We start from the raw sequence: 57671 nt of genomic DNA, 5'->3' as shown, positions 1-57671 counted from the left end.
GCCCGGCCCCGGCTGGGAAGCCGGAGCCAGGTCCGCCGGGGACGTGAGCGTCATGGCGCACTGCAGGGCGCAGTAGGGGCAGTGCGTGTCGGCGCTTGTGGTCATGTTAGACGTGTCCCATCGCGTTCCGGCCGGCGTTGCGGATGTAGCAGGTCCAGCAGACCAGCAGCATCAGGACGTAGGCGCCGACGAATCCGTAGAACGCCGGGGTGTAGGAGCCGGTGGCAGTGCTGGAGGCGTTCAGGACCTGGGGGATCACGAAGCCGCCGTACGCGCCGATCGCGGAAATCAGCCCGAGGGCCGAGGACGCCAGGCGCTGGGTGGCCACGGAGCTTGCGCCCTTGCGTGCAGCCCGGCTGGAGGTGGCGAAGATGACCGGGATCATCCGGTACGTTGCACCGTTGCCGAAGCCGCTGGCGGTAAAAAGCATCAGGAAGAGGACCAGGAAGAGCAGGAAGTTCTTCAGCGGCAGGGTCCAGATCATGGTCAGGGTGATCACGGCCATGGCGGCGAAGGCAGCGACGGTCATCCGGGCTCCGCCCATCCGGTCCGCCATGCGTCCGCCATAGGGGCGGGCCAGCGAACCGACCAGGGGGCCGAGGAAGGCCAGGGACAAAGCCACGGTTCCCACGGCAATGGAGGAGAACTCGGGGAAGTAGTCCTTGATCAGCTTGGGGAACACGCCGGCGAAGCCGATGAAGGAGCCGAAGGTCCCGATGTACAGCAGCGCCATGACCCACAGGTGCGGTTCCTTGAGCGCAGCGACCGAGCCGGCCACGTCGCCCTTGGCGGTGGTGAGGTTATTCATGTACTTGAAGGCGCCGAATGCCGCCAGCAGGATGAAGGGAACCCACATCCATCCGGCCATCGGAAGGTTGACGGTGCCGGCAGCCAGCAGGGTGATCACGATGGGAACGGCAAGCTGTGCGACGGCGGCACCCAGGTTGCCGCCTGCAGCGTTCAGGCCCAGCGCCCAGCCCTTTTCCCTGGCCGGGTAGAAGAAGGTGATGTTCGCCATGGAGCTGGCGAAGTTGCCGCCGCCGAAGCCGGCCAGGGCAGCCACCAGGAGCATGACGCCGAAGGGAGTGTCCGGATTGGAGACACAGAGGGCCAGCCCGGTGGAGGGGATCAGGAGCAGCAGGGCGGACACGATGGTCCAGTTCCGGCCGCCGAAGCGGGGGACCATGAAGGTGTAGGGGATGCGGAGGGTGGCGCCCACCAGGCTCGGCATGGAGATGAGCCAGAAGACCTCCGAGGTGGAGAAGGTGAAGCCGGCGGCGGGGAGCTGGACCACCACGATGGACCACAGCTGCCACACGACGAAGCCAAGGAACTCGGCGAAGATGGACCAGTTCAGGTTGCGGCGGGCGATGGCGCGGCCGGCGGTTTCCCACTGCTCCTTGTTCTCGGCATCCCAGTTGGCGATCCAGCGGCCGGGGCGGAATTCAAGGGCAGGGGCGTCTGTGGTGCGGGTATAGCCGGGCTGTGCGCCGGCATCCACGGTGCGGTCAACAGTCACGGGTTACCTCCTTCAGGGGATGTTGTTCCTCCACGGTATGGACGCCTCGTTTCGCGGACAGTCGATGTTTGTTAACGCGCTGTGACTTTTGCCTATCCGGGCCGACTCCGCCGCGTGAGGCGCCGCGGAAGGCCGGAATATGAGACACACAACACAGGTCCGCATTGTGGACGTTTCGTCCATTGACTGGACGTGCCGAAGTAAGATTGGACTCTAACTATTCGAGCCGGGAGGCAGCCCTGCCTGTTCCCGGCCGGTCTCACGAAAGCGTTTACCTATGTCATCCACCGATACCACTGCGCTGCCAGGTGCCCGCCAGCCGGTGAACTCCCGCGGCCGCGTCATCGTGGCGAGCCTGATCGGCACCACTGTGGAGTTCTACGACTTCTACGTCTACGCAACCGCCGCCGTGCTCGTCTTCCCGAAGCTCTTCTTCCCGGGCCAGAACGAGACCACACAGCTGCTGAGCTCCTTCGCGGTCTTTGGCGTTGCGTTCGTCGCCCGCCCCCTCGGCTCGATCGTCTTCGGGCATTTTGGCGATAAGTTCGGCCGCAAGGGGACGCTGGTTGCGTCGCTGCTGACCATGGGCATCGCGACCTTCCTCATCGGCTGCCTTCCCACCGCACTGGTTCCGGGCTGGGAATTCTGGGCACCGGCCCTGCTGGTGATCATGCGCTTTGCCCAGGGCCTGGCCCTCGGCGGGGAGTGGAGCGGCGCGGCCCTGCTGGCCACCGAGAACGCCCCGGCCAACAAGCGCGCCATCTACGGCACCTTCCCGCAGCTCGGTGCCCCCATCGGCTTCATCATCGCCAACGTCATCTTCCTGGTGGCGAGTTATACCCTGACGCCGGAGGCCTTCGCGGCATGGGGCTGGCGCGTGCCGTTCCTGCTCAGCGCCCTCATGGTGATCCTGGGCCTCTACGTCCGGCTCAAGCTGATCGAAACCCCCGCCTTCACCAAGGTGGTGGAATCCAACGAGGTAGCCAAGCTTCCGCTGGGCCGCGTCTTCAAGACCAGCTGGCGCCAGCTGATCCTGGGCACCTTCATCATGCTGGCCACGTACGTGCTCTTCTACCTGATGACCACGTTCACGCTCACCTACGGCACCAAGCCCACCCTTGCCGGCGCGCAGGCCGCGGCCGAGAAGGCGGGCAAGCCGATGAGCGAAGCGGCAGCCGCCGCGTTTGTTCCCGGCCTTGGCTTCAGCCGGAACGACTTCCTCTGGATGCTGATTGCCGGCGTCGTCTTCTTCGGCATCTTCACCCTGGTCTCCGGACCGCTGGCCGAGAAGTACGGCCGCCGCAAGATGCTCATCGCCGTCACCACCGGGATCTTCGTCTTCGGCCTGCTGTTCGTCCCGCTGTTCAGCGGCGGGTTCGTTGGCACCATGGGCCTGCTGGTCATTGGGTTCTCGCTGATGGGCCTCACCTTCGGGCCCATGGGAGCGCTGCTGCCGGAACTGTTCCCCACCAACGTGCGGTACACCGGCTCGGCCATCAGCTACAACTTCTCCAGCATCCTGGGTGCTGCCGTGGCGCCGTTCATCGCGGTGGCCCTCTGGGAGCAGGCGAAGGGCAGCCCCGTCCTGGTGGGTATCTACCTGACCGCCATGGCTGTGCTCACCCTGATCGCGCTGTTCCTCACCCGCGAAACCCGCGACCTGGACTACGAGAACAACGTCGCCTGACGGCCACTCACGAAAAATGCCCGGCGGACCTGGTGGTCCGCCGGGCATTTTCGTATTCAGCGGGCGTAGCGGGCCACGAAGTTCTTCAGCACGGTCATGGGCTCGGTGACCGTAAAGCGGCGTGCCGCGGCCATGAGTTCCTCCGCGGACTCCGGCGGAAAGTAGCCTGCGTGGCGGTAGATGTCGATCCGCGTCGCCAGTCCGTCCGCATCCAGTTCGGGGTGGAACTGGGTGGCGTAAAGGTTGGTCCTGATGCGGAACATGTGGACCGGACAGGATTCCGAGCGGGCCAGCAGCACGGCATGGGGCGGCAGTTCGGTGCAGGCTTCCTTGTGTCCGGTCAAGGCTGTGAAGGTTGGGGGCATTCCCTGGAGGACCGGGTCCTGCAGTCCTGCCTCAGTCAATTCCACCTCCACGGCTCCCAGCTGCTCGCCGTAGGTCCGGTCGATCACGGCGCCCTGGTGCGTACCCAGCGTCCCCACCCCGTAGCAGGCACCCAGGAATGGGAAGTCGCGGTCCACCAGCTGGTCCAGGAGGGTTGACAACTCCCGCTCCACGCGGTTCTGGACCGGGCTCTTGTGCTCCGGTGGGTCGCTGGAGGTAAAGGGGCTGCCACCCACGATGACGCCGGAGAACTGTGAAAGGTCCAGCGGAGGCAGGGGACCGGCTTCGAGTCGAATCCGGAGCAGCTCCCGCTCCTCGAGTCCGCCATACCGCAGGTACGCGGCGTACTCGTCCTCCGCGGCGGCATCTTCCGCGCGGGAAGCCAGGAGCAGGAAAGGCAGCATGTGCTAAGTCTGCATCTTGTCTGCGTCCGCTGCCAGCAGCAGGGTGGCGTAGGGCCGCGCGGGCTGGCTCAGGCTGTGGGCTGGGTCAGTGACCGGCGGGACTGGGGCCGGGCAGCCGGGTCCGCGTGGCGGTGCACCAGCTTCCAGTAGCCTTCCTCCCGGCGGAAGATGCTGGTCACGCGCAGCGCAAACTCCTCGGTGGCTGCCGCCCCGTCCAGCCGGGCGCGGAAGTGCTCCGTCTCCAGCAGGTAGGCGGTGTCGCGGGCGGTGTAGGAGGTGACGGTATCAAAGCCCAGCATCTCGCCGTCGTGAAACTGCCGTGCCGCCTGGTCCAGCCGCGCCTCCACCTGGGCCCAGCCGCGGGCGATGCCGCCGAACGGATTGGCCAGGGTGACGTCGTCCAGCCGGGAGTAGAGCTCCTTGATGGGCGCGGGGTTGCCCCGGGTGATTTCGGGAACCGCCTGGTGGTAGCGGTCCACTTCTTCCTGGAAACTTGGTGCGAGCATGGCTGGCTGGGCCGCTTTCTAGTCTTCGATGGTGGCGATGATGGCGCCCGCGGAGACAGTCTCGCCTGCCGTTGCCGTCAGGCCCGTGATGATCCCCGAACGGTGCGCGGTGAGCGGCTGCTCCATCTTCATGGCCTCAAGGATCACCACCAGGTCGCCTTCGGTCACGGTGTCCCCGTGGGCCACGGCAACCTTCACGATGGTTCCCTGCATGGGGGAGGTGAGGGCGTTGCCGGTGGCGGCCGCGGGACCGGCGGTGCGGGAGCGCTTCTTGGCCTTGCCCTGCTTGGTGGCAGCGGCGGCTGCCGTCCCCGGGGTGCCCAGGGATGCGGGGAGGACTACTTCCAGCCGCTTTCCGCCAACCTCAACCACCACGCGCTGGCGGTCCTCTGTGGAGCCCTCGGACTCGCCGGTGCCGTCCGGGGTCCACGCGGGAAGGTTGTTGGTGAATTCGGTTTCGATCCAGCGTGTGTGGACCTTGAACGGGCCCTCGGCGGGTGCGAATGCGGGGTCGGAAACTACTGCGAGGTCGAAAGGAATCACAGTGGGGATTCCTTCAACCACCATTTCCTCCAGGGCACGCCGGGCGCGCTGCAGTGCCTGCGGCCGGGTGGCACCGGTGATGATGAGCTTGGACAGCATGGAGTCGAAGTTCCCGCTGACCACGTCGCCCTGCTCCACGCCGGAGTCCACGCGGACACCGGGACCGGTGGGGTTCTTGAGGACGCGGAGCGTGCCCGGGGCGGGCAGGAAGTTGCGGCCCGGGTCCTCGCCAGTGATGCGGAACTCGATGGAGTGCCCACGCACCTCGGGATCGCCGTAGCCCAGTTCCTCGCCGCGGGCCAGCCTGAACTGTTCCCGGACCAGGTCGATGCCGGTGACTTCTTCGGACACGCAGTGCTCCACCTGCAGGCGGGTGTTGACCTCAAGGAAGGAGATAGTGCCGTCCTGGCCCACCAGGAATTCACAGGTGCCGGCGCCGAGGTAGCCGGCTTCCTTCAGGATCGCCTTGGAAGATTCGTAAAGACGGCGGTTCTGGTCCTCGGTGAGGAACGGTGCCGGGGCTTCCTCCACGAGTTTCTGGTTGCGCCGCTGGAGGGAGCAGTCGCGGGTGGACACCACCACGACGTTGCCGTGGGCGTCGGCCAGGCATTGGGTTTCCACGTGCCGGGGAGCGTCCAGGAAGCGTTCGATGAAGCACTCGCCGCGGCCAAAGGCGGCCGTGGCTTCGCGGACGGCGGATTCGTAGAGCTCAGGGATTTCTTCCCGGGTGCGGGCCACCTTGATGCCGCGTCCTCCGCCGCCGAAGGCGGCCTTGATGGCCACAGGCAGTCCGTGCTTATCCACGAAGTCCAGGATTTCGTCCGCGGAGGCGACGGGATCGGCCGTGCCGGGGACCAAGGGAGCACCCACCTTTTCGGCGATGTGCCGGGCCTGGACCTTGTCGCCGAGCGCGGAGATGGCCTCGGGGGAGGGTCCGATCCAGGTGATGCCGGCGGCGATGACCTTGGCGGCGAACTCGGCGTTTTCGGCGAGGAAACCGTAGCCGGGGTGGATGGCATCGGCACCGGCCTGGCGGGCGGCGTCGATGATCTTGTCCATCAACAGGTAGGACTCGGCCGCGGTGGTGCCGCCCAGGGCGTAGGCCTCGTCGGCAAGCTTCACATGCAGCGCATCCCGGTCCGGGTCAGCGTAGACCGCAACGGATGCCAGGCCTTCGTCCCGGGCCGCCCGGACGATGCGCACGGCGATTTCGCCGCGGTTGGCGATCAGCACCTTTGTGAGGCTCGGCTGCGTGGTACCTGCGGACTGCTCCAAATTTGCTGACAAGGCGTCTCCTTCTTTCCTTCAGGGAGCCTAGCGCGGTTTTGAGGGTTCCGCCGATATTACTTGCGGAATCCGCGTGTAAACCGGCCCTCCTTTGTAGGGAAGCTACAAGCAGTCCGGAAAACGGAGTCCATTAGCGCGGCGGCCAGAGGTCGGTGATGCGCACGTGTGCGGCAGCCAGCAGGCCACGCAGGGTGGAGACGGAAAGGCCGACGACGGCGTGCGGGTCGCCGTCGACCTTCCGGATGAAGGCCCCGCCCAGGCCGTCGATGGTGAACGAGCCTGCGCAGTGGAGCGGTTCTCCGGTGGCGACGTAGGCGTCGATTTCGGCCGGGTCCATTTCCAGGAAGGAAACCTCGGCGGAGGCGACCGCTCCGAGCGTGGCGCCCGAGCCGCTGCCGCCGCTGCCGTCGTCGTCCGTGTCCCGGCAGTCCACCAGCCAGTGCCCTGTGTGCAGTACCCCCGCGCTGCCGCTCATCCGTCGCATCCGCTCGCGGGCGACGTCGGCGGTGTAGGGCTTGCCGTGCGCCTCGCCGTCGAACTCGAAGACGGAGTCGCAGCCCAGCACCAGGGCGCCCTCCGCTTCCGGCAGCGCCGCCACGGCCTCGGCCTTGGCCCGGGCCAACAGCAGCGCGGTGTCGTGCGGGTCGGTGACGCCGTAGCGTTCCTGCACGGCCTCCTCGTCAACATCGGATACCAGCACCGTGTGCCGGATGCCGGCTTCGGCCAGGAGTTTGGTGCGGGCGGGGGACTGGGAGGCGAGGATCAGATGGAGCACGGATCCAGCCTAGTGGACCAGTTCCCCGGGAGCCGGGGCGGACTGGCCGCGGTTGAGCTTGGCGCCCTCCACGTCCACGTCCGGCAGGATCCGGTCCAGCCAGCGCGGCAGCCACCAGGACTTGGCGCCCAGCAGGTACATCACGGCCGGGACGATGGTCATGCGGACCACGAAGGCGTCGAACAGGACACCGAACGCCATCGCAAAGCCCAGCGGCCGGACCATGGTGAGGTGGCTGAAGATGAAGCCGGAAAACACGCTGACCATGATGATCGCGGCGGCCGTCACCACGGCGGCGGCGTGGCGGAAGCCCACCCGGACCGCCTCCTTCGCTGACGACCCGTGCATGTAGGCCTCGCGCATGCCGGAGGCGATGAACACCTGGTAGTCCATGGCCAGGCCGAACAGCACGCCGATCAGGATGATGGGCAGGAAGCTCAGGACGGCGCCTGGGTTGGCAACGTCGAAGACGTTCCCCAGCCAGCCCCACTGGTACACGGCAACCACGGCACCGAACGCGGCGGACAGGGACAGGAGGAACCCGCCCGTGGCCAGCAGCGGAACCACGATGGAGCGGAACACCAGGAGCAGGAGGAGCAGGGAGAGGCCGACGACGATCGCCAGGTAGGGCGGCAGGGCGGCACCGAGCTTGGTGGAGACGTCCACGTTGCCGGCGGTCTGCCCGGTAAGGCCCATGGCAACGTCGTAATCGGCCTTGATTTCGCTGTTCAGGCCGCGGAGGTCGGAGACCACTTTGACGGTGCTGGCGCTGGCCGGGCCCTCCTTGGGGATGACCTGGAAGACGGCGGTCCGGCGGTCTTCGCTGATTGCCACCGGCACGGCGGCCACCACGTTGTCCACGGCACGCAGCTTGTCCGCGATGTCGTACTGCAGCTTTTGGGCCTGGGTTGCGTCCAGGTTCGCGGGGAATTCGCCCACGGCCACGATGGGGCCGGTGACGCCTTCGCCGAAGCTGCGCGCCGTAAGGTCGTAGGCCTGGTAGGCCTCGGACTCCACCGGTTCGGAACCGCCGTCGGGGAGGGCCAGCTGCAGTTGCGTGGCGGGAAGGGCCAGAGTGCCGAGCAGCAGGACGCCGGCAACGAATGCCACCCATGGGTGCCTGGTGACCATGCCGCCCCAACCGTGGGTGCTGCGTTCGCGGTCCTTGGCGTCGTCGGCCGCCTCGTGCTCCGGTTCGGCGTTGTGTGCCTCCGCCTTGGCCCAGGCCCGCTTGGAAATGATGCGCCGGCCGATCAGTGACAGCATGGCCGGAGTCAGGGTGATGGCGACGAGGACCGCCACCGCCACGGTACCTGCCGCGGCGAGGCCCATGACCGTGAGGAACGGCAGTCCGGGGACCACCAGGGCAGCAAGGGCGATGATCACGGTGAGGCCGGCAAAAACGACGGCGTTGCCGGACGTGCCATTGGCCCGGGCCACGGAGTCCTCAGGATCCATGCCTGCCAGGAGCTGGGTCCGGTGCCGGTTGACGATGAACAGCGAGTAGTCGATGCCCACGGCGAGGCCGAGCATGAGGGCCAGCATGGGGGAGATGGAGCTCATGTCGAACAGGCCGGAGAGCGCGAAGGTGATGCCGACGCCGACGCCGACGCCGATGACGGCCATCAGCAGGGGCAGGCCGGCGGCGATCAGGGTTCCCAGCATCAGGATCAGGACCAGCGCTGCGACGGCGATGCCCACGATCTCCGCGGTGCCGAACAGGGCCGAGATGTCCTCGGTGATCTCTTTGCTGGCCAGCGCGGTGACACCGGCCGAAGAAGTCTCGTGGGCAATCTGCTGCACCTGCTTGCGCACGGTCGGGGCCAGCCCATTGATGGAGGTGTTGAACTGGACCTGGGCCACGGCGGCCTTGTTGTCTTCGGACACAAAGCGGATGGCTGATGCTGCCTGGGCCTGGCGCTTGCCAAGTTCCAGCTTCGCCTTGTTGGCCGCCAATTCCTGCGCGCCGGCGTCGAGCTTGGCCTGTCCCTGCGCCAGCGCAGCCTTCTGCTGGCCAAGCTGTGCCTCAATGAGCGCTGCCGGTGTCCCGGCGGCGGTGAGCTGCTGTTCGGCCGCCGCGAGCTGTGCCTTGCCCGCCTCCAGCTGTGCCCGGGAGGCATCGAGCTGCGCCTGGCCGGCGGCCAGCTGCTGTTCGCCGTCGGTGATGGCCTTGCCGGCCTGGTCCACCTGGGCCTGGGTGGCGAAGGGGTCAACCGTGCCGCGGACCTCGGGGAGGGTCTGGAGTTTCTTCAGCGCGTCCGTCACCGCGGCCCGGCTCGCGGCCGTGAACCCGCCGTCGGGGGCTTCGAAAACGATCGTGGCGCTGCCGCCGGAGGCCGAGGGCAGGTCCTGCTTGAGTTTGTCTGCGATCCGCTGGGTTTCGGTCCCGGGAATCTGGAAGTTGTTGGACAAGGTGCCATGGAATGCTGCGGCCGAGCCGCCCACGGCCACCAGCACGGCAAGCCACAGGGAGATGACAAGCCAGCGCCGGCGGTAGGAGAACTTGCCGAGGCGGTAGAGGAGGAGTGCCATGCGGGAGAACCGATCTGATCAGGAGGAACGGGTGGCGGAAGGTGAAGCGGTGGTGTTGAAGCCGGCGCCCAGGAGGGCCATGGCGTCGATGAGAAGCTGGCGGAGCTCTGCCAGGGAGCCCGGTGTCAGGTCGGGGCCGCGCCGGCTGAACCAGACCTCCATGGCTGCCTTGCCGCAGGACATGATGGAGCCGGCCAGCGCATGGACGTACAGCTCGTCCTGCTCGCCGGGGGTGCCGGCTAGGCGTTCACGGGCAATAGTGAACACCTGGGTCCGGCAGTGGTCCCATGCCTCGAGTTCGGTGTGCGACATGAGCGGGCTCTGCTGGGTCAGCGTGAACAGTTCGGCCAGGGGAGCCACGGCTTTTGGATCGGCAAGGGCCATCAGGGCGGCCTGGGCGGATTCGAGCATGGGCTCCTCCGCCGGGCGGAGGCGCAGCTGCTGGATGGCGTTGTCGAGGAAGCCGTGGACGATGGAAGCCAAAGCGGCGTCGGTGCTGCCGAAGTAGTTGAAGAAGGTGCGGCGCGAGATTCCCGCGGCGTCGGCAATGTCCTCCACCGTGAAGTTTCCCGGGCCTTTGGAGCGCAGGAGTTCCAGCGCGGAGTCCGTTATCGCCTGGCGGGTGGCCGCCTTGTTCAGCTCGCGCCGGGAAGGGGCTGCCGGTTCGACGTCCTGAGGGGAGGGGGGAAGTGCCACGCTGTTACACTACGTGCAAGTTTGCACTGTATGCAACTTGGATTCACAGGAGAACGAAAGGTTCCCAACAGCCTTTCCTGATGCTGGCAGCCGAAGATTGGTATGTCTCGCTACGAGGCATACACGAGCAGCCGTCAGGGGACGGCGAATCAGGAGAGACAATATGACACGCACGAAGCAGATGACCCTGGGCCTGTCGGCAGCCGCTCTGGCGCTCGGTGCAGGAATCGGCGTTGCCGGCATGGCCTCTGCCACCACCACGACGCCCGCTCCGACGCCCAGCGCGAGTTCCAGCGCCACCGCTGACGGCGGCACCGGCAGCACCCCTGACGGCATGGGCAGGCATGGCCGCGGTGGCCACGGGATGGAACAGGCCTCCGCGCTGGCAGCGAAGCTCGGCGTCGACGAAGCCAAAGTGACCGACGCGCTGAAGTCCTTCCGTGACGCCAACAAGCCCAGCACGCCGCCTGCTGACGGGCAGAAGCCCGACCCCGCCACGCGGGAGGCCGCACTCGCCAAGTCGCTGGCTCAATCGCTGGGCATTGACGAAGCGAAGGTGTCAGCTGCCCTCCAGGAGATCCGCAGCGAAGAGCAGTCCGAGCACGCCGCAGAGCTCAAGACCCGCCTGGACAAGGCAGTCACCGACGGAAAGCTGACGCAGGCGGAAGCCGACGCCGTCACCAAGGCCGTCCAGAACGGCGTGATCGGAGGCGGTGGGCGCTGACCACCGCCGCTGGTCGGGACATGCAGTCCTGAACGCTGAAAGACGTCCCCGGGAGTATCTCCCGGGGACGTCTTTCAGTTGCTGATTGGCGTTATGCCTTTGCACCCTGCAGTTCGCGGGACGCGACGCCGGCGCGGGTGCCGTCGGTGGCTGTTTCGCCTGCCACAGTGCCGCTGTCATCCACGAACGGGGTGCCGTTGCGGGGCGCGTTGTACAGCGACTCGTCCAGGATGCCCTGGCGCTTGGCCACGATGGTGGGGACCAGGGCCTGGCCTGCAACGTTCACGGCGGTGCGGCCCATGTCCAGGATGGGGTCGATGGCAAGCAGGAGGCCGACGCCGGCCAGCGGCAGTCCCAGGGTGGAGAGCGTGAGCGTGAGCATCACCACGGCGCCGGTGGTGCCCGCCGTTGCCGCGGAGCCGAGGACGGAGACCAGAGCGATCAGCAGGTAGTGGCTGAAGTCCAGGTGGATGCCGAAGAACTGGGCCACGAAGATTGCCGAGACGGCGGGGTAGATGGCCGCGCAGCCGTCCATCTTGGTGGTGGCGCCCAGCGGCACCGCGAAGGAGGCGTAGGCGCGGGGCACGCCCAGGCTGCGCTCGGTCACGCGCTGGGTCAGCGGCAGGGTTCCCACGGAGGAGCGGGACACGAAGGCCAACTGGACTGCGGGCCATACACCGGAGAAGTACTGCTTGATGGACAGGCCGTGGCTGCGGACCAGGATGGGGTAGACCACGAACAGGACCAGGGCCAGGCCGGCGTAGATTGCCACGGTGAATTTGCCGAGCGAGCCGATGGTGTCCCAGCCGTAGACGGCGACGGCATTGCCGATCAGGCCAATGGTGCCCAACGGCGCGATGCGGATGATCCACCACAGGACCTTCTGGATGACGGCAAGGGCCGAGGCGTTGAGGTTGAGGAACGGCTCTGCGGCCTTGCCCACCTTGAGTGCGGCAACGCCCACGGCGATGGCGATGACCAGGATCTGCAGGACGTTGAAGCTGACGGAGGTGGTGACGGCTCCGCTATCGCCGACAGTGGAGCTGGCACCCAGGCCCAGGAAGTTCTTGGGGAAGAGGCCCACCAGGAATGCCCACCAGTCGCCGGACTTGCCGGTGTACTTGGCGTCCCCCGTGATTCCGGTGTTGGCGCCGGGCTGCAGCAGTAAGCCCAGGCCCATGCCGATCAGCACGGCGATCAGGGACGTGATGGCGAACCACAGCAGCGTGTTCCATGCCAGCCTGGCGGCGTTGGACACCTGGCGCAGGTTGGAGATGGAGCTGACGACGGCGGTGAAAATCAGCGGAACGACGGCGGTCTGCAGCAGGGACACATAGCTTGAGCCGATGGTCTGCAGCGTGGCGCCGAGCGCGTTGGGATTGGTCTTGGTGCTGCCGGTGTACTTTGCCAGCAGGCCGAGGCCAAGGCCCACGATGAGGGCGGCGATAATTTGGAAGCCGAAGGAGCCCGCCCATTTGGGCAGCTGGAATCCGGTCTTCCCTGCGGGAGGTGGGGTGCTTGTCTGAGTGCTCACCAGAACAAGCTAGACCTCGCTGCATACCACGTCGAACGAATATTGAGAAATATTACGCGTACAGACTTCATCGCGCACAGCAAAAACCGCGGAAATCCAAGGCAGGCCCCGGTCTTTGTTACTTATTCCCTATGGCAGTGTGCTTAATGTCTCGAGCTCCAGGGTGTTTTCTTGCTGTCAGGTAAAGGCGGTGTGCAGTGATTACTATGGCCAGCCACGCCGCACCGAGCGCCCACGCGGCCAGGACATCAGTAAGCCAGTGATGACCAAGGAAGACCCTGCTGAGTCCGATGGCGATGGCGAAGAGGGCGGCGGCCGACGCCGTGAGGATGCGGGCCCGGTTTGAATCGAGGCGGAGGATGATGAGGTAGGCGACGATACCTGCTATCACCACGGCGTTCAGTGAGTGCCCGCTGGGGAAGGACGGGGAGTGCTCGTATGGTGGTACGGCATCGGCGAGGTCCGGGCGCGCGCGTCCCACGAGGCGCTTGCCGGCGATGGTCATCAGCAGCGAGCCCAGGCCTGCGGCGGCGATCAGGACAACAGGGGTCCAGGAGCGGCGCCGCAGTGCCAGGGTTACCATGATTAGCACGGCCAGGATCGGCATGCCAATGGTCCCGCCCACGTCAGTAAAAGCGGTCACTGCGACATCGAGGCTGGGGGTGCGAAGGCTCTCGCTGGCCGCCAGCACCGGATGATCCAGTCCCGCAACCCCGTCGGCGGCGGTCACTGCCTGGTACACCTCGCCAAACGCGGCGACCATGACAGCGGAAATCAGGGCCCCCGCCAGCAGGATCAGGATCAGGGCACCGTGCGGTCCCAGCACCTGGCTGATGCGATGGACCAATCCCGCCAGGCTCCGGCCTGTTCGGCTGTCCCAACGGGTGAGGTCCTTCGCCCCCACCGACGTGTCCTGATGGAGTTCACCCCGCACTCCCGTCCCGGCCGGTGTCCCTTGGAAGTCGTTCAATGTGGTCTCCCTCTTCATTCGCTGCCATGCCGCACAACGCAATTTAGTAAGCAAGCTTATTGATTGCTGTGCGCTGTGTCCACCAGGGGCGGGCGGGACCCAGGCCGGAAAGTGGCCGGACTAGCTGAGCAGCGCGCGGCGGAGGGTGTCGAGCCCAACGGAGCCGATATTGAGGGCCTTGGTGTGGAACTCCTTGAGGTCGAACCCGGGGCGTGATTCCAGTTCGGCGCGGATCTGCTCCCATAGGCGCTGGCCCACTTTGTAGGAGGGCGCCTGTCCGGGCCAGCCGAGGTAGCGGGTGAACTCGAAGTTGAGCTGGCCTTCGCTGACGGGGAGGTTCTCCTTAAGGAAGTCGTATCCCTTGTCGGCGGTCCACGTGCCGGTTCCCCAGCGTTCGGGCATCTGGAGTTCCAGGTGCACGCCGATATCGAAGACCACGCGGGCTGCGCGCATTCGCTGCATGTCCAGCATGCCCATGTGGTCGCCGGGATCGGTGAGGTAGCCCAGCTCCTGCATGAGTTTTTCGGCGTAGAGGGCCCAGCCCTCCCCGTGGCCGGATGTCCAGCAGACGTTCCGGCGCCACTTGTTGAGCAACTCCCGCCGGTAGGTGGCGGTGGCCACCTGGAGATGGTGGCCTGGAACGCCCTCGTGGTAGACGGTGGTGGTTTCGGCCCAGGTGGTAAAGGTGTCCTCGCCGGCGGGGACGGACCACCACATCCGGCCGGGGCGGCTGAAGTCGTCGGACGGGCCGGTGTAGTAGATGCCGCCCTCGTCGGTGGGGGCGATCCGGCACTCGAGTTTCTTCATCACGTCCGGGATGTCGAAGTGCACGCCGGCGAGTCCGGCAACGGCTTTGTCGGAGAGGTCCTGCATCCATTCCTGCAGTGCCTCGGTGCCTTTCAGCTGCCGTGCGGGGTCGTTGTTGAGGATTTCCTTGGCTTCGGCAATCGTGGCGCCTGCCTTGATGGTGGCGGCAACCTGTTCCTGCTCCGCGATGAGGCGGTCCAGTTCCTCCACGCCCCACGCGTATGTTTCCTCCAGGTCCACCTCTGCGCCCAGGAAGGAGCGCGAAGCCAGTGCGTAGCGGGCCCTGCCCACGGCGTCCTTTTCGGGCGCGGCCGGCACCAGCTCGGTGCGCAGGAACTGTGCCAGCCCGGCGTAGGCACGCCGGGCAGCGTCAGCGCCGGCGTCGAGCTTGTCCTGCAGCGTCGCGGGCAATGGGCCGGCGGAGGTGGAGGCGCCCTCCGCCAGCTTGGCGAAGAAGCCGTCTGCGGCGGCGTACTTGGTCACCTGCTCGATGACAATCCGGACCTGGCGCGCAGCGGCAACCTTGCCGGCGTCCTTGGCCACGCGCAGGGACTCGGTGTAGCCGCTGATGGCCGCCGGCACGTTGTGCGCGCGGCCGGCGATGTGCTCCCAGTCCTGCTCGGTTTCGGTGGGCATGAGGTCGAAGATGGCCCTGATGTCCTGGGCCGGGGAAGCGATGTTGTTCAGCTCCGCGTACTCCCAGCCGGAGGCGTGGATCAGCAGTTGCAGGCCCAGCCGCTCCCGCATGGCGTCCAGGGTGACGGCATCCACGTCGTCCTCCGGCTCCAGGCCCTCCAGTGCAACCAGGGCATCCCGTGCCGCCTCCGCGAATTCCGCGATGCCGGCAGGGGAGAAGTCCTGGTACTCCGTCTCGTGTCCCGGCAGGCCTAGGGTGGTGGCGAAGGTGGGGTTGAGCCTGGTCAGGGTGTCGGTGTAGTTGTCGGCGACGTCATCGATCCGGGTGTGCGGGCGCGCGGCCGGTGCAGTGTCTGTAGTCACCCTCCGAGACTAACCGGAGATCAGCCCTGGCTGCGCTTCCAGGCTCCGGGTCCCGGGGAGGGGGCGAGCCGCAGCTGCTGCCGGCGCACCCAGTGCCGCACGGTGGGGGTGCGGACCGGAGCGGGGCTTTCTCCACCGAGGGAAAGGACGACGGCGGTCAGCGCCGCCAGCTCCTCGGCGTTCGGTTGTCCTTTGACAACAGAGAGCAGGGGAGCGGCAGGAGTGTCAACAGGCTCTTCCGCGGGAATCACAGCGGGATGTTTCCATGCTTCTTGGCGGGAAGGCTGGCGCGTTTGTCGCGGAGGGCCCGCAGTCCCTTGATGATCTGGATCCGGGTGTCCGACGGGGCGATGACGGCGTCCACGTAGCCAAGTTGGGCCGCCTGGTAGGGGTTGAGGAGTTCTTCCTCGTACTGCTGGATCACTTGGGCGCGGCGGGCCTCGACATCGCCGCCGTCCTCGGCAACGGCTGCGAGGTCGCGCCGGTAAAGGATGTTCACCGCACCCTGGGCACCCATGACGCCGATCTGCGCCGTGGGCCATGCCAGGTTGAGGTCGGCGCCGAGCTTCTTGGAGCCCATCACGATGTACGCGCCACCGTAGGCCTTGCGGGTGATGACGGTGAGTTTGGGGACGGTGGCCTCGGCGTAGGCGTAAAGGAGTTTTGCGCCGCGGCGGATGATGCCTTGGAACTCCTGGTCCTTGCCCGGGAGGAAGCCGGGAACATCCACCAGGGTGATGATGGGGATGTTAAAGGCGTCGCAGTGGCGTACGAAGCGGGCGCCCTTCTCGGAAGCGGCGATATCCAGGGTGCCGGCGAACTGCAGGGGCTGGTTGGCAACGATGCCCACGGTGTGGCCCTCCACCCGGCCGTAGCCGATCATCACGTTGGGGGCGTACAGGGCCTGCATCTCCAGGAAGTGTCCGTCGTCCACGATCTGTTCCACCACGGCGCGCATGTCGTAGGGCTGGTTGGCTGAATCCGGAACCAGCGCATCCAGGGCGAGGTCGTCGTCGTCAACCTCCAACTCCTGCTGGTGTCCCAGCACGGGCGCTTCGGACAGGTTGTTGGACGGGAGGAAGTCCAGCAGTTCGCGCACGAACTCGATGGCGTCACCTTCGTCCGAGGCCAGGTAGGTGGACGTTCCGGTGGTGGCGTTGTGCTGCCGGGCCCCGCCGAGGGTCTCCATGTCCACGTCCTCGCCGGTGACGGTCTTGATGACGTCCGGGCCGGTGATGAACATGTGCGAGGTCTTGTCCACCATCACCACGTAGTCAGTGAGGGCGGGGGAGTAAGCCGCGCCGCCGGCGGACGGGCCCATGATGAGCGAGATCTGCGGCACCACGCCGCTGGCGTGGACATTGTTCCGGAAGATGTCCGCAAACATGGCCAGCGAGGCCACGCCTTCCTGGATCCGGGCGCCGCCGCCGTCCAGGATGCCGACGACGGGACAGCCGTTGCGGAGCGCGAACTCCTGGACCTTGACGATCTTTTCGCCGTTGACCTGGCTCAGTGATCCGCCGTAGACGGTGAAGTCCTGGCTGTAGACCGCCACCAGGCGCCCGTCCACGGTGCCGTAGCCGGAGACCAGGCCGTCGCCGAGGGGCTTCTTCTTTTCCATGCCGAAGGCGGTGGAGCGGTGTACGGCGAGGGCGTCGAACTCGACAAAAGAGTCTTCGTCCAGCAACAGGCCAATGCGCTCGCGGGCCGTGTTCTTGCCGCGCGCATGCTGCTTTTCAATGGCTTCGGCGCCGGAGGGCTGTTCGGCGCGCGCCTGGCGGTCGCGGAAGTCGGCAATCTTTCCCGCTGTCGTTGTCAGATCGTGGCTCATCAAGTGTCTCCGGCTCTGTAGCAGGTCAATTCTGTCGGCTGGCGGCCTGTGCTGTCCGGAGCGTTAAGTAGCATCCACACAAAAGGCCAACCCTGCTGGCAAGTCTAGTGACGCTTTGGGCGCCAACAGCTGTAGGGAACCTACAATTTTCGCCCGTTCCACCAACCCCGCCTCTATGTTACTTGCCGGTAACTTAGTTGGGCTACAGTATTCCCATGACTTCAAGCGACGATGCTTTGCACGCCTCCGGAAGCCCGTATCAGGCGGCTGGTTCCCTGGCAGGACGGACCATCCTGATCTCCGGCGGAAGCCGCGGAATCGGCCTGGCCATCGCCCTGAGGGCGGCGCGGGACGGTGCCAATATCGTGCTCCTTGCCAAGACCGGGGAGCCACACCCCAAGCTGGAGGGCACGGTCCACACCGCAGCCGGGCAGCTGGTGGAGGCCGGCGGCCAGGCGCTTCCGCTGGTGGGCGACGTGCGCAGGGACGAGGATGTGGCCGGCGCCGTGGCCGCTGCGGTGGACCGCTTCGGCGGCATCGACGTGGTCATCAACAATGCCTCCGCCATCGACCTCTCCACCACCGACGCCGTGGACATGAAAAAGTACGACCTCATGCAGGACATCAATGTCCGCGGCACGTTCCTGCTGTCCAAGCTGGCGCTTCCGGCACTCCGGGCCTCGGCACAGGGGCATATCCTCACGCTCTCGCCGCCGCTGAACCTCGATCCTTCCTGGGCCGGAAAGCACCTGGCCTACACGATGGCCAAATACGGGATGAGCCTGACCACTTTGGGCCTGGCCGAGGAACTGAAGGCTGACGGGATCAGGGTCAACTCATTGTGGCCGTGCACCCTGATCGACACGGCGGCCATCCGCAACATGCCCCGCGGCGAAAGCATGGTGCTGGCCGCGCGCGCGCCACAGATCATGGCGGACGCCGCGCACGCCGTCCTGACCGGAAGCAACCTCGCCGCCGGGGCTGCGGCGTCAGGCAACTTCTACACCGATGAGCAGGTCCTCACTGCGGCGGGAGTGACGGACTTCCGCCCCTACAGCCTCGGCGCACCGGAAGGCCAGCTGGTCCCGGACATCTTCCTTTAGCGGTTCCTTCAGTGGGGCTGCCTGCCCCGCCCGGGATGCCCTCCGCGGGACGGAAGATGGGGAGGTGGGACCCAGCTTGGCTCGGTAGGATCTAGGTATGGACGACGCACACGCACCGGGTACCCCCCTGAACCGCGGGGACCTGGCCGACCAGCGTTTCCTCTCCGCCACGGGGATACCCCGGATCGACGTGGTGGACTCCACCGGTTCCACCAACGCCGACCTCCTGCGTGGCGTCTCCGTCGAACCCGCGGCGTGGCCGGACCTCTCCGTCCTGGCAGCTGAATACCAGACGGCTGCAAGGGGGCGGCTGGACCGGCGCTGGGAGGCGCCGCCGCTGAGCTCGGTGTCCGTCTCCGTGGTGCTGCGTCCGGTCAACGCGGACGGCAGGCCCCTTCCCACCCAGAGCTACTCTTGGCTGTCCCTGATCGCGGCACTGGCGCTGCGTGAGACCCTCCTCGAAACGGCGGGTATTCCGGCCGAGCTTAAATGGCCCAATGACGTCCTGGTGCGTGGCAGGAAGATCGCCGGCATTCTCGCCCAGCTCGGCCCCATGGTGGACGGCAGCGTGCCCCCCGTCATCCTGGGCACCGGCCTGAACGTAACCCTGCGCGAAAGCGAACTTCCGGTACCCACCGCCACCTCCGTAGCCCTCGAAGGTGCCGGCACCACCGACCGGACCGTGCTGCTGAAGAGCTACCTGTCCCACTTCGCCGTCCTGTACCGCAGTTTCTGCAACGCCGACGGCGACCCCACGGCTGGCATGGCCGGCGGCCCGTCGCTGCACAAAAGGGTGGAGGCAGTAATGGTCACCCTGGGCAAGCAGGTGCGCGCGCAACTGCCCGGCGACCACGAAATCATTGGACACGCGTCCCGGCTGGACGACTACGGCTCCCTGCTGGTGGTGGACCGCGACTCGCGGGAACACGTGGTGACGGCCGGCGACGTGGTGCACCTGAGGCCATGGACCTCACCGGAAGAACCCAACCAAGGCGGTTATGCGTAAGAGCCTCGTTCCCGGGGAGCAGGTCATCGTCACTACCCGCCCGCAGCCGCGGAAGCTGGCCGGGGCAGCACTGGCTTTTGTGCTGGCGCCGGCACTGGCGGCTTTCGCGAGTGCCTGGATTATCCGCGGCGGGGCCGCCCGCGTCGCTCCTGCCCTTGGCCACCAGTGGACGCCCTGGCTCGTAGCCGCCTGCGTCCTCGCGGCTGCGGCTGTGTGGCTGGGCTACTGCCTTCCCCGGTTGCTGCGCTGGCAGGGCACCCGCTACACGTTGACCAGCCAGCGGATGGTTGCCCGGTATGGTCTGTTGAACCGGCGGGACCAACAGGTGAATTTGGCATCGGTGCGTAACCTGACGATCCATGAATCCTTGCTGCAGCGACTGGTGCGCTCGGGGAATATATCCTTGGAAACCGGGTACCAGGGCGTGGTGACTTTCCGCGACGTGCCTGAGGTTGCCAGGTTCCGGGACTTTGTCCTCGACGCCATCGGGGAACTGCCGGATGAAAGCGGGACCCAGCCGGGTGGCGCGACGTATTACCCTGCCGGGGCTTTTCCGGACGACATGAGAGAAGGTGGACGGGATGACCGATGAGGACCAGCAGGAACGCGTCGACAGCATCGCCCCTGACACCGCCGCTTTTGGGCCCGCTGATTCCCTGGTGGATCCGGACGCCGGAGCACCCGTGCCTGCGCAGGAGCCGGCCACGGACCGGCACCCGCCCACCGGCGCCATGTCGGCCGAGCGCCTGGCCATGAAGGCCCTCGAAGCCCGCCTCCTGGGTGGTGAACGCAAGCTCCGCCGTCGTGAAGTTGCCGCCGGTGCCGGGCTCTCGCTGCTCTCCGCCCGCAAACTTTGGCGTGCCTTGGGATTCCCGAACTTCGGCGACGAGGACGTTGCCTTCACCGAACGCGACCAGGCTGCCCTGTCCACCGTGGTGGACCTGGTCCGCACCGGCAAGCTCACGGAGGAGGCAGCCATCTCGGTGACCCGCTCCATCGGGCAGATGACCGACCGCATGGTGGTGTGGCAGATCGAGGCCCTGGTGGAGGACATGGTCCACGAGCAGGGCGTGACGGACGCGGTTGCCCGCAAGCGCCTGGTCAACGAACTTCCCGCACTTGTGGACGCCCTCGAAGAGGTACTGGTGTACTCCTGGCGCCGCCAGCTCAACGCAGGCGTCCAGCGGCTCGCCGTCCGGGCCGAGGCCGGGCTGCAGGCCAGCGAAGAAGGCCGCGAAGGCGACGAGGACGACGCGCCGCTGCCACTGGCCCGCGCCGTGGGTTTCGCGGACTTGGTTTCCTACACCAGCCTGTCCCGCCGGATGAACGAAAAGACGCTTGCGCGGCTGGTCCAGCGGTTCGAAAACAAGTGCGCCGAAATTATCTCCGTGGGTGGTGGCCGGCTGGTCAAGACGGTGGGCGACGAAGTCCTCTACATCGCCGAAACCCCTGCGGCGGGCGCCGAGATTTCCCTGGCCCTTGCGGAGGCCTTCACCGAAGACGAGATCCTGCCGGAAGCGCGCGTGGCCATGGTGTGGGGGAGGATCCTGTCCCGCCTTGGCGACATTTACGGTCCCACCGTGAACCTCGCCGCCCGCCTGACCACCCTTGCCGATCCCGGCACGGTCCTGGTGGACTCCATGACCGCCTCCGCCCTGGAACATGACGAGCGGTTCGTCATGATTCCGCAGGACCCGGAGAACGTGCGGGGCTTCGGCGAAATCAACCCCGTCCGGCTCACCCGCGGCCAGGGCAAGGGACTGGTCCTGGACTAGGAGCCAGGCAGCGGGCATCCGCTGCCGCGGGGATTTGCCGCAAAGCAGCAGCGGTTTATCCACTTGTTGGTGAATTGGCGGTACTGTTGTGGTGCCCGGCTTCTGCGATGCCGGCCGCCGGCCACGAGCCAGAAAATCTGGGGAGATTCAAAGAATGACACGTCGCGGACAAACGCGCGCCCAAAGCCCTGCTGCAGGCGCATCCCGCTGGCCCCGCCTGCTGCGCTCCCGCCGTCTTGCCGGTACGGCGTTTGGTGCTGTGGTGGCTGTGGTGGTGACGGGTGCTGTGTTGTATCCGGGGTTTAGGACCACTGAGGTGGAGTTGAACGACGGCGGCGTGTGGGTGGTGTCGAAGTCGAAGAATGCTGTGGGGCGGTTGAATTATCCGTCGCGGGTGCTGGATGGGGCGGTGACGCCGGCGTCGGCGACGTTCGATATTCTTCAGCATGCCGGTGAGGTGTTTGTTGATGACAAGACTGGTTCGACGTTGAACCAGGTGTCGCCGGCGAACATGCGCCTGGGTGGGGATAAGCAGTTGCCGGGGTCGGCTGATGTGAGTTTTGGTGCCCGGACGATGTCGGTGACCGATCCGGTGTCGGGGAAGGTGTGGGCGGTGTCGCCGTCCACGGTGAATGGTTTTGATAAGGAAGCGTCGGAGCCGGTGTTGGTGGGTTCGGCGGGCACGGTTTCTGTGGTGGGTTCGGATGACCGGATTTATTCTGCGGACCCCAAGACCGGCACGGTGACGGTGACCGGGGTGGATGCGAACGGTGGGGTCACCTCGTCGGAATCCAGCACCTGGGATGGGCTGAAGGGTGCCGGGGATCTGCAGCTGACGGTGGTGGGGGACCAGCCGGTGGTGTTGGATGCCGCGGCGGGAAACCTGTTCCTTCCGGGCGGCAGGAAGCTGGCGTTGGAGAACGCGCGGGAGGCGAAGCTGCAGCAGGCCGGACCGCGCAGTGACTTTGTTGCCGTGGCCACGCGGAAAGCGCTGTTTGAGCAGCCGCTGGATGGCGGGACTGCGAAGACGGTGACGTTCGACGGCGAGGGCGCCCCGGCTGCCCCGGTGCAGCTGGGCGGGTGTGTGCATGCGGCGTGGTCGGGTGCGAACAAGTACGTCCGGGATTGCACCAATGATGGTGATGATAAGAACGTTGACGTGCCTAAGGCGAGTGCGTCGCCGTCGTATGTTTTCCGGGTGAACCGGGACCTGGTGGTCCTGAATGATGTGAATTCGGGGAATGTGTGGCTGGTGAACCAGAACATGCAGCTGGTCAACAACTGGGACGACGTCATCCCACCCAAGAACCAGTCCGAGGACCAGGACAAGGAATCGGCGGATAACAACACCATCAACGTTCTGCCGGACCGCACCAAGCCCAACCGGCCGCCGGAAACCAAGCCCGACGCCGTCGGTGTCCGGCCGGGCCGAACCACCGTCCTCAGCGTCCTGGACAACGACTCCGACCCCGACGGCGACGTCTTGACGGCTGCTGTGGCGGCGGGCTCCGGGCCCAAGTCGGGCACCCTCGAGAGCATCTATGGCGGGACGGCGTTCCAAATCACCGTCCCCGCGGACGCCAAGCCAGGCACGGAAACCTTCAACTACAGCGCCTCCGACGGCCGTGGCCTGTCCGCCACCGGCCAGGTGACCCTGACCGTAGTGGGACCCGACGAGAACAAGCCGCCCAAGTTCAAGCGCGGCGAGGACACCACCATGCTGGTGGAACAGGGCAAGACCGTCAGCCAGAACATCCTCACGGACTGGATCGACCCCGACGGCGATGACCTGGTGCTGCTGGATGCCAAGGCCGACAACGATAAGGACCAGGTCAAGGTCCGGCGCGACGGCCTGCTCACCTTCCAGGACTCGGGTGCGACCGCCGGCAAGAAGAACGTCCAGGTAACCATCTGGGACGGCCGGACGACCGTCACCGGCAAGGTGGTGGTCAACGTCCGGCCGCCTGGCGCCCTGGCGCCCGTGGTCAACGCCGACCACGTCACCGCGGTGGTGGGCCAGGACCTGGTGATCTCCCCGCTGAAGAACGACGTAGACCCCAATGGCGGTGCCCTCCGGCTGGCCCAGGTGGAAGCCAACGGTCCGGGCGAACTTGGCCCCGTGACCGACGGCGGTACCTTCACCTTCCGCAGCAGCACCCCCGGGCCCGTGTACCTCACCTATATCGCGAGCAACGGGCCACAGAGCAGCCAGGGTTTGATCCGCGTCGACGTCGAATCCGGCAATGACGGCGGCGATCCGGTCGCGGTCCACGACGTTGCCCTGATGCCTACCGGTGGAAGCGTGCTGTTGGACCCACTGGCCAACGACTCCGATCCCTCCGGCGGGGTCCTGGTGCTGCAGTCCGTGAAGCTTCCGGACAATGCGACGGTCTCCGTCAGCGTGATCAACCACAGCGTCCTGCGGATCACCGACATCCGGGGGACGAAGGATCCCATCCTGTTCGAATACACCATGTCCAACGGCAGGAAGTCCGCCACCGGCAGTGTCTCCGTGGTGCCCGTCCCGGCCCCTGCCGTGCTGGAAGCACCCCAGCCCAAGCCGGACGAGGTGAACGTCCGCGTAAACGACGTCGTCACCATCCCCGTCCTGGACAACGACACCCACCCGCAGGGGCAGGAGCTGACGGTCGATCCTGTTCTGCCGCAGGCCGTGGATCCGGCAGACGGCAAGAGTTTCGTCTCCGAGAACACGCTCCGCTTTATCGCGGGCAGCCAGCCCAAGACGGTCCGTGCCATCTACAACGCCGTGGATCCAGAGGGCCAGAAAAGTGCCGCTGCCGTCACCATCCACATCCTTCCGCTGGAAGGCGCACAGAACTCCCGGCCCCAGCCACGGAACCTCACCGCCCGGGTGGTGGCTGCCGGGACGGTCCGAATCCCGGTTCCCCTGGACGGCATCGACCCCGACGGCGACTCCGTCCAGCTGACGGGCATCGACAGCACCCCGGCTATGGGAACAGCCACGGTGGGCAGCAACTTCATCGACTTCACCGCTGCCGGTGACGGCGCGGGCACGGACACGTTCCGCTACAAGGTAGTTGACCGCCAGGGTGCCGTGAACACAGGCACGGTAACCGTGGGAATCGCCCCGCGCGGCGAGGTGAACCAGAAGCCCACCCCCGTGGACGATGAGGTTCACGTACGCCCGGGCCGGCAGATCGCTGTCGACGCCCTTTCCAACGACACGGATCCTGACGGTGACCGCATCCGTATCCTCACGGACGGCATCGATGCCGATCCCGCACTCCAGGCCACCGTCAGCAAGAACAGCGGCCGGATTATCGTGCTGGCTCCGAACGAAGCCGGGACCTACAACGTGCGGTACACGATTGCCGATGACCGCGACGCCACCGCCCAGGCCACCATCCGCCTGGTGGTGGACAACAATGTGCCACTCAAGGCCCCCATTGCGCGGGACGACAGGGTGACCTCGGCCCAGGCCATGGGCAAGACTGCCGTGGATGTCCCCGTCCTCAAGAACGACGAGGACCCCGACGGTGTTGGCGAGAACCTGAAGATCAGCACCGGTACCCCCACGGCCCGTCCCGGCGGCAACGGCAACGTGCTGGTGGATCTGACCGCACAGGCCCAGCTCATTCCGTACACCGTGGAGGATGTGGACGGGCTGCAATCCACGGCCATCATCTGGGTGCCGGGCCTGGGACAGCAGGTTCCCACCCTGGCCAAGGACGAGGTCCTCGAAGTGATGGCAGGCCAGTCTGTGGACGTGGACCTCAACGGATGGGTGAAGGTCCGCGAGGGCAGGACGCCGCGGCTCACGCAGGTGGACCGGATCAAGCTGATCGGCGCCAACGGCGGCAACCCCGTGATCGGCGACGGCACAGGCCTGAAGTACACCGCCGGGACAGATTACGTGGGTCCCGGATCCCTCACGTTCGAAGTGACCGACGGGACCGGTCCGGACGATCCCGCCGGTTTGAAGTCCACGCTCAGCATCCGCACCAAGGTCCTGCCCGACCCCAACAAGAACCACCCGCCGGAGCTGCTGGGCGCCAACGTGGACGTTCCCAAGGGTGACTCGGCCAGCACCGACCTGGGCAAGCTGACGTCCGACCCTGACGACGGCGACGTCGAGAAGATGAAATATGAACTGGTGGGCGGATCGCCCGGCGGCTTCAGCGTGAGCATCGACGGCACGAACCTCAAGGCATCGGCGGCAGACTCCACCGCCACGGGTACCAAGGCCGCTGTCCAGGTCAAGGCGACTGATCCGCGCGGCCTTGAGGCAACGGCCACCTACCAGCTCTCGGTGACGGCCTCCAACCGACCCAAACCGGTGGCCAACGACGACGTCGAAACCAACGCGGCCGCGGGCAAGCCTGTCACCATCAACGTGCTGGCCAACGACGCCAACCCGTTCCCCGAGACACCGCTGAAGATCATTGCCGCCAACACCGAAACGGGCAGCGGCACCGTAAGTGTCAACGGCGACTCGGTGACTGTCACGCCGGCCCCGGGCTTTACCGGAACCATGGTGGTCGCCTACACCGTGGCGGACAAGACCGGTGACGATTCCCGCAACGCAACAGCGAGGATCCGGCTGACGGTCAAGGACAAGCCGGCCACACCCACCACGCCGCAGGCCCAAAGCGTGGGGGACCAGACCGCGCTGCTGAACTGGTCTGCCCCTGCGGACCGGGGCTCCGCCATCACCAAGTACACCGTGTACGGCGAGGGCGGTTTCCGGCAGGACTGCCCGGCCAACACCTGCACCCTCAACGGCCTGACCAACAACACCACCTACCACTTCCAGGTGACGGCCACCAATGAGTTTGGCGAGTCAGACCGGTCCCCGGCGTCCGCAGACGTCCGGCCGGACGTCAAGCCGGATACTCCTCTGGCCCCGTCGCTGACATTCGGGGACAGGCAACTGACCGTCAACTGGGCAGCGCCCGCCAGCAAAGGCTCCCCGGTGAAGTCTTACGACCTGGAAATCTCGCCGGCCCCCACCGGTCAGAACGCCCAGATCCAGAACCTGACGTCAGCCAGCTATGTGTGGAAGGGCCTGCAGAACGGAGTGTCCTACAAGGTTCGGGTCCTGGCCCGCAACGACGCCAAGGAACCGTCCGAGTGGAGCCCCTATTCGGCAGCCGAGGTCCCGGCCGGTGTTCCCGCTACCCCCGCGGCGCCGAGCGTGTCGCAGGCAACGCCGGTGGGTTCGCAAAGCCAGCTGCGGGTGGTCTGGTCGGCGCCCAACAACAACGGCGATGCCGTCTCCGCCTACACCCTGACCACGGTTCGCGGTGGTGCGGCAGTGGCCAGCCAGCAGGTGTCCGGAACGTCTCAGAACGTCACCGTGGACAACTCGGAAACCAACTACACCTTCACGGTGTCGGCAACCAACAAAGCCGGAACCAGCGGTACCAGCGCGCCCTCCGCTGCGACCCGGGCCGCCGGCAAACCGGGCCAGGTCACCAGCGGGACCGTTGCGGAAACCGGAACAAGCGGCCAGCTCAAGGTGACCTTCACTCCGTTGACGGAGGCCCAACGCAACGGCTCCACCGCCAATGAAATCGCCTATTCGTACAACGCCGACGGCAAGAGCGGAGCGATCGCCGCCGGTGGCGGAACCATCGGCGGCATGACCAACGGCCAGGACATCACGGTGACCATCATCGCGACCTCCACCAAGAACAGCATGTCCGGTGATGCCAAAGCGATCGGCACAGCGAACCCCTACGGACCGCCAAACGCGCCGAGTGTCAGCGGTACGACGTCCACCAAGGGTGACGGACAGGTGCACTGGACGTGGAACGATCCCGCCACCAATGGCCGGCCGCTCAACCACTACGAGGTCAGCATGGACGGTGGCGGCTGGCAAAATGTCGGAACTGCCAACAGGTTCGACGCCGGTGCCGGCGGCTGGAGCAAGAGCCATAACCTACAAGTCCGTGCCTACACCGTCACCTATGGGGCGGTGGGTGGTCCGGCCACCTCCACCTCCGGTGCCGACCCGGCTCCTCCTCCGGCACCGACCCAAGTCAGGGTCAAGGCGTCGGACGTCAATAGTTGCCCGGGCAAGCCGGGCGTGCCTGACCGCTTCAGTTCCCCGCCGCCGTCGTGCGGAGGCAACGCCGCAAACTGGGTGTCCTACTCCGACGGCTGGATCCCCAGCGCCTGCTGGATGAACATTTACGGGTCCAGCGAAACCTCCAACCCGCCCAGCTACTACAAGTGGTACCGCATGGACGGTGGCCCGTGGGCGGGGTGGTACGTCAAGCTGGCCACCATCGACATCAGCGGTCCAGACGTCGGCAGATGTTGATCCGCCGAACCTATTCACTCCCACCCCTTCGTATCAATAGATGAGGACCAAGACATGACCATGACCGTGGAGCAGGCCGAGTGGTTTGCCGGTACGTTCGAAAAGCTGGTTGCCAACGTGGGGCAGGCGGTGTTGGGCAAGGCACACGTCATCCGGCTGACCTTCACCGCCATGCTGGCGGAAGGGCACGTCCTGTTCGAGGATGCGCCTGGCACGGGCAAGACCTCCCTGGCCCGGGCCCTTGCCGCCACCGTGCAGGGCTCCAACAACCGCATCCAGTTCACCCCTGACTTGCTGCCGTCCGACGTCACCGGTGTGACCATCTACGACCAGAGGACACAGAAGTTCGAGTTCCACAAGGGCCCGATCTTCAACAACATCGTGCTGGCGGATGAAATCAACCGTGCCTCGCCCAAGACGCAGTCAGCTCTTCTTGAAGTCATGGAAGAGTCCCGGGTCACCGTGGACGGCGTCACCTACTCCGCGGGCCGGCCGTTCATGGTCATGGCAACCCAGAACCCCATCGAGCAGGCCGGCACCTACCGCCTTCCCGAAGCCCAGCTGGACCGCTTCCTGATCAAGACCTCCATCGGCTACCCGGACCACGCCTCCACGGTCCGGCTCCTGGGCGGGTCAAACCTTAAGGACCGCTCCCAGGATCTGTCCGCCGTCATCACCACCCAGGCGGTGGCGGACATGGCCGACCTCGCCGCCACCGCGCACGTGGACACCGCGGTACTGGAGTACATCTCCCGGCTGTGCGAAGAAACCCGCAACGCTCCCGAAACCAGGCTCGGGGTATCCGTCCGTGGCGCCCTGGCCATGGTGCGGGCCGCCAAGGTCTGGGCTGCTTCCCAGGGCCGGAACTTCGTCCTGCCGGATGACATCAAGGAACTGGCACCGGTGGTCTGGACCCACCGGTTCGTCATGGACCCCGAAGCCGAGTTCTCCGGCGCCACCGCCGAGGCCGTGCTGACCAGGATCCTGGCCGACGTCGCCGCCCCGCAGCAGCGCACCAACGCCTGACCGCCCGGTTACGCCCCCAGGCTGCCGCCACCACCATTCCAGCGCAACAACGAAGGCACAATCCTTATGTCCGACGCCACGTCCAGCGGCACCCCGTTGACCCGGCTCGCGGAGCGTCTCCAGAAACTCTTCCACCGGAACGGCCGCCCCACCCGCCTGCACCCCGCAGCGGTGTGGTCCGAGGCCAGCAGCACCGCCGGTCAGGCCCTGGTACCTGCCTGGCAGGCGGTCCGGGACAACTGGCTGAAGTATGTGTGGCAGGTGCTTTCCGTGGTCAGCATCCTGGGCTGGTCAGTCCTGGCGGCTGCCATCCTGCTGTGGATCACGGGGCAGGCATTCGGCTGGCAGGAAGCCACGGCCGCGTCCATCGCCGCCTTTGCCATGTTCGTCATCGCGGTCGCCTTCATCCTGGGCCGGTCATCGTACGGGGTGGTCCTGGACCTCGCCCGCACCCGGGTGGCGGTGGGAAACAGCGCGGTGGGCAGCATTGCCGTGTCCAACACCTCGGCCCGGCCGCTGCTGCCCGCCGCACTGGAACTCCCGGTGGGCAGCACCACGGCCGTCTTCCACCTGCCCCGGATGAAGCCCGGCCAGGTCCACGAGGACCTGTTCACCATTCCCACCGCACGGCGCGCCGTCATCGTGGTGGGACCGGTCCGCTCCGTACGGGCAGATCCGCTGCACCTGCTGCGCCGCCAGGTCCTCTGGACCGGGCCTGAGGACCTCTTCGTCCACCCGCGCACCGTTGCCCTTGCAGGTTCAGCCGCAGGCTTCATCCGCGACCTTGAGGGCATGCCCACCACGGACCTTTCCAGCGCCGACGTCTCCTTCCATGCCCTCCGTGACTACGTTCCGGGCGATGACCGCAGGCACATCCACTGGAAGACGACGGCCCGCACCAACAAACTCATGGTGCGGCAGTTCGAAGAAACCCGCCGCGCCCACCTGGCCATTTCGCTGTCCATCAACACGGAGGAATACGCCTCCGAAACCGAGTTCGAGATGGCCATCTCGGTGGCCGCCTCCATCGGCCGGCAGGCTATCCGCGAACAGCGTGAACTCGATGTCCTCACCCAAAAGGGGCCTCTGCGCTGCGAAACCGGCCGCAACATGCTCGATGACATGACCCGGATCGTTGGCACCCCGATGCGCCGCACCGCCGTCGACCTCGCCCGGACCCTGGCCGATACGGTGCCCAACGCCTCCGTGGTCTTCTTCGTGGTGGGCAGCAGTGTGACTGCAACCCAGCTGCGCTCCGCAGCCGCCTCCGTCCCGCCGGGGGTCCGAAGCCTGGCGGTCAGGGTGGAAGCCGGCGCGGCCCCCACCCGGGCCAACATCGCAGACCTCACCGTCCTGACCCTCGGCGACCTGGCGGACCTTGCCATCGTGCTGAGAAAGGCGGCCGCATGAGCACCGCACCGGGCCGCTCCCCACAAACCCAGTTCCCGCAAACCCGTACCCGCCGCAACGCCGCCACGACTGATTCGGCATTCGCGGACGGCCAGCCGATGTGGCATTTCCTCCTCGACGCCGGAGCCCTGGTGGTCCTGCTGGGCCTGGGCCTGCTCGGCTTCGGGCTGAGCTTCGGCGGCGACCCGTACTACCTGCTGTCCGGATTCGGCGGCATCATCCTGGGCCTGGCCATCGGCGCGGCCAACGCGCACCTGCGCCTGGGCCTGCTGATCACCACCGCCCTGGCCCTTGCCGCCTACCTGGTCTTCGGGACCTGGCTGGCGGTGCCGGACTCCGCCATCGCCGGCTTCGTCCCCAGCCTGGATTCGTTGCGGACCCTCCTCCTGGGCGTCGTGTTCGCCTGGAAGGACATGCTCACCGTAGGCGTGCCCGTGGGAACTGCCGGCGGCGTGCTCATTGTCCCGTTCCTGAGCTCACTGATCACAGCGCTCGTGGCCGCGGTCCTGACGTGGCGGGCCAGGAGCCCCTACCTGCCCCTCCTGCCCGTGCTGGTCCTGTTCGTCACGGGCATCGCGTTCAGCACCAACGCCGCATTCCTGACCCTGGAACGGGGGATCGGCCTGACCGTGCTCGGCATCGCCTGGGCGACCTTCCGGCGGGACGCCCTGCGGCGGAACAGTACCCGGAGGGTGGCGGTCAACACCCCCCAGACGGACAGTGCCACAGCCACGCGCGCCAGGATCCGGCGGCTGGGCCTGGCCGCGGGAGTGATCGCCGCCAGCGTGGGAATCACCAGCGGTGGCCGCACCGCTGGTCAGCGCGGGGGAAGACCGGAAAGTCCTCCGCAACGTGGTGGTCCCGCCGTTCGACCCCAAGGACTACGTCACGCCCCTGGCGAGTTTCCGGACCTACGTCAAGGACAAGAAGGACGACACCTTGTTCGTGGTCAAGGGCCTCCCGCGGGACGGCCGGGTGCGGCTGGGCGCCCTGGATGCCTTCAACGGCACCAACTACAACATGGATCCCAACGGCTCCGGCAACTTCAGCAAGGTGGGCGATGCCAAGTCCATCAACACTCTCGCGGACACGTCCGGAGTGGTGCCCACCAACGACTACTCGATCAGCATCAACGTCGAGGACTACCAGGGCTTCTTCGTGCCCGGTGGGCGGAAGACCACCGGCATCAGCTTTGACCAGTCCGGCTCCGCCGCGGCCGCTGGCCTCTACTTCAACCCGGGAACGGACACCGCAGTGACCACCAGGGGACTGTCCCGCGGCGACTCCTACACGGTCCAGGTCTCCGACCCCGCCAAGCTGGAGCACGGGCAGTTGACGCAGTACGACTTCGCCAGGATTTCCCTTCCCGACCCCCTGGAAGTGCCGCCGGTGGTGGGCTCGCAGGCCAACGACCTGTCCGCCGATGCCCCGACGGCGATCGACCGCGTCCGCCAGATCGAAGCGCACTTCCAGAAAACGGGGGCCTTCAGCAACGGTTTGGTCAGTGAAGGCCAGTTGCCCAGCGTTTCCGGCCACGGTTCGGCCCGCATGCGCAGCCTCCTGACGGCCAAGCAGATGCTTGGTGACGACGAGCAGTACGCGGTGGCCATGTCCCTGATGCTCCGGCACCTGGGCATCCCGTCCCGCGTGGTGATGGGCTTCTACCCCGAGCCCACCAGCCCGGAGAACGGAGCGGGCGAGGTGAAGATCACCGGAAAGGACGTCCACGCCTGGGTGGAGGTCGCCTTTGAGCGGGTGGGCTGGGTCAGCTTTGATCCCACCCCGCCCAAGGACAACATCCCCATCCCGCCTGACCCCGAGAACAAGTCCAAGCCCAAGCCGCAGGTGCTGCAGCCGCCGCCCCCGCCGCAGGAGCCGGCTGACCTGCCGCCGGATTCCTCGCCGGACGCGCTGGACGCCGACCAGAAGAAGAACAATCCGTGGCTGTTCTGGGGCGCCCTCCTGGGTGCGTTGGGCGTCGTCGCGGTCCCGCTGGTGATCCTGGCACTGCCGCTGCTGCTGATCGCTTTGTTGAAGGCACGACGGCGGAAGTCGCGTTTCCGCGACGGCCACCCCGCCCAGCGCGTGGGCGGAGGATGGAACGAGGTGGTGAGCCTGGCGACCGACCTGGGCGCCGCCGTCGATACCCGCTCGACACGGCGTGAAAGCGCGGTCGTGCTGGCGGAGGCGTTCCCTGCAACCCAGGGAACCACCACCATGCTGGCGCGGCGGGCCGACGCCTCGATCTTCGGCGCCGGTGAGCCCACCGAGGAGGCAGTCCGCGAGTACTGGACCATGGTTGATGGTTCCCTCAAGGAGATGACCTCCACCATGGGCTTCTGGAAGCGGCAGCAGGCACGGTTTTCGCCCCGCTCGCTGCTGGCCGACGCCCGGACTGCGATGAACTCCGGCAAGGTGTTCAGGCTGCAACGACCCAACCGGCAAGGACCGGACCAGCAGTGACGTCCGACGCCGAACGCTGCCCGCGCTGCCAACAGCAGATCCGTGCGGGTGCCACCTTCTGCCCTGCCTGCGGTGCGCCGCTGCCCAACAGGGCGGCGCGACGCCCCCGCACCCAGGACCCGATGGTGGACCATGGCCGGAGCTACGGCCGGGAAGCGCGTCCCGCGCACGTGCCGGGGATTCCCGGTACTATCCCGGTAGTAGAAAGGCCCCCGGCAGGTCAGCCGTCGGGCACCGCATTCACGGGCGCCGTACGCAGGGAAATCCTGCACGCGGGAACCGGGCCGGGGAAGACCGGCGGTTCCACCAAGGTGGAGGCCGCTCCAGGGGGAGGAACGGGAATGGCAGTGAACCTTCAGCTTGTTCCGGCTACGGCGGGCAAGCGGCTCGGTGCTGCTGTCATCGACTGGCTGCCCGGAGTGGCCGTGCTGGTGGTGGCGTTCGCCATCGGGTTCGCCGGGATCACCCGGACCCGGAGCGGCGGCTTCATCGTTTACGACACCTCGTCCCTGGTGCTGTTTGGCGGCATTGGCCTCGGCCTGACCCTGGCCTACCTGATCGTGGTCCTCGGCATGGAGGCCCGCACCGGCAAGACAGCCGGCAACCTGCTGATGGGCATCCGCAGCGCGGACCAGGACGGTTACGCACCCGGCGCGGGGACCGTATTCCTGCGCGGCCTCATCACCGGGGCCGGCGTCCTGCTGGCCCTGCTGGCGGCGGTCCTGGTGGTGGTCTTCAAGTGGTTTGACGCCGCACTGTTCATCCTTGGCCCGCTGCTCCTGGCGGGTGCCGCCTGGGCTGTGCTGGTGGTGGTTTCCAACCGCTGGGACAAGAACGGCGGGCTGCGCGGGTGGCATGACACCGCTGCCAAGACCCTGGTGTTCGACGTCAAGGCAGGCCGCGACCCCATCACCACCGGCGGCATCCAGGGGCCCTACAGCTTCGCGCCCCTGAACCTTCCGCCCGTGCAGCAGGTGCTGTCCCCGGTGGCCGGTGCCAAGGCGCCGAACGCTGCGGGCTCGGAAGCCGCCCGGCCCCAGGTTTCCGCACCGCAGGCCACGGCCTCGTACAACCCGGCCCCCGCCGCACCGCTGCAGCAGGCAAACACGCCGCAAGCCCCCGCACGCCAAGTACCCGCGCCGTCGGCCGCCATGCCGTCACAAACCATGCCCTACACCTCACCTGCCTCCTTCGCGCCGCCGCCCGCTGCCGCCACGGGCCACCGGGCGTTCCCGCAGTACGTGGACGACGACGTCGAACGCACCCAAGTGCGCCCCGGAAGCGGTGGCCCGGCCCCCGTGGCCGTCCTCCGCATCCGCCTGGACGACGGCCGCGACTTCCAGCTGGACCGCAGCGTCCTGGTGGGCCGCAACCCCGTGGGGCAGGCCGGGGAGCAACACGCCCAGCTGCTGGCCGTGGACGATCCCGGGCGCTCCATCTCCAAGACGCACCTGCACCTGCTCACCGACGGCGCAGGCATCTGGGTGACTGACCGGCAGTCCACCAACGGCAGCGCCGTGACCACCCCGGACGGCCTGCGCACACCCCTCGTGCCGGGCGTCCCCACATTTGTTACCCCGGGATCCAGCGTGCACTTTGGAGACCGTACCTTTTACCTAGGACAGGCATGAACCAGCACCCCGCCAGTGTTTCCTCCACCATCCAGCCGGGGCCGGGGCTTAGCCTCACCTACGGCTACGGGACGGACAGGGGACTCCGCCGGGAACTGAACGAGGATTCCTACATTGCCGCCGATCCCGTGTTCGCCGTGGCCGACGGCATGGGCGGGCACGAGGCCGGCGAAATCGCCAGCGGCCTGTGCGTGCGGGCACTGGCAGCCATGCCCCAAGTCACAACGGGAGAGCGGAGCATCACTGCGGCGGTCCTGCAGCAGTACCTGGTCCGCGCGGACAACTCCATCCGTGAGGCCACCGGGGCCCGCGCCGGCACCACGCTCACCGGTGCGGTCCTCGTGGAACAGATGGGAAGGCCGTACTGGCTGGTCCTGAACATTGGCGACTCCCGCACCTACCGGCTCAGCCAGGGGCGGTTCGAGCAGATCAGCGTGGACCACTCCGAGGTCCAGGAGCTCGTGGACGCCGGCGAAATCACCGCCCAGGAAGCAACCGTCCACCCACGCCGGCACGTGGTCACACGGGCCCTGGGCACGGGCGATGAGACGGAGGCGGACTACTGGCTCCTCCCCGTCGAGGCAGGCGACCGCGTCCTGGTCTGCTCTGACGGCCTGACCGGTGAACTGGCAGACGAGGACATCCTCCGGATCCTCAGCACCGTGGCAGAGCCACAGGAGGCAGTGGACGCGCTGATCCAGGCTGCCTTGCGCAGCGGCGGGCGGGACAACGTGACGGCCATCGTTGTGGATGCCAGGAACGTGGCGAACGACGACGGCGCCGGCACCACAGCGCCCCGGCCCACCTCCGCGGACGGTGACGAAGTGACGCTGCCACGCGCCCAGGCGGCAGAAGTGGTGACGCAGCCCCTCCCGTCACCGGTGGAGGCCACGGACCAGAACGGGGAGCCGGACGATGACCGGCGCTAGCTACCTCCCCGGCACCTGGCTGGGCATTGTCCGGTCCGGCACCGCAGTGCTCCTGGGCCCGGAATCGTCAACTGAACTCGCGGGCGCACTGTGGCAGCTCCTGGCCGGACGCCCCGAGCCGCACGAGGTCCTCGCGGCCGTGACCAGCAGTTCCGGCGGATCGCTCACCCGCATACCGTCCTTCGGAATCCTGGCGTTCAACGGGTCCCTGCGGGTCTTCCTGCGCGGCGACATCGACCTCACGGTGGAGCAGCCCGCAGGCCCCGTGGACCTTGACGGCCGTGATGTGACCACCTGGAACGAGCGCAGGTTCGTGGTGCCCGGGATGTGCAGGCTTGGTATCGCCGCCGGCGGCACCGCAGGGCAAGCTGGGGGACAACCCGGGCTGCCGCTTGCCGAACTGCCGCTTGGCGAGGGCGTCGTGTTGCTGCAGTCCCTGACCCTGGGCGGGCCGTCCGGCCCTGCCGCCGTCGGAGGTCCGGCGGCAGCGGACCGCACCGAAGCAGTGCCTACCCCGGCCACGGCCGATGGCCCCTTCGCGGTAAATGCTTCCGGCGAAGTGGACACCGCCGCCGTCCCAAACGCTCCTTCGGCCGCCGTGCCGCAGCGTGATGCCCTGCCGGAGCCGGAGGACCTGGCCGGCATCACCATCCTTCCCGAGCAGGAAGCCTCGGCTGAAACGGTGGCAGGGGTCATTGATGTCGAGCTCCAGGATGACGGGGATTTGCCCCCAAGGCCTGCCGCGCACGGCGTGGACCCGGACGCCACCATTGCCCCGGGCGAAGAAACTGGTGCCGCTCCGGCGGTGGAGACCACCACGTCCTACGACCATTTGTGGGACCGCACCGTGATGCGGAACATCGAGGACGCAGCCGTGCGCGAGGAAGTCGATGCCGATTCCGGCCACGTGTCCCCGCAGCAGCAGCCGGCCCTGCCTGCTGCCGAAGCGCTGCCCGTCCTTGAGGCCGCCCAAGGCGTGGCCCCGCAAGGCCCGCCGGTCGGTTCCAAGGCAAGAGGGGCCGGGTCCTTCGGCCCGGCTGGATCCGGCCCTGGCCCGGACGAAGCTCCTGCCACCGCGGCCCGTCCTGCTTCCTCCGGTGTCCTCATCGATTCCGTCCCCTGGCGCACCGGGGGAGCGACGCCGGCATCAGCGGCCCCCGCGTCCTCCCCGGCGCCAACCCCCGGCACGCCTCCGCCGCCGTCCATGCCGGCGCCCCTTTCGTTCAGCGCTGGCCCCGGGGGTCCGGCCCGGAAGCCCGGCGCCGCCGACGATCCTGTCCGGGAGCAGGAAGCCGGTGCGGCCTTCGACCCCGACCACGATGGCCAGACGGTGATGAAGAGCAGCATCCCGGGAACGGCGCCCGGTCCGGCAATGAACGCGGCCGTACAGCAGGACGCCGGCGGGGGACCACTGGTGCTGGCCCGCGTCTGTGCACGGGGCCACGCCAATCCGCCCACACATGCCCTGTGCAGCGCCTGCGGGGCTGCCTTGTTGCCGGATGCCATACAGGTGGCGCGGCCCAGGCTGGGCCGGATGCGGCTGTCCACGGGTGAACTCCTGGACCTTGACCAGTCGATGGTCATCGGCCGGCAGCCCTCCGTGTCCCGGGTCCAGGGCGGGGTCATGCCGCGCCTGGTGCAGGTGGCAAGCCCCGGCGGTGACATCTCACGGTCCCATGTCGAGGTGCGGCTTGAGGGCTGGCACGTGATGCTTTGCGACCTCAAAGCCACCAACGGCACCGTGCTGGTCCGTGAAGGCCAACCGCCGCGGCGCCTGGCCCAGAACGAGATGGCCATCCTGCTCGACGGCGATATCGCGGAGCTGGGCGACAACATCTCACTGCGTTTTGAGGAGATTCCTTGAGTTCCAAACGGCCCGTAGCGCCGCCGCCCCGCATTCCGGGGTTCACCTACATCAGCCTGCTTGGTTCCGGCGGGTTTTCCGACGTCTACCTGTACGAACAGGACAGGCCGCGCCGGAAGGTGGCGGTCAAGGTGCTGCTCTCGGACCTGAAGACCGAGGGCGCCCGGCGGCGTTTCGAGTCAGAGGCCAACCTCATGGCCCAACTGTCCTCGCACCCATACATCGTCACCATATTCGAAGCGGAAGTAACGGACGACGGACACTCCTACCTGGCCATGGAGTACTGCTCCCGGCCCAGCCTGGACGTGCGGTACCGGCGGCAGCGCTTCAGCGTGGATGAAGTCCTGGCCGTCGGCATCCAGGTGGCCTCCGCCGTCGAAACCGCCCACCGCGCCGGCATCGCCCACCGCGATATCAAGCCCGCCAACATCCTGGTGACGGACTACAACCGTCCGGCGCTCACCGACTTTGGGATTTCCGGCACCCTTGCCGGTGACAGCGACGACGACTCGGGCATGTCCATTCCCTGGTCCCCGCCGGAGCAGTTCCGGGACGGCAATGTGGACGGCGTCATGGTGGACGTGTGGGCCCTCGGCGCTACGCTTTACACCCTGCTGGCAGGCCGCTCGCCCTTCGTCATTCCCGGGGCGGACAATTCCCAGCGCGAACTGATCAACCGGATCAGCAACATGGCGCTGCCGCGGCTGGGCCGTGCGGATGTGCCGGAATCCCTGGAACTGGCACTGGCAACGGCCATGGCCAAATCGCCGCAGTCCCGGTACTCCTCGGCGCACGCCTTCGCCCTGGCCCTGCAGCGCATCCAGGCCGAGCTGAACCTCTCCGTCACGCCTTTCGAAGTCCTGGAAGAGCCCCAGCAGGAGGAAGGCCACCCGGACGACGGCGCCGAGGAGACCCGCGTCCGCAGCATCGCCGCCATCGACCCGGAAGGCACCGGCAGCGCCCCCACTTTCCCGGCACGCACCCGCCCCACCCCGCCCGGCAGCGGGACTGACGCGACGGGACGCACGGGTGGCTCCGCGCCGCCGTCGCGCTTTGCCCCCGGCACGGCTGCACGTGGAGCAGACGCGGCCGACGGCGCCGGGCAGGGTGAGTGGGCCCAGTCCACCGTCCTGCGCGGCAGCTCAGGTGGGGTGAACTACGGCGCACCGGTGACGGACGCAAGGGGAGCCGGGCCCGATGCGGCCTACACCGCCGGCGCAACAGTCCAGCGGGCCGTAAGGGTGGACGAGCCGCAGCCGGCCCCGGAAGCAGACCACGGCAAGCGCAACCTGTGGTTGGCAATCACCGGCGGCACCCTCCTGGCCCTGGCTGCGGTGGTGGGGATCGTGGTGGCCAACGCCGCCCCGGGGCCGCCCAAGACCGTGGCCACCCAGCAGGTAACCAAACCCCCGGCCGACGCCCTGGACAACGGCACCGTGCCCGACGTCGAAGGCCTCAAGGGATCTATCGGCGGCGACGCGGAAGCCAGCTTCACGTGGACCAACCCGCAGCCCAAGGACGGGGACACCTACAAGTGGAAGGTGTACACGATCGGCGGCGGAGGGGAATTCCAGGCCATCGCACGGCCGCCCGTCCGGGTCCGGCCCAACCCTACTGGGCAGACCTGCATCCAGGTGATGATTGTGCGCACCGACGGCGCATTTTCACCGATGGAGGCGGGCTCCATCGCCTGCGCCGGGCAATGACTTTCCCTGGCCGGCCAGTGGCACTCCTGCACAGGGAGCCGGCAACAGCACGTCATCAGCACTCCGGTGACCGGAACAGTTCTGCCTTGAGGAGGCACAGATCATGGGGGATCTAGCTATAGATTTCTGTGGCGAATGGTATGAGCCATCGGATGAGGACATCTTCAACATCGGCCGCGAAGGCGACCTTGAGGTGGATGACAACCCGTACCTGCACCGGCAGTTCCTGCAGGTGGCCCGTTATGACGGCATCTGGTGGCTCAGCAACGTGGGCAGCATGCTCTCTGCCACAGTGGCTGACGCCTCCGGCGGCATGCAGGCCTGGTTGTCGCCCGGTGCCCGGATTCCGTTGGTGTTCAGCCATACCAACATCATCTTCACGGCCGGTCCCACCACCTACGAGTTCGCCGTACACCTGAAAACGCCGTCCTTCCGGCAGGAGGCCAGGGAAGGCGCCGGCAGCGGTGACACCACCATCGGCCCCGTGGTCTTCACGGACGCGCAGAAGGCGCTGATCGTGGCGCTCGCAGAGCCCGTGCTTCGGCGCGAGGGCACCGGCTTCAGTGCCATCCCATCCTCCGCGGCCGCCGCGAAAACCCTGGGCTGGGCATTGACGCGCTTCAACCGCAAGCTGGACAACGTCTGCGACAAGCTGAACCGGGTGGGGGTAGCGGGCCTGCGCGGCGGCGGCGGAAAGCTTGCCACCAACCGCCGCGCGAGGCTGGTGGAGCACGCCGTCACCACCCACCTGGTGACGCCCGATGACCTGTACCTGCTGGAAAAGATGAGGGGCGTGGACGAAGGATGAGGATCCGGCTGACACTTCGCCGCGAACCCGCCGACGCCAAGGACCTGGCGGTCACCGTGGACGGCCTGGCCACCGTGGCCGATATCGCCACCGTGCTGTGGGCCGCGGACCCGGACCGCAAAGGCACGGCTGCCCCGGAGAACCTTTCCCTGCGGATCGACGAAGCCTTCGTGGGCGCCGGCATCAGTGGAAACATCCTGGCCCGGGAGGACAACCTCCTCGAATCAGGCCTGCGCCCCGGCTCGGTGGTATCGCTGGCCCAGGCCAGCGGGCAGTTCCACGAACCTGGCGCCAACCGGGGGCCGGCTGCCGCAACCCTTCGGGTGTTGTCAGGGCCCGACGCCGGCCGCGAATTTTCGCTGCCCACCGGCACCAGCTATATCGGCCGGGACCGGGACGTGGACATCCGGCTGACGGACCCGCTCACCTCCAAGCGGCACGCCCGGATCACGGTGGCCGAGGGCGTCGAGATCGTTGACACCAACTCCGCCAACGGCCTCCTCATGGACGGCCTGCCGGTGACCCGCGCCATCCTGAACTCCTCCGACACGGTGACCCTGGGTGACACCACGGTCACCGTGGTGCCGCTGGGGCACAACCATGCGGCAGCGCCGACGTCGCCCCTGGTGGACTTCAACCGCTCCCCGCGGGTGGTACCCCGCTTCGAGGTGCCCAAGCGGGTCCTGCCCGCCGGGCCCAAACGCCCCGAGGACCAGCCCTTCCCGTACATTATGCTGATCGCACCGCTGATGATGGGTGCTGTCATTTTCGCCGTCACGCAGAATGTGCTCTCCATGGTGTTCATGCTGATGATGCCCCTGTTCATCGTGGGCCACTACGTGGACCAGCAGATGCGGACCCGGAAGCAGCAGAAGGAACAGCTCAAGCAGTTCCGCGCCTCGATGGCCGCCTTCCGGCAGGACCTCACCGAACTGCAGCAGGTGGAACGCGCCGTCCGGCTCCAGGAAGCGCCGTCGGTCAGCGACACCGTGGACGCCATCTACAAGCTCGGACCCCTGCTGTGGACGCACCGCCCCGAACACTCGTCGTTCCTGGGCCTGCGGTTTGGCCTGGGGACCGCACCTTCCCGCATCCCGCTTGAAGAACCCTCCACCAACGACACCGAGGTCCAGTACGCCCGCGAAATCCAGGACTGCATCAAGCAGTTCAGCGAAATCGAAGGCGTCCCCCTGGTTTCCCAGCTGCGCACCTCCGGCGCCTTGGGCATCGCCGGCGCCCGCGGCCTGGTGGACGATGTTGCCCGCGGCATGGTGCTGCAGCTGGTGGGCCTGCATTCCCCGGGGGAAGTGGTCCTCACCGCCATCACCTCCGCCCAATCCCGGGAGCGCTGGAACTGGCTGCAGTGGCTGCCGCACGTGGGCTCGGGCCACAGCCCCCTCGGCGGGGACCACCTTGCCGCCGGGTCCGCCGGCGGCTCCTCCCTGCTGGCCCGGCTCGAGGACCTGGTGGAGGCCCGCGAAGCGGCGGCCAAGCGGTCCGGCCCGGACCTCCGACCCGGGATCGATCCGCTGAAGCATGAGCTCGAGGAGCCGGTCCTCCCGTCCGTGCTGGTCATCGTGGAGGACGACGCCCCGGTGGACCGCGGCCGCCTCACCCGGCTGGCCGAGCGGGGCCCGGACTCCGGAGTGCACATCCTGTGGGTGGCCACCGACATCCAGGCGCTGCCGGCCGCCTGCCGCGACTTCATGGTGGTGGACGGCGACCACGGCACCACCACCGGCCAGGTCCGCCTGGGCCGCCACACCTACCCGGTCAGCTGCGAAAGCGTGGACGCGGAGCTCGCGGCCCAGCTGGCCCGGATGCTGGCCCCCGTCGTTGACGTGGGCAAGCCGGTCAACGACGATTCCGACCTGCCGCGCGCGGTCTCCTACGCAACCCTGATCGGCAAGGACTTCCTCGACAATCCCCAGGCCGTGGCCGAACGCTGGACGGAAAACAACTCCGTGCACGCCACCGCCGTGGCCAACCGCAAGGACAACGGCACGCTCCGCGCCCTGGTGGGGTCCAAGGGGATCGAGCCGCTGTACCTGGACCTGAAGAACGAGGGGCCGCACGCCCTGGTGGGCGGCACCACCGGTGCCGGCAAGTCCGAGTTCCTGCAGTCCTGGGTGATGGGTATGGCCGCGGCCTACAGCCCTGACCGCGTCAGCTTCCTGTTCGTGGACTACAAAGGTGGCGCCGCGTTCGCCGACTGCATCAACCTTCCGCACACCGTGGGTCTTGTCACCGACCTTTCCCCGCACCTGGTGCGCCGCGCCCTCACCTCCCTGCGCGCCGAGCTCCACTACCGCGAACAGCTGCTGAACCGGAAGAAGGCCAAGGACCTGCTGGCCCTGCAGCGGGAGGCAGACCCGGACGCCCCTCCGTACCTGATCATCATCGTGGACGAATTCGCCGCACTGGCCAACGACGTGCCCGAGTTCGTGGACGGGGTGGTGGACGTGGCCGCCCGGGGCCGCTCCCTGGGCCTGCACCTTATCCTGGCCACCCAGCGGCCGGCAGGGGTCATCAAGGACAACCTCCGCGCGAACACCAACCTCCGCGTGGCACTGCGCATGGCCGATGAGGACGACGCCACAGACATCCTCGGAGTTCCGGACGCGGCCTACTTCGATCCCGCGATCCCGGGCCGCGGCGCCGCCAAGACCGGACCCGGCCGCGTCCAGGGGTTCCAGACCGGCTACGCCGGCGGCTGGACCACGGACAGGCCACAGCGGCCCCAGATCGACATCGTGGAGATGGCTTTCGGCTCCGGTCCCAGATGGGAGGCGCCGGCCCCTGACAAGCCGGTGGCTGCCGAACCCGCCGGCCCCAACGACATCGCCAGGATGACCACCAACATCGTCCGGGCCGCCGACACCCTGGCCATCGCCCCGCCCCGCAAGCCGTGGCTGGACGAGTTGGCCAAGACCTACGACTTCTCCAAGCTGCCCAACCCGCGCACTGACGAACAGCTGCTGCTGGGTGTTGCCGACGACCCCGTGCACCAGGACCAGCCCACCGTGTTCTACGAACCGGATCGGGACGGCAACATGGCCATTTACGGCACGGGCGGTTCCGGCAAGTCCGCCGCGCTCCGGGGCATCGCGATTGCTGCCGCGGTCACCCCGCGCGGCGGCCCGGTCCACGTGTACGGCATCGACTGCGGCTCGGCCGGGCTGCGGATGCTCGAAGAGCTCCCGCACGTGGGGGAAATCATCAGCGGCGACGACGTGGAACGGGTGGGGCGGCTGCTGCGCCTCCTGCGGGACATCGCCGAGCTGCGATCGGCGCAGTTCGCCGAGGTGCGGTCGTCCACCATCGTGGAGTACCGGAAGCTGGCGAACCGGCCGGACGAGAAACGGATCTTCGTGCTGGTGGACGGTATGTCCGCCTTCCGCGAGGCGTACGAGCACAGCAAGCTCTCCGGGCTCTGGGATATTTTCCTGCAGCTCGCCACCGACGGCCGAACCCTGGGGATCCACCTGGTGGTCACGGGGGACCGGCCCAACGCCGTCCCCGCGTCATTGCTCGCCTCCATCCAGCGCCGGCTGGTGCTGCGCCTTTCCTCGGAGGACGACTACATCTCCATGGACGTTCCCAGGGATGTCCTCACCGCCACATCGCCCCCGGGCCGCGGGCTGCTGGACGGGCTTGAAGTCCAGCTGGCCGTCCTCGGCGGCAACTCGAACCTGGCCCTGCAGGCCCGCGAAGTGCACAAGCTCAGCGAAGCCATGCTGCGCCAGGGCCTGGAAACCGCGCCGGGCATCGAGCGGCTGCCCGATCAGGTGGACCTCGATGTCCTGCCGGCCGGCAGTCCGGACCTGCCGGTCATTGGCGTGGACGACGAGTCCCTGCAGCCGGCGGAGATCATGGCACGCGGCCCGATGCTGCTGGCGGGCCCGCCCGGCGCCGGGCGTACTGTGGCCCTGGTGACCCTGGCCTACGCCCTGCGCCGGTCCAACCCCGCGACCGAGCTGATCTACCTCGGGTCCCGCCGGTCCGCCGTCGCGTCCCTCCCCATTTGGAACCGCTCCGTGGTGGGGCCGGACGACCTAGCCGCGGTGGTGGAGGACCTGGTAGAGCATTCCACCGGAAACCCGGGGATGGTGGCCATCTTCATTGAAGGCCTCACGGAGTTCACCGACACCATCGCCGAATCCGGAATGGCACAGCTGGTCACGGCGTCCCTGAAGGCGGATCAATGGGTGGTGGGTGAGTCCGAGTCTTCCACCTGGTCCTCGGCCTGGCAGTTGGCCCAGCCCTTCAAATCGGGGCGGCGGGGCTTGCTCCTCAGCCCGGGGGACATCGAAGGCGACAGCCTGCTCAACACCTCCCTGGGCCGGGTCAGTCCGGACTTCATCCCAGGCCGCGGATACGTGGTGGGACGCGGCAAAGCACGAAAGATCCAGGTGGCGCTCCCGCCCGAAAACCGGGACTGAACAGCCCTGATGACGGTGGGGCCGCCACTGCCGCGGATTTGCGGCCCCGCATGAAGCTGTAGAAGACTACCGGGGACACCAGAAAGCCGCGGTGGGGGGCTGCGCGCATCGAAAGGTAGCAATGACCCCGTCCGCACCGGTCCTCTACGCTGTTTCGACGACGGCATCAGCGGCTGCCCTGGCCCTGGCCTTTGGCTTCTTCCCAGCCGGGCCGGCGCTCGCTGCCTCCCCGGAACCCTCGCCCACACCCGTCTCAGGTACCCAGGCGCCCCCAGACTGCGGGCTGGTCTGCCTGCCCGTCCTCGCCAGCAGCCCCGACGCCGGCCAAACCGGGCGGCCCCGCAAATCCAGGGAACCGGCGCCGCAACCCGCACAGCCGGCGCCCCCTGCTGAGGCTCCCGGCCCGCCTGTCCAGCCCCCGGCGCCCCCGGCCGACACGCCTCCGGCGGCTGACCCGTCCGCGGTTCCGGCGGCCTCGGAGGCGCCGCCGGGGGAGCCTGTCCCTGACTCGGCCTCGGCCTCGGCCGCTGCCGGTTACCGGCCGCCTACCGGCCCGTCCAGCGGGCAGGACTGGAACAGCCCCGTCACCCGGTCCGCGCGGCCCACCCAATTGGCTGCCGTTGCCCCGGCCCCCGGCCGGGGCCCGGACGGGCCCGCGCTCCTGCCCACCGTCCTTGGAGCGCTGCTGGTAGGGGTTGCCGCCGGCGCCTTTGCATGGTGGAACCGGAACCGGCTCCGGTCGCACTGACGCACGCACTGGCGCTTCCCGCACTGGCATCCGGTTTCTCCTTGCCACGCCGCCCCGCCGGGTGACTGTCAGAGGTGTAGGGCAAGATAGGTCTGTGAGCACAGGACCAGGACCCGCAGAACAGACCGCCACCAGGACCGCGGCACCGCACGAGCCCGAAGCGATCCCCTCCGAAGCCCTCCGCGGAGAATACGAAAACCTCGCGGACCTGGTCCGGAAGTACCGGTTCGCGTACTACCAGCAGGACGCGCCCTTGGTGTCGGACGCGGAATTCGACTCGCTCTTCCGCCGCCTGGAGGAGATCGAGGCACTTCACCCCGAACTGGTGGCCAACGATTCGCCAACCCAGGAAGTGGGCGGCGAGGTCTCCGCCGCGTTCGCCCCCGTGGAACACCTCCAGCGGATGTACAGCCTGGAGGACGTCTTCTCCCTGGAGGAGCTCGAGGCCTGGCTCAACCGGGCCGAAGCAAGCATCGAAAAGATCGGTGACGGCGGCGCCAGGGCAGCCTGGCTGACCGAACTCAAGATCGACGGCCTGGCGGTCAACCTCCTGTACCGCGACGGCAAGCTGGTCCGCGCCGCCACCAGGGGCGACGGAACCACCGGCGAGGACATCACCCACAACCTGCTCACCATCAAGGAGATCCCGCAGGAACTGCGCGGCGGCGGCTTCCCTGCCGAAATGGAGGTGCGCGGCGAGGTCTTCATCCCGTCCAAAGCCTTCGCCGAGTTCAATGAGGCCCTGATTGAAGCCGGCAAGGCACCGCTGGCCAACCCCCGCAACGCGGCGGCCGGCTCATTGCGGCAAAAGGACCCCGCCGAGACCGCCAAGCGGCCACTGAAAATGTTCGTCCACGGGATCGGCGCCCGCGAAGGGCTTGACGCCGGCAGCCAATCGGAAACGTATGCGCTGCTCAACGAGTGGGGCCTGCCGGTCAGCCCGTACTTTGAGGTGCTGGAGACCCGTGAGGACGTCCTGGGCTTCATCAAGCGCTACGGGGACCAGCGCCACAAGCTGCTCCACGAAATCGACGGCATCGTGATCAAGGTTGACGATTTCGGCACGCAGCGTGCCCTGGGCAACACCACCCGTGTTCCGCGCTGGGCGGTTGCCTACAAATACCCGCCCGAAGAAGTGCACACCAAACTGCTGGACATCCAGGTCAATGTGGGCCGCACTGGCCGGGTCACGCCCTACGGTGTCATGGAGCCGGTCAAGGTGGCAGGATCCACCGTGGAAATGGCCACGCTGCACAACCAGGACGTGGTGAAAGCCAAGGGCGTGAAGATCGGTGACATCGTCATCCTGCGGAAGGCAGGGGACGTCATCCCCGAAATCGTTGGCCCGGTCCTGTCCCTCCGGGACCAGCAGGACCCGCCGGTGCGGGACTTCGTGATGCCCACCGATTGCCCCTCCTGCGGCACTCCGCTGGCACCAGCCAAGGAGGGGGACGTGGATGTCCGTTGCCCCAACGCCAGGTCCTGCCCGTCCCAGCTCCGCGAACGGGTGTTCCACGTGGCCGGCCGGGGTGCCTTCGACATCGAGGCCCTGGGCTGGGAAGCGGCCATCGCCCTGACCCAGCCCACTGAACCGGAAGTGCCCCCGCTGACCTCTGAAGCCGGGCTGTTCGACCTCACCCCCGAGGACCTGGCCGATGTCCGCATCCGCCGGGAGAAAAAAGCCAAAGGCGTTCCAACCGGCGAGTACGAAATGGTGCCGTACTTCTTCAGCAAGGGCACGGCCAAATCGCCGTCCAAGCCCACCGCCACCACGCAGAAGCTCTTCAAGGAACTCGAAAAGGCCAAGACCCAGCCCCTGTGGCGCGTGCTGGTTGCCTTGTCCATCCGCCACGTGGGCCCACGCGCGTCACGGGCCCTGGCACAGGCGTTCGGTTCCATGGACCGCATCCGCGCAGCCTCCGAGGAGGAACTCGCCCACGTGGACGGGGTGGGGCCCACCATCGCCGCCGCGCTGAAGGAATGGTTCGCGGAGGACTGGCACGTGGAGATCATCGACCGCTGGGCCACCGCCGGGGTGCGGATGGAGGACGAACGCGACGAGTCCATGCCGCGCACCCTCGAAGGGCTCACGGTAGTGGTCACGGGCTCCCTGCCCAACTTCAGCCGCGACGAGGCCAAGGAAGCCATCCTGCTCCGCGGCGGCAAGGCCGCCGGCTCCGTTTCCAAGAACACCAGCTACGTGGTGGCGGGCGAAAGTGCCGGCAGCAAGCTGGACAAGGCGGAGCAGCTGGGGGTCCGCGTGCTGGACGAGGACGGTTTCCGCCAACTGCTCGACGGCGGCCCGGCTGCCGTGGGTGATGCGGCAGCGGCAGCCACGGACGGAGCGCCGGGTCTGGACCAGGATGGCAACGAGGAAGCGGCAGTACCGGCCGCGGTTGAGGAGAACGCATGACGTCGGTTTCGGAACTGCTGGAGGTGGCCAAGCAGGCAGCCGCGGCAGGCGCCAAGGTCCTTTCCAGCCGGGACGGCAACGCCCTGGACGCGAGCAACAAGGGGGCGGCGGGGGACTGGGTCACCGCCTACGACCTTGCCGCCGAGAATGCGGTGCGGGACGTCATTGCCGCTGCCCGCCCGGGCGACAGCATCACCGGGGAGGAACAGGGAACCACCCGGCCTGCCGATCCCACCGGCTACCGCTGGTCCATCGACCCGCTGGACGGCACCACCAACTTCATCCGCAACATCGTCTACTACGCCACGTCGGTTGCTGTTGCAGATGCCGACGGCGTGTGGCTGGCCGGCGTCGTCAACGCCCCTGCCCTGGGCCGGGTGTATTACGCTGCCCGCGGCCAGGGTGCGTGGCTGGAGGAGCGCGGGGCAGTCATCAGGCTCGACGGGCCCCTCTCCGGCCGCACCGGACAAATCCTGGCCACCGGGTTCAGCTACGAGCCGGGGATCCGGTCCGAGCAGGCTGCCGCCTTCGGCACCCTGCTGGACGGCTTCGCCGACGTCCGCCGGCTTGGGTCCGCCGCCCTGGACCTGTGCATGGTGGCGGACGGAACCCACGACGCGTACGGCGAACGGGGCCTGAACGAGCACGACTTCTCGGCTGGTGCCCTGATCGCCGAGGAAGCGGGCTGCTGGGTGCGCAGGCCTCGCCTGACCAGCCCCCTGGACGGCGGTCCAACGGACGACGAGCGCCTGGACGCCTGGACGTGCGCCGCCAGTTTGGAGCTGTCCGGCAAGTTCCCCGTCTGAGCAGGCACGCTTCCCCTCCGGTGGCGCCTGCCCCGGCAGGTCCAACTGCCGGGCCGCACCCGTTCTGATAGTTCGGTCACGGTAAGCGCCGTTCCGGCGGATCCCGGGCCGGCCCGCCACTACCATTGATGGGTGCAGCAGCAGTTAATCATCCGTCCCGCCGTCGAGGCTGACTTCCCCGCCGTGGCCCGCATCACCGGCGACTCCTACCTCTCCGCAGGCTACTTCGACGACGCCGCCCACCCGTACATGGCCAAGATCATGGATGTGGGCGCGCGCGCCCGGCAGGCCACCATCTGGGTGGCCGAACGGCAGGGAACCGTCATCGGCTCTGTGACGCTGGCACGTGCGGGCGAACCCTACGCAGACATCGCACTGCATGATGAGTTGGAGTTCCGCATGCTGGTGGTGGACCCGGCCGTCCAGCGCAGCGGCGCCGGCAGGGCCATGGTGGACGCCATCATCAGCCATGCAAGAACCCTTCCGGGCATCCGTGGGGTGTCCCTCACCACCGGCCAGGACTGGGAAAGCGCCCACGGCCTGTACCGCAAGACCGGCTTCCAGCGGGTGCCCGAACGGGACTGGTTTGTACCCGGTACCGACACAAAACTGCTGGTTTACCGGCGCGACCTGTAGCAGCCCTACAGTGGTGGCGACCCATTCCAGCTTTGAAAGGCCCACCCATGCGCAAAACGTTCGGCAGCGGATCCGTCTGGGAGCAGACCCTCGGCTACTCCCGCGCCGTCCAGGTGGACAACACCCTCTACATCTCTGCCACCGCGGCCAGCGGCGAGGACGGAATCGTAGGGGATGACTTCTACACCCAGACCCAGTACATCCTGCAGAAACTCGGCAAGGTACTTGCCGATGCCGGCTTTGCCTACGAGGACGTGGTGCAATCCAAGCTGTACCTGACGGACATCAGCAAATGGGAAGAGGCCGGCCGGGCCCACGGCGAGGTGTTCGGTGAGATCCGCCCCACCCTCTCCTTGGTCCACGTGCTGCCGTTCCTGGACCCGAAGATGCTCGTCGAGATCGAACTGGTGGCCCAAAAGAGCGCGTAGGCTCTCCTGCTACCTTCCCGGCAGGCCGTAGCGGTGCTCCGGCCTGCCGGTGGTGCCGTACCGGAGCTGGATGTCCACTGCGCCGTCGTCGGCCAGCGAAGACAGGAGAAGTTGACGCCAGTGCTGGCGTTGATCATTGTCCCTACTGTTTTTGGCCTGTTCGCCGGGGCCGGCCGTGGCATCGGCGACATGGTAATGGACTCCATGAAGTCCATGACCTCCGCCGCGGCCCTGCTGATGTTCGCCATCATCTACTTCGGCCTGATGATCGACGTCGGGTTGTTCGACCCGCTGGTGAAGTTCATCCTCCGCAAGCTGGGCAACGATCCCGCCAAGGTTGTCCCGGGCACGGCCATCCTCGCGGCCGCCGTGTCCCTGGACGGTGACGGATCCACCACCTTCATCCTCACCACCGCGGCCATGCTGCCGGTCTACCTCCGCCTCAAGTTGAGCCCGGTGGTCCTCACCTGCGTGGCCGGCCTGGCCAACGGCACCATGAACATCCTGCCCTGGGGCGGCCCCACGGCCCGTGCCGCCACCACCCTGAAGATCGACGTCAACGACGTCTTCGTCCCCATGATCCCGTCCCTGGTGGCCGGCCTGGTTGTCGTCTTCGCCTTCGCCTGGCTGCTGGGCCTGCAGGAGCGCAACCGCCTCCGTGCCACCGCGCCGGACATCTGGGGTGTCCCGGACACTGCAAAAGGGTTCGACGGCGGCACAACAGCGGGTGCTTCGGGAACCAGCGCTTCGGGAGCCGGCCGTGGACGCAAGGGTGGCAACCCCGGCGGAGCAGCTCCCGCGGTCGACCGCCCCCTGGGTGGATCCTCCGTGGCCGTCCTGGACCGCACTGACACCCTCATTGACGACAGCGGCGCCGGACTCACGGACACCGCACTTGATCCCAACCGCAGCACCCTGCGCCCCAAGCTGTTCTGGTTCAACCTGGCCCTGACCGTTGCCGTCATGGTGGTGCTCGTGGCCAACGTCATCCCGCTGCCGTTCGTCTTCATGGTGGGCGCCGCCATCGCACTGCTGGTCAACTTCCCCAAGGTCAAGGACCAGGGCGCCCAGCTGATTGCGCACGCGCCGTCCATCGTGGCCGTGGTCAGCATGGTCATGGCCGCCGCCGTCATCACCGGCGTCCTGAGCATCCCCATGACGTTCTTCATGAGTTACGACGCGTTCTACTTCGGCGTACTGCCGGTCCTGAGCGAGACCGCTGCCCACTACGGTGTAGGCGCTGCCGACATGGCCCGCGCCTCCATCACCGGCCAGCCGTTCCACCTGCAGAGCCCGCTGGTTCCGGCCATCCTGCTCCTGGTCTCGCTGGCCAAGGTGGACCTGGGTGACCACCACAAGAAGGTCCTGTGGCGCACAGCCGTTATCTCCCTGGTGATGCTTGGCGTCGGCATGCTGACTGGAGCCATTGGTATCGGTTAGTCTGTAGCTGCCTGCGATCCTGTCCCCGCGACCGGACCGGGCATCGAAGGTGCCCGTCTGACGCCCGCTGGGGGATGTCAGACGGGCATCTGCGTTTCCCCACTAGACTGGATCGGAAAACAATTCGAACTTTGCAGGGGAGATCCATGGCTGCGATCAACCGTGACGACGTCGCGCATCTCGCGCGACTCGCTCACATCGAGATGAGTGCCGAAGAGCTGGACAGGATGGCCGGCGAGCTGGCCGTCATCGTCGATTCGGTCAAGTCCGTCAGCGAGGCCGCCGGGGACGACGTTCCGGCCACCTCGCACCCCATTCCGCTCACCAACGTGTTCCGCGACGACGTTGTGGGACACACCTTCACTGCGGAACAGGCACTCTCCGGCGCCCCGGATTCCGATGAGAACCGTTTCAAGGTCCCGGCCATCCTGGATGAGGCATAACCATGACTGAACAGAACCCCGCCGGCATCAGCGCCGAAACCTTGATCCGCCTGTCCGCCGCGCAGCTGGCCGATAAGCTGGCCGCCGGCGAAGTAACCGCCGTGGAAGCCACCCAGGCCTACCTGGACCGCATCGCCGCCGTCGACGGCCAGGTCAACGCGTTCCTGCACGTCAACGCAGAAGAAGCGCTCGCCGTCGCCGCCGAGGTGGACGCCATCCGCGCCGCCGGCGGAGCGGAAGCCGAAGCCCTCCACTACCTGGCCGGCGTTCCAATCGCGGTGAAGGACCTCATCGTCACCATCGGCCAGCCCACCACGGCCGGCTCCAAGATCCTCGAGGGCTGGCACAGCCCCTACGACGCCACCGTCGTTGAGCGCCTGCGTGCCGCGAAGATGCCCATCCTGGGCAAGACCAACCTGGACGAGTTCGCCATGGGTTCCTCCACCGAGCACTCGGCCTACGGCCCCACCCGCAACCCCTGGGACCTGGACCGGATCCCCGGCGGCTCCGGCGGCGGTTCGGCAGCGGCCGTCGCCGCTTTCGAAGCCCCCCTGGCCCTCGGAACCGACACCGGCGGTTCCATCCGCCAGCCCGGCGCCGTCACCGGCACCGTCGGCGTGAAGCCCACCTACGGCAGCGTCTCCCGCTACGGTGCCATCGCCATGGCCTCCTCCCTGGACCAGATCGGGCCGGTCACCCGGACCGTGCTGGACTCCGCCCTCCTGCACCAGGTCATCGGCGGCCACGATCCCCGCGACTCCACCTCGCTGCCCGAACCCCTGGCCGACCTCGTCGCCGCTGCGAAGACCGGCAATGTCGAGGGCCTGCGGATCGGCATCATCAAGGAACTGCACGGCGAGGGCTACCAGGCCGGCGTCGAGAACCGCTTCAACGATGCCCTGGAGCTGCTGAAGGAAGCCGGAGCGGAAATCGTCGAGGTCTCCTGCCCCAACTTCCAGTACGCCCTGGGCGCCTACTACCTGATCATGCCGTCCGAGGCCTCCTCCAACCTGGCCAAGTTCGACGGCGTCCGGTACGGCCTGCGCGTCCTCCCCGAAGAGGGGCCCATGACCATCGAACGCGTCATGGGTGCCACCCGCGCCGCCGGCTTCGGTGACGAGGTCAAGCGCCGCATCATCCTGGGCACCTACGCCCTGTCCGCCGGCTACTATGACGCCTACTACGGCTCCGCCCAGAAGGTCCGCACGCTGGTCCAGCGCGACTTCGACGCCGCCTTCACGCAGGCCGACGTGCTGATTTCACCCACCGCCCCCACCACGGCGTTCCCGCTCGGCGAAAAACTGGACGATCCGCTGGCCATGTACCTCAACGACGTCGCCACCATCCCCGCGAACCTGGCCGGCGTCCCCGGCCTGTCGCTGCCCGGCGGATTGGCGGACGAGGACGGGCTTCCGGTGGGCATCCAGCTCCTGGCCCCGGCCCGCGAGGACGCCCGCCTGTACCGCGTGGGCGCAGTCCTCGAATCGCTGCTTGAGGCCAAGTGGGGCGGCCCGCTGCTGGCCCAGGCCCCCGACCTTGCCGCTGCCGGAACCCTCGAAACCCAGGAGGCAAAATAATGAGCACCGACGAAATCCTGAGCTTCGAAGAGGCCATGGAGAAGTACGATCCCGTCCTGGGGTTCGAGGTCCACGTGGAGCTGAACACCAAGACCAAGATGTTCTCCTCCGCGCCCAACGTCTTCGGCGACGAGCCAAACACCAACGTCAACGAGGTGGACCTCGGCATGCCCGGCGTCCTGCCGGTGGTCAACAAGACGGCCATCGAGTCCTCCATCAAGATCGGCCTGGCGTTGAACTGCAAGATCGCCGAGTCCTGCCGCTTCGCCCGGAAGCAGTACTTCTACCCGGACACTCCCAAGAACTTCCAGACCTCGCAGTACGATGAGCCCATCGCGTACGACGGCTACCTGGACGTTGAGCTCGAGGACGGCACTGTGTTCCGCGTGGAGATCGAGCGCGCGCACATGGAAGAGGACGCCGGCAAGCTGACCCACATGGGCGGTGCCACCGGTCGGATCCAGGGCGCGGACTTCTCCCTCGTGGATTACAACCGTGCCGGAGTTCCGCTGGTGGAAATCGTTACGAAGCCCATTGAGGGTGCCGGCTCCCGCGCGCCTGAACTGGCCAAGGCCTACGTGGCGGCCGTCCGGGAAATCGTGAAGAACCTCGGCGTCTCTGACGCGAAGATGGAACGCGGCAACGTCCGCTGCGACGCCAACGTCTCGCTTCGCCCGCACGGCCGCGAACGGTTCGGCATCCGCTCCGAGACCAAGAACGTGAACTCGCTGCGCGCCGTCGAGCACGCTGTGCGCTACGAGATCCAGCGCCACGCCGCGGTCCTGGACTCTGGCGCGCCCGTCATCCAGGAAACCCGCCACTGGCACGAGGACACCCGCACCACCACCTCGGGCCGTGCCAAGTCCGACGCCGACGACTACCGCTACTTCCCGGAACCGGACCTGGTCCCCGTGGTTGCCTCCCGGGAATGGGTGGAGGAACTGCGCGCTACCCTGCCCGAACCGCCGGCCGAGCGCCGCAAGCGCCTCAAGGCCGACTGGGGCTACTCAGACCTGGAATTCCGCGACGTGGTGAACGCCGGCGTCCTGGACGAGATCGAGGAAACCATCGCGGCCGGGGCGTCCGCCTCCGTGGCGCGCAAGTGGTGGATGGGCGAGATCGTGGGTCGCGCCAAGGCCGCCGACGTGGACCCGGGCCAGCTGGGCGTCGAACCTGCCACCATCGTGGAGCTCGCGCAGATGGTGGAGGCCGGAAAGATCAACAACAAGATGGCAACCCAGGTGCTGGATGGCGTGCTCGCCGGTGAAGGCACCCCGGCGGAGATCGTCGACAAGCGCGGCCTCGCCGTCGTGTCCGACGACGGGCCCCTCCTGGAGGCCATCGACGCCGCACTCGCCGCGCAGCCCGGCGTCGCGGACAAGATCCGCGCCGGCAAGGTGCAGGCCATCGGTGCGATTGTTGGCGGGGTCATGAAGGCCACCCGGGGCCAGGCCGACGCCGGCCGTGTCAAGGAACTGATCCTGGAGAAGCTGGGCGTCACCGTCTAGCAGCATCACAGCCCAACTGGGTCGCAGTTAATGTCGTTTTGGGGGCCCAAAACGACATTAACTGCGACCCAGTTGGGCTTTAAGTACTCAGGCGGGTCTCACCGAAAGTACCCGTGGTTGAGCGTGCGCATCACGCTTACACTGGATGCCAGGGGGCGCTGGTGCCCCGGCGGCGTGCGGAAGGAACAGCCATGGTGGTCCGGGAACCAATGAGGATGCGCAAGGCAGTGCTGGTCGGGGCGGTGGCGCTGCCACTGACAGGCACAGGGGCTGCCTTGGCGTGGTCGGCCACCGGGACGCCGTCGCCAACGCCCTCGGCATCTGCGGGGCCGGGTAATTCAGGCAACGCTCCCGGGCACGACAAACCCGGCAAAGCCCAGCGTTCCCAGTCCCTCCACAGTGAGGGAGTGGTCAAGAATCCCGACGGAAGCTTCCAGACCGTCTTGGAACAGCGCGGCACCGTGGAATCGGTGAGCGGTACCGCCATTACCGTCAAGAGCGAGGACGGCCTCTCCCAGACCTACACGGTCAACGGCGACACAAAAATCACCAGGATTCCTGCCCCTGCGGCAAGCGGCTCCGCAACTGAAAGCCCAGGAGCAAAGGGCGACGACGGCAAGCGGCTTAAGCCGACGGACGGAACCATCGCGGACATCGCTGCCGGCGATGCCGTGCGCGTCGCCGGCGTCAAAGACGGCGACAAGGCGACGGCCAAACGGATCGTCAAGGGGGCCGGTGACGGCCCCGGCCTTGGGCTGGGACGCGGCCACGGCAAGGCCATGGGCCACGGGAACGGGAACGGGAACGGCAAGGGAGCCTAGCTCAACACTGTTGCACCAGCCCTGCCATGATGTCCTCCAGAGCTTCGCACACCATCACCACGGCCCGCCGCTTCAGGTTCTCCGGCCGGACCAGCAGGTCGATCCTGCGGCGCGTGCTGATGCCCTCCAGCGGGCGCAGGACGATATCAGGATTGAGGACCGGCCCGGCGGTGTACCTGGGCAGCAGTCCCACCACGCCGCCCGCCGCCACCAGAGCCGCCACCGTGGAGTAGTCGTTGATGCGGTGCACAATGTTCGGCTCCCGGCTGGAGACGGCCGCGACGGCGGACAGGACATCGGCGGGGGAGTAGCCTGGGTGGCTGGTCACCCAGGCCTCGGCGCCGACGTCGTCCGCCGTGACCGTGTCCTTTTGGGCCAGTGGGTGCCCGGCGGGAAGGGCCACGTCCAGCGGTTCGTGGGCCAGCGGGATGACGGCCACGCGTTCGGCGGGCCAGCGGGGACTGTGGTCCATGCGGTGCGCCAGCACCAGGTCATAGCGGGCGGCGAGGGCAGGGAAGTCATGCTGGGCAACGTCCTCATCGGACAGTTCGATCCGCGGGTGTTCCGGCCGGTCCAGCATCCGCGCCAGCGGAGCGAACAGCGCCTGGCCCGCGCTGTGGAAGCCACTCACGGTCACCCGGCCGGCGGGGGAGCCATGGTAGGTGCCCAGCGCACCGCGGGCATCGGCCATGGCGCTGACGACGGCGGCACCCGCGTCCGCGAGTACCTGGCCCGCTTCCGTGAGCACCAGGCTCCGGCCCTCCTTGCGGGTCAACGGCACCTCCACTGTCCGCTGCAGGTGGGCCAGCTGCTGTGACACTGCCGACGGCGTCACCATGAGGGTATCCGCCACCGCCTTCACGCTTCCCAGGGCGCCGAGTTCCCTCAGGATTTCCAGCTGATGAATCTCCATGCATCCACTCTAATCATTAGCGAAAGCTACATCGTCGATTGAGAAGATCTCTGTTGTGCTAAAGCATTTGCAAGGCTTCAATGAGGACGTACCCCGCAGAGTGAACGCCAAGCAGTAAGGACGCCAATGAAGGCCCTGTACAAGTCCGGCCCCCACGCCGGCTTCGAACTCGTGGACCGGCCCGAACCCGCTGCCGGCCCGGCGGACGTAAAGATCCGGGTGGTGGCCACGGGGATCTGCGGGACGGACCTGCACATCCAGTCCTGGGACTCCTGGGCGCAGGGAATCATCGCGGCACCCCTGATTGCCGGCCATGAGTTTTATGGCGAAGTGGTGGAAGTGGGCGAGGACGTCCGCGAGGTCAAGGTGGGCGACCGGGTCTCCGGCGAGGGCCACGTGGTGTGCGGCATTTGCCGGAACTGCCGCGCGGGACGCCGCCAGATGTGCATCCATACCGTCAGCGTGGGAGTCCAGCGCGACGGCGCGTTCGCCGAGTACGTGGTGATCCCCGAAACCAACGCCTGGGTCCACCACGACCCCTCCGTCACGCCCGAACTCGGCGCCATCTTCGACCCCTTCGGCAATGCCGTGCACACCGCCCTGAGCTTTCCGCTGGTGGGGGAAGACGTCCTCATCACCGGCGCCGGGCCCATCGGCCTGATGGCTATCGCCGTTGCCCGCCACGCCGGGGCACGCAAGATCGCCATCACGGACGTTTCCCGGCCACGGCTGGACCTGGCCCGGCAGCTCGGCGCCGACCTTGCCATCGATGTCTCAACCACCCGGGTGCGCGACGCCCAGCGTGAGCTCGGCATGCGCGAAGGCTTCGACGTCGGAATGGAAATGTCCGGCCACCCCTCCGCGCTGCCTGAGATGATCGACAACATGAACCACGGCGGCCGGATCGCCATGCTGGGACTGCCCAGCCAGGAGATCACCATCGACTGGGGCAAGGTGGTCACCCACATGCTCACGCTCAAGGGCATCTACGGCCGCGAGATGTACGAAACCTGGTACGCAATGAGCGCCATGCTCTCCTCCAACCCCGTGCTCCACGCGGGAATCTCCGCCGTGGTCACGGACACGCTGCCGGCCGCGGACTGGGAGAAGGGCTTCGACATCGCCCGCAGCGGCGTGGGCGGCAAAGTTGTCCTCGACTGGACCCGACTGTAAGACCCGACGGTAAGGAAACCCATGTACACGTCCATCAAGGACCAGCTCCGCGACGAGCTGGAAGAAATCCGCGCGGCCGGGCTTTACAAGACCGAACGCAGTATCAGCTCACCGCAGTCCAGCCACATCACCGCCGGCCGGATCGGCGGACCCGGCGCCGACGTGCTGAACTTCTGTGCCAACAACTACCTGGGCCTCGCGGACCACCCGGACATCATCAGCACCGCCAAGGCCGCCATGGACCACCGCGGCTTCGGCATGGCCAGCGTCCGTTTCATCTGCGGCACCCAGGACCTGCACCTGGAACTTGAAGCCCGGGTTGCGAAGTTCCTGGGCACCGAGGACACCATCCTTTTCTCCAGCTGCTTCGACGCCAACGGCGGTGTCTTTGAGTCCCTGTTCGGGCCCGAGGACGCGGTCATTTCCGACGCCCTGAACCACGCGTCCATCATCGACGGAATCCGCCTCTGCAAGGCCCGCCGCTACCGTTACGCCAACCAGGACATGGCCGAACTGGAGGTCCGCCTGCAGGAGGCACAGGATGCCCGCCGGAAGATCATCGTCACCGATGGTGTTTTTTCCATGGACGGCTACCTGGCTCCGCTCGAGGCCATCTGCGACCTCGCCGAGAAGTACGGCGCCTTGGTGATGGTTGATGATTCCCACGCAGTGGGCTTCATGGGCGCTACCGGTGCGGGCACCCCGGAGCACGCAGGTGTCTCCGATCGGGTGGACATCTACACCGGCACCTTCGGCAAGGCCCTCGGGGGGGCCTCCGGCGGCTATGTGTCCGGCCGCAGGGAAATCATCGCCATGCTGCGGCAGAAGGCACGGCCGTACCTGTTCTCCAACTCACTGGCTCCCGCCATCGTTGCCGCCACCCTCAAGGCCCTGGACCTGGTGGAGAACTCGGCCGACCTGCGCCGCCGGCTGTTCGAGAACGCAGAACTGTTCCGGCGGCGCATGGCCGGCGAGGGCTTTGACCTGCTCCGGGGCGAACACGCCATCGTGCCCGTGATGTTCGGGGACGCTGTGATGGCGGCGCAGGTGGCTGACCGGATGCTGCAGCACGGGGTCTTCGTCACCGCCTTCAGCTT

The 57671-nt window shown here is 67.3% G+C and carries 42 protein-coding genes and 2 pseudogenes (2 of these 44 running past the window's edge); 28 read left to right on the top strand and 16 right to left on the bottom strand.

Going from position 1 to position 57671, the window contains the following annotated elements:
* Positions 1-105, bottom strand: the 5' portion of a protein-coding gene (locus IEW19_RS01060; protein ID WP_188569827.1) for a molybdopterin oxidoreductase family protein. The gene continues 2130 nt to the left of window position 1, outside the view; the window shows 105 of its 2235 coding nt (coding positions 1-105); the start codon lies at positions 103-105; its stop codon lies beyond the left edge, outside the window.
* Between the two features lies 1 nt (position 106).
* Entirely contained in the window at positions 107-1519 is a 1413-nt protein-coding gene (locus tag IEW19_RS01055; protein ID WP_188569826.1) for an MFS transporter, read from the bottom strand.
* Between the two features lie 277 nt (positions 1520-1796).
* Here IEW19_RS01055 and IEW19_RS01050 point away from each other — a divergent pair, with 277 nt between their 5' ends.
* Entirely contained in the window at positions 1797-3206 is a 1410-nt protein-coding gene (locus tag IEW19_RS01050; protein ID WP_188569825.1) for an MFS transporter, read from the top strand.
* 56 nt (positions 3207-3262) lie between these two features.
* On the opposite strand, the gene IEW19_RS01045 is transcribed toward IEW19_RS01050, so the two are convergent.
* The 6 genes from IEW19_RS01045 to IEW19_RS01020 all read right to left on the bottom strand — a co-directional run bounded on the left by IEW19_RS01045 (position 3263) and on the right by IEW19_RS01020 (position 10333).
* Complete coding sequence (locus tag IEW19_RS01045; RefSeq protein ID WP_188569824.1) at positions 3263-3994, bottom strand: glutamine amidotransferase; 732 nt, start codon at positions 3992-3994, stop codon at positions 3263-3265.
* A 68-nt stretch (positions 3995-4062) separates the two neighbouring features.
* Entirely contained in the window at positions 4063-4500 is a 438-nt protein-coding gene (locus IEW19_RS01040) for a YybH family protein (protein ID WP_188569823.1), read from the bottom strand.
* Between the two features lie 18 nt (positions 4501-4518).
* Positions 4519-6330 carry an acetyl/propionyl/methylcrotonyl-CoA carboxylase subunit alpha gene (locus IEW19_RS01035; RefSeq protein ID WP_373283543.1) on the bottom strand — a complete coding sequence of 604 codons (1812 nt, stop codon included), beginning with the start codon at positions 6328-6330 and terminating at the stop codon, positions 4519-4521.
* Between the two features lie 130 nt (positions 6331-6460).
* A complete protein-coding gene (locus tag IEW19_RS01030; protein WP_188569822.1) occupies positions 6461-7105 on the bottom strand; it encodes a Maf family protein in 645 nt (214 codons plus the stop codon).
* Positions 7106-7114: 9 nt separating this feature from the next.
* On the bottom strand, positions 7115-9637 hold the full coding sequence (locus tag IEW19_RS01025; protein ID WP_188569821.1) for an MMPL family transporter: 2523 nt from the start codon (positions 9635-9637) through the stop codon (positions 7115-7117).
* An 18-nt stretch (positions 9638-9655) separates the two neighbouring features.
* Complete coding sequence (locus IEW19_RS01020; protein WP_188569820.1) at positions 9656-10333, bottom strand: TetR/AcrR family transcriptional regulator; 678 nt, start codon at positions 10331-10333, stop codon at positions 9656-9658.
* A 163-nt stretch (positions 10334-10496) separates the two neighbouring features.
* Here IEW19_RS01020 and IEW19_RS01015 point away from each other — a divergent pair, with 163 nt between their 5' ends.
* Entirely contained in the window at positions 10497-11057 is a 561-nt protein-coding gene (locus tag IEW19_RS01015) for a hypothetical protein (RefSeq protein ID WP_188569819.1), read from the top strand.
* Between the two features lie 91 nt (positions 11058-11148).
* On the opposite strand, the gene IEW19_RS01010 is transcribed toward IEW19_RS01015, so the two are convergent.
* The 5 genes from IEW19_RS01010 to IEW19_RS00990 all read right to left on the bottom strand — a co-directional run bounded on the left by IEW19_RS01010 (position 11149) and on the right by IEW19_RS00990 (position 17198).
* A complete protein-coding gene (locus IEW19_RS01010) occupies positions 11149-12591 on the bottom strand; it encodes a dicarboxylate/amino acid:cation symporter (protein WP_188569818.1) in 1443 nt (480 codons plus the stop codon).
* A gap of 118 nt (positions 12592-12709) precedes the next feature.
* A complete protein-coding gene (locus tag IEW19_RS01005) occupies positions 12710-13561 on the bottom strand; it encodes a phosphatase PAP2 family protein (RefSeq protein ID WP_229748238.1) in 852 nt (283 codons plus the stop codon).
* A 120-nt stretch (positions 13562-13681) separates the two neighbouring features.
* A complete protein-coding gene (locus IEW19_RS01000; protein WP_188569816.1) occupies positions 13682-15367 on the bottom strand; it encodes a DUF885 domain-containing protein in 1686 nt (561 codons plus the stop codon).
* 20 nt (positions 15368-15387) lie between these two features.
* Complete coding sequence (locus IEW19_RS00995; RefSeq protein WP_373283546.1) at positions 15388-15615, bottom strand: acyl-CoA carboxylase subunit epsilon; 228 nt, start codon at positions 15613-15615, stop codon at positions 15388-15390.
* A complete protein-coding gene (locus IEW19_RS00990) occupies positions 15615-17198 on the bottom strand; it encodes an acyl-CoA carboxylase subunit beta (RefSeq protein WP_188569814.1) in 1584 nt (527 codons plus the stop codon). Before IEW19_RS00990 ends, IEW19_RS00995 begins: the two co-directional genes overlap by 1 nt.
* 215 nt (positions 17199-17413) lie before the next feature.
* On the opposite strand from IEW19_RS00990, the gene IEW19_RS00985 reads away from it, so the two are divergent.
* The 19 genes and pseudogenes from IEW19_RS00985 (at position 17414) to IEW19_RS00895 (ending at position 48699) form a co-directional block, all read left to right on the top strand.
* Complete coding sequence (locus tag IEW19_RS00985) at positions 17414-18301, top strand: SDR family oxidoreductase (RefSeq protein WP_188569813.1); 888 nt, start codon at positions 17414-17416, stop codon at positions 18299-18301.
* 97 nt (positions 18302-18398) lie between these two features.
* Positions 18399-19307 carry a biotin--[acetyl-CoA-carboxylase] ligase gene (locus IEW19_RS00980; protein ID WP_188569812.1) on the top strand — a complete coding sequence of 303 codons (909 nt, stop codon included), beginning with the start codon at positions 18399-18401 and terminating at the stop codon, positions 19305-19307.
* Positions 19300-19899 (top strand): PH domain-containing protein, encoded by a 600-nt coding sequence (locus IEW19_RS00975; RefSeq protein ID WP_188569811.1) that lies wholly within the window; start codon positions 19300-19302, stop codon positions 19897-19899. Before IEW19_RS00980 ends, IEW19_RS00975 begins: the two co-directional genes overlap by 8 nt.
* Positions 19889-21082 (top strand): adenylate/guanylate cyclase domain-containing protein, encoded by a 1194-nt coding sequence (locus tag IEW19_RS00970; RefSeq protein ID WP_188569810.1) that lies wholly within the window; start codon positions 19889-19891, stop codon positions 21080-21082. Before IEW19_RS00975 ends, IEW19_RS00970 begins: the two co-directional genes overlap by 11 nt.
* 154 nt (positions 21083-21236) lie before the next feature.
* Complete coding sequence (locus IEW19_RS00965) at positions 21237-27389, top strand: Ig-like domain-containing protein (protein WP_188569809.1); 6153 nt, start codon at positions 21237-21239, stop codon at positions 27387-27389.
* Positions 27390-27443: 54 nt separating this feature from the next.
* Positions 27444-28415, top strand: a complete 972-nt coding sequence (locus IEW19_RS00960) for an AAA family ATPase (RefSeq protein ID WP_188569808.1) — start codon at positions 27444-27446, stop codon at positions 28413-28415.
* A gap of 66 nt (positions 28416-28481) precedes the next feature.
* Positions 28482-29825: a DUF58 domain-containing protein gene (locus IEW19_RS00955; protein ID WP_188569807.1), complete on the top strand. Its 1344-nt coding sequence runs from the start codon at positions 28482-28484 to the stop codon at positions 29823-29825.
* Positions 29822-32288, top strand: a pseudogene (locus tag IEW19_RS00950) (transglutaminase-like domain-containing protein). Before IEW19_RS00955 ends, IEW19_RS00950 begins: the two are co-directional and overlap by 4 nt.
* Entirely contained in the window at positions 32285-33919 is a 1635-nt protein-coding gene (locus IEW19_RS00945; protein ID WP_188569806.1) for an RDD family protein, read from the top strand. The pseudogene IEW19_RS00950 and the gene IEW19_RS00945 overlap by 4 nt, the downstream one beginning before the upstream one ends.
* Positions 33916-34848, top strand: coding sequence for a PP2C family protein-serine/threonine phosphatase (locus IEW19_RS00940; RefSeq protein ID WP_188569805.1), 933 nt, complete (start codon positions 33916-33918; stop codon positions 34846-34848). Before IEW19_RS00945 ends, IEW19_RS00940 begins: the two co-directional genes overlap by 4 nt.
* Positions 34835-36712 carry an FHA domain-containing protein gene (locus IEW19_RS00935; RefSeq protein WP_188569804.1) on the top strand — a complete coding sequence of 626 codons (1878 nt, stop codon included), beginning with the start codon at positions 34835-34837 and terminating at the stop codon, positions 36710-36712. Before IEW19_RS00940 ends, IEW19_RS00935 begins: the two co-directional genes overlap by 14 nt.
* Complete coding sequence (locus IEW19_RS00930; protein ID WP_188569803.1) at positions 36709-38418, top strand: serine/threonine-protein kinase; 1710 nt, start codon at positions 36709-36711, stop codon at positions 38416-38418. Before IEW19_RS00935 ends, IEW19_RS00930 begins: the two co-directional genes overlap by 4 nt.
* A 103-nt stretch (positions 38419-38521) precedes the next feature.
* Complete coding sequence (locus tag IEW19_RS00925) at positions 38522-39226, top strand: hypothetical protein (protein WP_188569802.1); 705 nt, start codon at positions 38522-38524, stop codon at positions 39224-39226.
* On the top strand, positions 39223-43668 hold the full coding sequence (locus IEW19_RS00920; protein ID WP_188569801.1) for a type VII secretion EssC family protein: 4446 nt from the start codon (positions 39223-39225) through the stop codon (positions 43666-43668). Before IEW19_RS00925 ends, IEW19_RS00920 begins: the two co-directional genes overlap by 4 nt.
* A 121-nt stretch (positions 43669-43789) precedes the next feature.
* Complete coding sequence (locus IEW19_RS00915) at positions 43790-44416, top strand: hypothetical protein (protein ID WP_188569800.1); 627 nt, start codon at positions 43790-43792, stop codon at positions 44414-44416.
* Between the two features lie 94 nt (positions 44417-44510).
* The gene (gene ligA / locus IEW19_RS00910) at positions 44511-46829 is read left to right on the top strand and encodes an NAD-dependent DNA ligase LigA (RefSeq protein ID WP_188569799.1); all 2319 of its coding nucleotides are present in this window, start codon (positions 44511-44513) and stop codon (positions 46827-46829) included.
* A complete protein-coding gene (locus IEW19_RS00905) occupies positions 46826-47635 on the top strand; it encodes an inositol monophosphatase family protein (protein ID WP_188569798.1) in 810 nt (269 codons plus the stop codon). Before ligA ends, IEW19_RS00905 begins: the two co-directional genes overlap by 4 nt.
* A 132-nt stretch (positions 47636-47767) precedes the next feature.
* Complete coding sequence (locus IEW19_RS00900; RefSeq protein ID WP_188569797.1) at positions 47768-48271, top strand: GNAT family N-acetyltransferase; 504 nt, start codon at positions 47768-47770, stop codon at positions 48269-48271.
* 47 nt (positions 48272-48318) lie between these two features.
* Entirely contained in the window at positions 48319-48699 is a 381-nt protein-coding gene (locus tag IEW19_RS00895; RefSeq protein WP_188569796.1) for a RidA family protein, read from the top strand.
* A 9-nt stretch (positions 48700-48708) separates the two neighbouring features.
* Here IEW19_RS00895 and IEW19_RS23280 read toward each other — a convergent pair.
* A pseudogene (locus IEW19_RS23280) lies at positions 48709-48813 on the bottom strand (two-component system response regulator); the annotation flags it as partial.
* On the opposite strand from IEW19_RS23280, the gene IEW19_RS00890 reads away from it, so the two are divergent.
* The 4 genes from IEW19_RS00890 to gatB all read left to right on the top strand — a co-directional run bounded on the left by IEW19_RS00890 (position 48766) and on the right by gatB (position 53667).
* On the top strand, positions 48766-50139 hold the full coding sequence (locus IEW19_RS00890; RefSeq protein WP_188570011.1) for a CitMHS family transporter: 1374 nt from the start codon (positions 48766-48768) through the stop codon (positions 50137-50139). The pseudogene IEW19_RS23280 and the gene IEW19_RS00890 sit on opposite strands and share 48 nt — an antisense overlap.
* 146 nt (positions 50140-50285) lie before the next feature.
* Complete coding sequence (gatC, locus tag IEW19_RS00885) at positions 50286-50582, top strand: Asp-tRNA(Asn)/Glu-tRNA(Gln) amidotransferase subunit GatC (RefSeq protein ID WP_175319340.1); 297 nt, start codon at positions 50286-50288, stop codon at positions 50580-50582.
* A gap of 2 nt (positions 50583-50584) precedes the next feature.
* Positions 50585-52159, top strand: coding sequence for an Asp-tRNA(Asn)/Glu-tRNA(Gln) amidotransferase subunit GatA (gene gatA, locus IEW19_RS00880; RefSeq protein ID WP_188569795.1), 1575 nt, complete (start codon positions 50585-50587; stop codon positions 52157-52159).
* The gene (gatB, locus tag IEW19_RS00875) at positions 52159-53667 is read left to right on the top strand and encodes an Asp-tRNA(Asn)/Glu-tRNA(Gln) amidotransferase subunit GatB (RefSeq protein ID WP_188569794.1); all 1509 of its coding nucleotides are present in this window, start codon (positions 52159-52161) and stop codon (positions 53665-53667) included. Before gatA ends, gatB begins: the two co-directional genes overlap by 1 nt.
* Positions 53668-53803: 136 nt before the next feature.
* Here the strand turns inward: gatB and IEW19_RS23275 are convergent, their stop codons facing one another.
* Positions 53804-54013: a hypothetical protein gene (locus IEW19_RS23275; protein WP_229748237.1), complete on the bottom strand. Its 210-nt coding sequence runs from the start codon at positions 54011-54013 to the stop codon at positions 53804-53806.
* 61 nt (positions 54014-54074) lie between these two features.
* Here IEW19_RS23275 and IEW19_RS00870 point away from each other — a divergent pair, with 61 nt between their 5' ends.
* Positions 54075-54488 carry a DUF5666 domain-containing protein gene (locus IEW19_RS00870; protein WP_229748236.1) on the top strand — a complete coding sequence of 138 codons (414 nt, stop codon included), beginning with the start codon at positions 54075-54077 and terminating at the stop codon, positions 54486-54488.
* Between the two features lies 1 nt (position 54489).
* Here the strand turns inward: IEW19_RS00870 and IEW19_RS00865 are convergent, their stop codons facing one another.
* Entirely contained in the window at positions 54490-55401 is a 912-nt protein-coding gene (locus tag IEW19_RS00865; RefSeq protein ID WP_188569793.1) for a LysR family transcriptional regulator, read from the bottom strand.
* A 126-nt stretch (positions 55402-55527) separates the two neighbouring features.
* On the opposite strand from IEW19_RS00865, the gene tdh reads away from it, so the two are divergent.
* Entirely contained in the window at positions 55528-56574 is a 1047-nt protein-coding gene (gene tdh / locus IEW19_RS00860; RefSeq protein ID WP_188569792.1) for an L-threonine 3-dehydrogenase, read from the top strand.
* A gap of 21 nt (positions 56575-56595) precedes the next feature.
* Positions 56596-57671: the 5' portion of a glycine C-acetyltransferase gene (locus IEW19_RS00855; protein ID WP_188569791.1), read on the top strand. Its footprint extends 124 nt past the window's final position; 1076 of the gene's 1200 nt are visible here — the first part of the coding sequence; it begins with the start codon at positions 56596-56598; the stop codon falls past the right edge of the window.

The organism is Arthrobacter liuii, from assembly GCF_014639275.1.
GTDB classification, from domain to species: domain Bacteria; phylum Actinomycetota; class Actinomycetes; order Actinomycetales; family Micrococcaceae; genus Arthrobacter; species Arthrobacter liuii.
Note: the sequence above shows the minus strand (reverse complement) of the source record. Positions and strands in the feature narration are given on the sequence as shown.

Excerpts from the sequence above, each read along its gene's own strand:
- IEW19_RS01050 (WP_188569825.1), top strand. The coding sequence starts at position 1,797 with ATGTCATCCACCGATACCACTGCGCTGCCAGGTGCCCGCCAGCCGGTG.
- IEW19_RS00965 (WP_188569809.1), top strand. The coding sequence starts at position 21,237 with ATGACACGTCGCGGACAAACGCGCGCCCAAAGCCCTGCTGCAGGCGCA.
- IEW19_RS00940 (WP_188569805.1), top strand. The coding sequence starts at position 33,916 with ATGAACCAGCACCCCGCCAGTGTTTCCTCCACCATCCAGCCGGGGCCG.
- IEW19_RS00865 (WP_188569793.1), bottom strand. The coding sequence starts at position 55,401 with ATGGAGATTCATCAGCTGGAAATCCTGAGGGAACTCGGCGCCCTGGGA.
- IEW19_RS00915 (WP_188569800.1), top strand. The coding sequence starts at position 43,790 with ATGACCCCGTCCGCACCGGTCCTCTACGCTGTTTCGACGACGGCATCA.
- tdh (WP_188569792.1), top strand. The coding sequence starts at position 55,528 with ATGAAGGCCCTGTACAAGTCCGGCCCCCACGCCGGCTTCGAACTCGTG.
- gatC (WP_175319340.1), top strand. The coding sequence starts at position 50,286 with ATGGCTGCGATCAACCGTGACGACGTCGCGCATCTCGCGCGACTCGCT.
- IEW19_RS01040 (WP_188569823.1), bottom strand. The coding sequence starts at position 4,500 with ATGCTCGCACCAAGTTTCCAGGAAGAAGTGGACCGCTACCACCAGGCG.
- IEW19_RS00975 (WP_188569811.1), top strand. The coding sequence starts at position 19,300 with ATGCGTAAGAGCCTCGTTCCCGGGGAGCAGGTCATCGTCACTACCCGC.
- IEW19_RS00980 (WP_188569812.1), top strand. The coding sequence starts at position 18,399 with ATGGACGACGCACACGCACCGGGTACCCCCCTGAACCGCGGGGACCTG.
- IEW19_RS00955 (WP_188569807.1), top strand. The coding sequence starts at position 28,482 with ATGTCCGACGCCACGTCCAGCGGCACCCCGTTGACCCGGCTCGCGGAG.
- gatA (WP_188569795.1), top strand. The coding sequence starts at position 50,585 with ATGACTGAACAGAACCCCGCCGGCATCAGCGCCGAAACCTTGATCCGC.
- IEW19_RS00920 (WP_188569801.1), top strand. The coding sequence starts at position 39,223 with ATGAGGATCCGGCTGACACTTCGCCGCGAACCCGCCGACGCCAAGGAC.
- IEW19_RS00960 (WP_188569808.1), top strand. The coding sequence starts at position 27,444 with ATGACCATGACCGTGGAGCAGGCCGAGTGGTTTGCCGGTACGTTCGAA.
- gatB (WP_188569794.1), top strand. The coding sequence starts at position 52,159 with ATGAGCACCGACGAAATCCTGAGCTTCGAAGAGGCCATGGAGAAGTAC.
- IEW19_RS00990 (WP_188569814.1), bottom strand. The coding sequence starts at position 17,198 with ATGAGCCACGATCTGACAACGACAGCGGGAAAGATTGCCGACTTCCGC.
- IEW19_RS00970 (WP_188569810.1), top strand. The coding sequence starts at position 19,889 with ATGACCGATGAGGACCAGCAGGAACGCGTCGACAGCATCGCCCCTGAC.
- IEW19_RS00895 (WP_188569796.1), top strand. The coding sequence starts at position 48,319 with ATGCGCAAAACGTTCGGCAGCGGATCCGTCTGGGAGCAGACCCTCGGC.
- IEW19_RS00905 (WP_188569798.1), top strand. The coding sequence starts at position 46,826 with ATGACGTCGGTTTCGGAACTGCTGGAGGTGGCCAAGCAGGCAGCCGCG.
- IEW19_RS00925 (WP_188569802.1), top strand. The coding sequence starts at position 38,522 with ATGGGGGATCTAGCTATAGATTTCTGTGGCGAATGGTATGAGCCATCG.
- IEW19_RS01015 (WP_188569819.1), top strand. The coding sequence starts at position 10,497 with ATGACACGCACGAAGCAGATGACCCTGGGCCTGTCGGCAGCCGCTCTG.
- IEW19_RS00935 (WP_188569804.1), top strand. The coding sequence starts at position 34,835 with ATGACCGGCGCTAGCTACCTCCCCGGCACCTGGCTGGGCATTGTCCGG.
- IEW19_RS01025 (WP_188569821.1), bottom strand. The coding sequence starts at position 9,637 with ATGGCACTCCTCCTCTACCGCCTCGGCAAGTTCTCCTACCGCCGGCGC.
- IEW19_RS01045 (WP_188569824.1), bottom strand. The coding sequence starts at position 3,994 with ATGCTGCCTTTCCTGCTCCTGGCTTCCCGCGCGGAAGATGCCGCCGCG.
- IEW19_RS00985 (WP_188569813.1), top strand. The coding sequence starts at position 17,414 with ATGACTTCAAGCGACGATGCTTTGCACGCCTCCGGAAGCCCGTATCAG.